This window comes from Plantactinospora sp. CNZ320 (genome assembly GCF_002846275.1).
In genome coordinates this window covers 3,154,148-3,211,818 of the sequence record NZ_PJMP01000001.1, presented here as the reverse complement: position 1 = coordinate 3,211,818, position 57,671 = coordinate 3,154,148, and the positions used below count along the sequence as shown (strand labels likewise).

Sequence of the window (57,671 nt, the reverse complement as noted above, 5' to 3'; positions counted from 1 at the left end):
ACTGGTCCCGGCCGGTCTGGCCTGGGTGACGGTGCTCTCCAACCTCAACGCCGAGATGCAGCTCTTCCTCCCCGGTTGGGTACGCGCCCGCGGCCTCGCCGTCTACCAGGTGGTCTTCGCCGGAGGGCAGGCGATCGGCGCGCTCGTCTGGGGCGTCGTCGCCGACACGGTGGGTCTGGTACTCGCGTACGTCGCCGCCGGGCTGCTGATGGTCCTCGGCGCGTTGACTGTGAAGACGTGGCCGCTGCCGGACCTGCGCGCCGTGGAACAGGACCCGGCGACGCACTGGCCCGACCTCGACCTGGTGCACGAGCCGGATCCGAGCGTCGGGCCGGTGATGGTGGTGTTGACGTACACCGTCCGGGAGGAGCGGCGGGAGCGGTTCGTCGCGGCCATGCAGGAGGTCCGGGCGGCGCGGCAGCGCACCGGGGCGTCGCGCTGGGGCCTGTTCCGGGAGGGTGAGTCGGCTGACCTCTTCGTGGAGGTCTACGAGCTGCCCTCCTGGGACGAGCACCTGCGCCAGCACGGCGGCCGGCTGACCAAGGCCGACCAGGCCGCCGAGTTGCGGGCGCTGGAACTCGCCGACGGGATACCGCAGGTGAGCCACCTGCTGCCGGCCCAGGCGAACCCGTGACTCTCCGCGCCGGGGCCGGGCTCAGGTCCCCGAGGCTCAGGTCGCGAGGCTCAGGCTTCGAGACTCAGGACTCGACCGGTTCCCGGGGGCCGATCGGCTCGCGGACCAACGCGCCGTCGACGTAGCAGTACCGCCAGTCCTCGTGCGGCTCGAGGGAGCGGATCAACGGATGCCCGGTCTGCTCGAAGTGCGCGGTGGCGTGCCGGCCCGGCGAATCGTCGCAGCAGCCGACCGTGCCGCAGGTCAGGCACATCCGCAGGTGCACCCACTCCTGGTCGGCGTCGAGGCACTCCCGGCAGACGTCCTCGTCGGTCTCGGTGATCTGGATCCGGTCCAGGTGGGTGCAGGCCGTGCTCATGGTCTCCTCGCGGACGTACCGCCAGCGCGACCGGAGAAGCTGGTCCGGGATGACCCGGGCGAGGTAGCGGGACTGCGCCGCGAACATCGGGCTGAGCACCGCGAGGATCAGGACGTACAGCGCGACGAACGGCCCGATCCGGTCGTCGAGCCCGGCGGCGAGCGCCAGGGTGGCCAGGATCAGCGAGAACTCGCCCCGGCCCAGCACGGTCAGCCCGACGTTCGCCGCACCGCGCTGGTTGAACCCGAAGAGCGCCCCGGTGATCAGGCCGGAGCTGATGTTCGCCACGATCGTCACCGCGACCGCGATCGCCACCGGTACGGCCACCGAGCCGAACGCCCCGATGTCGATGCTCAACCCGAAGCCGACGAAGAAGACGGCGGCAAAGACGTCCCGCAGCGGCAGGACGAGTCGCTCCACCCGTTCCCGTACGGCGGTACGGGCGACGACGAGGCCGATCATGAGTGCGCCGATCGCGTCGGAGACGCCGACCTCGGCCGAGAGCCCGGCGACCAGCACCACCAGCCCGACCATCCCGACGACGAGCAGTTCGTCCTCGCGGGAGCCGATCAGCGCGCCGATCGCCCGGGCGCCCCACTTCGCCACCGCCACCAGCAGGAGCAGATAGCCGAAGCTCATCCCGATGTGCAGCGCGATGTCGCCGGGTGAGGTGGCGCCGGCCAGGATCGGCGAGAGCAGGGCCAGGTAGATGGCGAGGAAGAGGTCCTCGATCACGATGATGCCGAGGATGATCGGGGTCTCGGCGTTGGCCAGCCGGCGCAGCTCGATGAGGAGCTTGGTGGCGATCGCCGAGGACGAGATGCCGAGCGCTCCGGCGATCACGAACGCCTCGGAGGTGCCCCAGTCGAGGGTGAGGCCGAGCACGAGTCCGGCCCCCACGTTCAGCCCGATGGCGCAGGCGGCGGCGATGAAGAGCCGCTTCCCGCTGCCGAAGACCTGCCGTACCGGGAACTCGACGCCGAGGTTGAACAGCAGCAGCACCAGGCCGATGGCGGCGAGCAGGGCCAGGTCCTCGGGGTGCTCGACGAGTACCAGGCCGGGGGTGGCCGGGCCGAGCAGGATCCCGGTCAGCATGAAGAACGGCACGCTGGGCAGGCCGATCCGGCGGCCGGCCCGGGCCAGCAGGCCGGCGACCAGCACGATCGCGCCGAACCCGATCAGATCGGCGTGCATGGGGTCTCCAATCGGATGCCGTCGCGCCGGGCGGGGGCTCCGGTGACGTCAGGCGAAGGGCGGCGGAGGTCAGGCGGGGGATCGGGCGGGAGGATGGCGGTCGGCGAGCGGCCGGTGGCGGGGGCGGGGGCGGGGGCGGGTCAGGCGAAGAAGGTCCCGCCGAGTACGGCGCCGACCTTGCGGGACTGCTCCTCGGAGAGTTCGATCACCGCGGCCGGCTCGTCCGAGCGGGAGGTGAAGACGTAGAGGTCACGGGTGCCGTCCCGGCGTACCACCACCGAGACGCGGTTGCCGCCGTGCCCGAGATCGATGTCGTACCGCTTGCCGATCCCCGGCAGCTCCTGCACGTGTACGCCCTGGCCCATGACCTCTCCCCAGACGAATGGCCGGCCCCGCAGCCCGGCCCACGGTCGACGACAGGCTGGTCAGGGGGTGATCCGTGCGGTCAGCCTACGTCGCCGCCGGCCGGATCGTCGGCCCCCGGACACCCGGAACATTGACTTAGGGTAGCCTAAATTAATGGCGCAGAGTTCGAACGGAACCGGGGTCAGGTACGCCAGCGTACTGCGCACGGCGTGGCTCACGCCGCACATGATCCGAGTGGTGCTCGGTGGGGAGGGTCTGGCCGGGTTCGCGGCCGACACCTACACCGACCACTACGTAAAGTTGATCTTTCCCCCGGACGGTGTCGACTATCCGGTCCCGCTCGACCTCGACCTGATCAAACGCGAGCTGCCCCGCGACCAGTGGCCCCGGCTGCGCACGTACACCGTGCGGGCCTGGGACGCTGCGGCCCGGGAGCTGACCCTGGACTTCGTCTACCACGGTGACGAGGGGCTGGCCGGCCCGTGGGCCGCGTCCGCCCGTCCCGGCGACCTGGTGGCGTTCCGGGGCCCCGGCGGGGGGTACGCCCCGGACCCGCTGGCCGACTGGCACCTGCTGGTCGGCGACGAGAGCGCCCTGCCGGCGATCGGCGCGGCGCTGGAGCGGCTGCCGTACGCCGTCCCGGCCCGGGTCTTCATCGAGGTCGCCGGGCCGGAGGAGGAGCAGGAGCTGCACACCGAGGCGTGCGCCGAGATCGTCTGGGTGCACCGTGCCGACCGGGTCGTCGGCGAGGCCCTGGTCGAGGCGGTACGCGCGGCCACCTTCCCCTCCGGTGACCTGCACGCCTTCGTGCACGGTGAGGCGTACTTCGTCCGTGAACTGCGCCGGATGCTCCGGGGCGAGCTGCGGGTGCCGAAGGAGCGGCTCTCCGTCTCCGGCTACTGGCGCCGGGGCGACGACGACGAGAGCTGGCGTTCCGCCAAGGCCGACTGGAACCGGCAGGTCGAGGCCGAGGAGGCGGCGATCGTCGCCTGAACCGTCGCGTCGCACCAGCCACCCCTTCGCCGCCCGCGTCAGCCGGGCAGGGCAGGATGTAGCCCGGAGGGGGTGAGGCGGTGGCCGGGCGGATCCGCGACGAGGACATCGCACTGGTACGGGAGCGCACCTCGATCGCCGACATCATCTCCGAGACCGTCACCCTCAGGTCGGCGGGCGGCGGCAACCTCAAGGGCCTCTGCCCGTTCCACGACGAGAAGACCCCGTCGTTCACGGTGGCCCCTGCCCGAAATGTCTACTTCTGCCTTGCCGGTGACACCCGGGTACTCACCCGGTCCGGCGTACGGGAGATTCGAGACCTGGCCGGCGGCAGTCACACGGTGCTGACCACCGGCGGGCGATGGGTCGAGGCGCCCTTCTACTCCTTTGGCGAGCAGCCCGTCCTGCGGGTACACCTGAGCCGCAACGGTCAGAAGAAGGTGATCCGGGCTACGGCGAACCACCGTTGGTTCGTCCGAGCGGGCCGGGACCGCCAGCGCCACCTGGAGCGGCTGACGGAGCAGTTGCGTACAGGTGACCGCCTGGCCTACACCTACCCCCGGTCGTTGATCACGCGTGACGGTGGACACGAACTGCGTCCCTCCCCGTACGGAATCGCCCGGGGCATCGTCTTCGGCGACGGCACCCTGCTGAACGGTGGCAGTGTCGCCCTGCTCTACGGCGGCAAGGACGCGGAACTGGTCAAGTGGTTCCCGCTCAGCCACACGTACCAACGCGACAACGGGTTGACCGTGACCGGGTTGCCGGCATATTTCAAGACCGAGCTGCCGCCGCTCGACGAGTCGCTGTCGTACCTCTTCGGCTGGCTGGCCGGCTACTTCGCGGCCGACGGAGACGTTGCCGCCGACGGGTGCATCTCGCTCAACTCGACCTCACGCAGCCACCTGGAATTCGTCCGCGACCTCTGTACCCGAATCGGTGTCGGCAGTTACGGCATCCGGGAGTACATCCGCACCGGTTTCAAGGACCACCTCCGGCCGAATGGCGAGCTGGGTTACACCGGCCCGGTCTACCGGCTGACCCTGATGGGTTCGGATCTGCCGGAGGACTTCTTCCTGATCTCCGCCCACCGGGAGCGCTTCCTCGCCCACCGCAAGGCGTACGAGCGCCGGGGCTGGACCGTCGAGCGGATCGAGGACCCCGGCGAGGTGGAGGAGGTCTTCTGCCCGGTGGTCGACGGCACCCACGCGTTCGTGCTGGAGGACAACATCCTCACCGGCAACTGCCACGGCTGCGGGGCCGGTGGGGACGCGATCAAGTTCCTGATGGACGCCGAGCATCTGACCTTCGTCGAGTCGGTCGAGCGCCTCGCCGACCGGGCCAACATCCAACTGCGCTACATCGAGGCCGGTCCCGCGCCGGTCCGGCCGCAGCAGGGGCAGAAGCAGCGGCTGGTCGCCGCACACGCCGCCGCCGCCGAGTTCTACGCCGGCCAGCTCGGCACCGCCGGAGCCCGGGCGGCCCGGGAGTTCCTGGCCCAGCGCGGCTTCGACCGTACGGCGGCACAGACCTACGGCTGCGGCTTCGCTCCGGACGCCTGGGACCTGCTCACCAAGCACCTGCGGCAGAAGGGCTTCACCGGCCAGGAACTCGTCACCGCCGGGCTGGCCCGGGAGGCGCGTTCCGGCTCGCTGATCGACCGGTTCCGGCGCCGGCTGCTCTGGCCGATCAAGGACCTGACCGGCGACGTGATCGGCTTCGGCGCCCGCAAGCTCTTCGATGACGACGACGGCCCGAAATACCTGAACACCCCCGAGACGCCGATCTACAAGAAGTCGCACGTGCTCTACGGCATCTCGCAGGCGAAGCGGGAGATCGCCCGGCAGGGGCGGGCGGTGATCGTCGAGGGGTACACCGACGTGATGGCGTGCCACCTGGCCGGCGTACCGACGGCGGTGGCGACCTGCGGCACGGCGTTCGGCGCGGACCACATCTCGGTACTCCGCCGGTTGCTGATGGACACCGACGCGGTGGCGGGCGAGATCATCTTCACCTTCGACGGTGACGCCGCCGGGCAGAAGGCGGCGCTGCGGGCCTTCGAGGACGACCAGCGGTTCGTCGGGCGTACCTTCATCGCGGTCAGCCCGGACAACATGGACCCGTGCGAGCTGCGGCTGGCAAAGGGCGACCTGGCGGTGCGGGACCTGGTCGCCCGCCGCGAGCCGCTCGTCGACTTCGCGCTGCGCCACGTGCTCGGCCGGTACGACCTGGACACCGTGGACGGCCGGGTCGAGGCGATGCGCCGGGCGGCGCCGCTGGTGGCCAAGCTCAAGGACCGGGAGAAGCGTCCGGAGTACGTCCGCAAGCTCGCCGGCGACCTCGGCATGGAGATCGAGCCGGTGCAACGGGCGGTGTTGGAGGCTGCCGCCCAGCAGGGGGCCGGGCAGTCCCGCCGGGGCAACACCGGACCGACGCCGCCGCAGCGGCCGGCACCGGTGCCGGTGGTGGACAACCCGCAGTCGCTGGTGGAGCGGGAGGCGCTCAAGCTCGCCCTCCAGGTGCCGGTGCTGGCCGGCCCGATGTTCGACGCGCTCGCGGCGGAGGTCTACCTGCACCCGGTGCACCGGGCGGTGCGGGCCGCGATCGAGTCGGCCGGCGGCGCGACGGCGGCGACCACCGGCGCGGTCTGGATCGAACGGGTCCGGGACGCCTGCGGCGACCTGGCCGCCGCCGCGCTCGTCGGCGAGCTGGCCGTGGAGCCGCTGCGGCTGGACACCGACCCCGATCCCCGGTACGTCTCGATCACCCTGGCCCGGCTGGAGTGGGGCTCGGTGACCAGCCGGATCCGGGACCTGAAGTCCAAGGTGCAGCGGGTCAACCCGACGGCCAACAAGGACGAGTATTTCGCGCTCTTCGGTGAGCTGCTCTCCCTGGAGCAGCACGCGCGAGCCCTGCGCGAGCAGGCGATGGGGGGTCTGTAGCCGATGGAGGCGTTCAACCTGTTCCGCCGGGGCCGGAAGCTGCCGGCCGACCACCGTCCGGCGCTGGAGCGCGGCGAGCGGGTGCTCGACTGGGCCCGGGTGGGCGACGGCGCGGAGATCATCGTGGTCACCGACCTCGGGCTCTGGCTGCCCGGGGAGGCCGCGCGGCTGGGTTGGCACGACGTGCACAAGGCGGTCTGGTCGGGGCGGGACCTGGCGGTCACCCCGGCCGAGCCGGTGGTGGAGCGCGAGGACTACCGGGTGGTGGCCGACGGGGAGGTACGGACCTTCCTGCTGCTCGACCCGGGTGACGTACCGCACCAGGTGCGGGCCCGGGTGACCCGTTCGGTGGGGTACACGGCGTATCACCGGTTGCCCGGCGGCGGTCTGCGGATCGCGGCCCGGCAGGTGCGCGGCGTCAACGGCCTGACCTGGACGGTCCGCTACGACCCGGGTACGCCGATCGACGACCCCGCCGTGGTGGCCGAGACCGACCAGCTGGTGGCGGCGGCCCGCTCCGGCACCGACCCTGACCTCTGACCTGCACGGCGGCGCCCTGCGAAACTCGGTGGGGCGTGTCGGACCTGGCGGTTATGGTCGAGCCCGTGGCTAGGGACGGGATTCTCATCCAGGCGCGAGGGCTGGTGAAGCGGTTCGGGGATTTCATCGCCGTCGATGGGATCGACGTCGACGTGCGGGCGGGTGAGGCGTTCGGATTCCTCGGTCCCAACGGTGCCGGCAAGAGTTCGACGATGCGCATGGTCGGCTGTGTCTCGCCGCCGACCGACGGCGAGTTGCGGATCATGGGGATGGATCCCCGGCGGGACGGCCCGGCGATCCGGGCCCGACTCGGCGTCTGTCCACAGCTGGACAACCTCGATCCGGAGCTGACCGTCCGGGAAAACCTCACCACCTATGCGCGCTACTTCGGCATCCCACGCCGGGTGGCCCGGGAGCGCGCCGCCGAGTTGCTCGACTTCGTGCAGCTCGCCGAGCGGGCGGGCAGCAAGGTGGAGCCGCTCTCCGGCGGCATGAAGCGCCGGCTGACCATCGCCCGCGCACTTGTCAACGAGCCCGACATCGTGCTGCTCGACGAGCCGACCACCGGGCTGGACCCGCAGGCCCGGCATCTGGTCTGGGAGCGGTTGTTCCGGCTCAAGCAGCAGGGGGTCACGCTGGTGCTGACCACCCACTACATGGACGAGGCCGAGCAGCTCTGCGACCGGCTGGTGGTGATGGACGGCGGCCGGATCGTCGCCGAGGGCTCGCCGCGCGCGCTGATCGACCGCTACTCGACCCGTGAGGTGGTCGAGCTGCGCTTCGCCGCGGAGAGCCAGGAGGTCTTCGCGGGCAAGCTGGACGGGCTCGCCGAGCGGGTCGAGGTGCTGCCGGACCGGATCCTGCTCTACGTCACCGACGGCGACGCCGCAGTGGCCGAGGTGCATGCCCGGGCGCTCGCCCCGGCCAGCGTGCTGGTCCGGCGCAGCAGCCTGGAGGACGTCTTCCTGCACCTGACCGGCCGGACGTTGGTGGACTAGAGATGGCGCTCCTGGAGGCCACGGCGGCCACCCGGCCCCGGGCCGGACTCGTCGGGCGGTTCCGCGCGTTGGCGGTGCTCGAATACAACCTGGTCGCCTACCGCCGCACCTGGCGGGCCGGCGTCTTCTCGTCGTTCCTGCTGCCGCTGCTCACCATGGTCGGCTTCGGGGTGGGCGTCGGGGCGTACGTCGAGGCGCCGGTGGCCGGGGTGCCCTACCTGGACTTCCTCGTGCCGGGGTTGATCGCCTCGACCGCGCTCCAGGTCGCGATCGGCGAGTCCACCTGGCCGGTGCTGGGCAACTTCGAGTGGATCAAGATCTACTTCGCTCAGGCGGCGACGCCGCTGCGGGTGGCCGACATCCTCGGCGGGCAGCTCGGCTTCGTGCTGTTCCGGGTGCTCACCAGCGGGGCGGCCTTCCTGCTCGTGGCGGCGGCGTTCGGTGCGCTGCACTCGCCGTGGGCGCTGGCCACCCTGCCGCTGGTGGCACTGATCGGGGCGGCGGTGGCGACACCGGTCTTCGCCTACAGCTCCTCGATCCGCAGCGACAGCTATCTGGCACTGCTGTTCCGGTTCGCGGTGATCCCGATGACCCTCTTCGCCGGGGTGTTCTTCCCGGTCGAGTCGCTGCCGGTGGCGCTGCGCTGGCTGGCGTACGCGTCACCGCTCTGGCACGGCGTGGACCTGTGCCGGGCCGCCACCCTCGGGGTCGCGCCGGCCTGGTCGGTCCCCGGTCACCTGCTCTACCTCGCCGCCTGGGTCGGCGTCGGCTGGTGGCTGGCGCACTCGGCGTTCCGCCGCCGGCTGGTGGTCTGAGCCGCCGGACCACACGCGTTTCCCGTCAGGTCGACCAGAAGAGAGGCTTCCGTGGTCAGCATCGTCCTGCCCCGGCTGATCAGTTTCGAGGGCGGTCCCCGTCGCGCGGTCTCGGTGGCCGAGCGCAACGTCGCGGCGCTGAAGTCCGCGTACTGGGTGGTGCTGATCTCGGGCTTCTTCGAGCCGTTGCTCTATCTGCTCTCCATCGGCGTCGGGGTGGGTGCGCTGGTCGGCGACCTGACGCTGCCGGGCGGCACCGTGGTGTCGTACGCGGCGTTCGTGGCACCGGCGATGCTGGCCGCCTCGGCGATGAGCGGGGCGCTGGCCGAAACGACATTCAATTTCTTCGGCAAGATGAAGTACATGAAGCTGTACGACGGGATCCTCGCCACCCCGGTGCAGCCCTTCGAGATCGCCCTCGGCGAGCTGGGCTGGGCGATGCTGCGCGGCAGCCTCTATTCGGCGGTGTTCCTGGCCGTGATGGTGGGACTGGACCTGACCAGCGGGGTTCGGGCGCTGATCGCCTTTCCGGCCGCCGTACTCGTCGGCTTCGCGTTCGGCGCGCTGGGCATGGCGCTCTCCACCTTCATGCGCAGTTGGCAGGACTTCGACCTGATGGGCTCGGCGCAGTTCGCGCTCTTCCTCTTCTCCGGGACGTTCGTGCCGGCCGAGGCGTACCCGGCGGTGCTGCGCTGGCTGGTCGAGGTGACGCCGCTCTACCGCGCGGTGCACCTGGTCCGGGGCATCACCGTGCAGGGCGGCGGTTGGGCGGAACTCGTCGACGTCGGCTACCTGGTCGGGGTGACCGCGCTCGGCCTGTTCGTGGCGGGGCGCCGGATGGGCCGGCTGCTCTGCAAGTAGCCGGCTCGGCAATCTGCAGGCAGCCGGCCTGCGAGTGGCCCGCGGGGTCGGGCACCCGTTCCCCGACCCGACCGCACCCGCTGCGGCGTTGCCCCGACGCGGCCGCCCAGGAAGACTACCGTGAGTAGTTGACTGACAACCCGGCCTGGCGGTGGTCGCGCGGTGCCGGGGCGCCGTTCGAGGGAGCGCGGGATGGCCGAGGAGCGACGGGCCGGCAGTCCGGGTCGGCTTCCCCGGAGTGCCTGGGGCAGGGTGCTGCGCCGGACCCTGCGGGAGGCGCAGCAGGACAACGTCACGGACTGGGCGGCGGCGCTCACCTACTACGGGGTGCTGTCGCTCTTTCCGGCCCTGCTGGTGCTGGTGGCGGTGCTGGGCCTGCTCGGCGACGCGGCGGTGCGCGGCGTGCAGAACGTGATCCGGGACGTCGTACCGGCGGCATCCGCCCGGGACATCCTGCTCACCGCGATCACCCAGGTCCAGGGCAGTAACGAGACGGCCGGCCTGGTCGCGGTACTCGGCATCATCGGCGCGTTCTGGACCGCGTCCGGTTACATCGGTGCCTTCAGCCGGGCCGCCAACGCGATCTACGACGTACCGGAGGGGCGCCCGCTCGCCCGTACCCTGCTGCTCCGGATCGGCCTGACCGCGCTGGTCGGGCTGCTGGTGCTGATCAGCCTGGCGCTGCTGGTCTTCAGCGGGCGGCTCTCGGCGCAGGTGGGCCGGCGGCTGGGTGTCGGGGAGGCCGGGGTGACGGCCTGGGACATCGGCAAGTGGCCGGTACTGGTGCTGCTGGTCAGCCTGATCTTCGCGGTCCTCTACTGGGCGGCACCCAACGCCCGGCAGCGCTTCCGGTGGATCAGTCCCGGTGGCGTCTTCGCGGTGGTGGTCTGGGCGATCGCCTCCGCCGGTTTCGCGCTCTACGTGAGCTATTTCGCCTCCTACAACCGGACCTACGGTTCGCTGGCCGGGGTGATCGTCTTCCTCGTCTGGCTCTGGCTCTCCAACGTCGCGATCCTGCTCGGTGCCGAGTTGAGCGCCGAACTCGAACGGGAGCGGACGATCCGGTCGGGTGGCTCGGCGGACCGCGAGCCGTACGTCCCGCTGCGGGACGACCGCAAGCTCAGGAAGCCGCGCGGTCGCGGGGAGTGATCCCGCGCTTTCCTTGATCAACAACTAACTTTCGTCCGTTAGTACAAAAGTTAGCGTCATCTTGGATGAAGCTCTAGACATCCGCTCCGGAAGGCTCCTACTGTGTCGAACACAGCGCGCCGGCGTCGCGTCGACGTGAACGAATGCCTGACGGAGGTGACTCCCTGTGCGCACCCCGGAAGCGCTGCATCTGCGGCTGCTGAGGCTGCTGCGCGACGAGGGTGCGGTGTCCCGGGCCGAACTCGCGGACCGGTTGCAGATCCCCCGGCCACGCCTGCTCGCCGAACTGGAGCGGTTGGTCGGCCTCGGCTACGTCGCGGAGGCCGGACTCGCCGCATCCCGGGGCGGTCGCCGCTCCACACTCGTCGAACTCAGCTCCGACCTGCGGTTCGCCGCCGTCGACCTGGGCGCCAGCTCGATCGACGTCGAGGTAGTCAACGGCCGGCTCGAACCCGTCGCCGCGTACGCCGAGACCGCCGACATCCGCACCGGCCCCAAGGTGATCCTGCAACGGGTACACGAACTGCTGCACAAGGCGAAGGTCGACGGGGCGTACGAGCGGCTGCACGCGGTAGGCATCGGCGTACCGGGGCCGGTCAGCTTCCGGGACGGCGTACCGGTGTCGCCGCCGATCATGCCCGGCTGGGACCGGTTCCCCGTCCGGGAACTGCTGACCCGCGAGCACGGCTGTCCGGCGGTGGTGGACAACGACGTCAACATCATGGCGATCGGCGAGCGGCACGGCGGGGTGGCGCACTCGGTCGACGACTTCCTGTTCGTCAAGATCGGCACCGGTATCGGCTGCGGCATCTACCTCTCCGGCGAGGTCTACCGGGGCACCGACGGCTGTGCCGGCGACATCGGGCACATCCAGGTGGACTCGCACGGCCCGATGTGCTCCTGTGGCAACGTCGGCTGCCTGGAGGCGCTGTTCAGCGGTGCCGCGCTGGCCAAGGAGGCCACCACGGCGGCCCGCAGTGGCGCCTCACCCGCGCTGGCCGAGCGACTCGCCGCCAGCGGTACGGTCACCGCGCTCGACGTCGCCGAGGGCGCCATCGAGGGGGACGTGACCTGTATCCGGCTGATCCGCGACGGCGGGCGGCGGGTCGGTGGCGTACTCGCCGGCCTGGTCAGCTTCGCCAACCCGTCGATGATCGTCATCGGCGGCGGGCTGGCCCAGCTCGGCCACATCCTGCTGGCGGAGATCCGCAGCGTGGTCTACCGGCGCTCACTGCCGCTGGCCACCGGCAACCTGCCGGTGGTGCTCTCCGAACTCGGTCCCCGGGCCGGGGTCGCCGGCGCGGCCGTGCTCGCCACCGACGTCGCCTTCGGGGAGGCGTCATGAGCGGCCGGAGTGCGCTCCCCGGCCGTCCCGGTCGGTCGGGTCGCGGCGGCGACCAGCCCAACGAGGAGGCGTCATGACCGAACCCGACAACCGGCCCGCCGCCGAGCAGACCGCCGACAACCGGCCCGCCGCCGAGCAGAGCGATGCCGAGCGGTCCGATGTCGAGCAGACCGGTGCCGAGCGGGCCGGTGCCGGGGAGAATTTCCCGGCCGGCGATCCGCCGCCGCTGGTGACCCCGCCCGCCGACACCGTGCCCGGCGAGGTCGTGCTCCGGCTCACCGACGTGGTGAAGACCTTCCCCGGGGTACGCGCCCTGGACGGGGTGCAGTTGGAGGTGCGGGCCGGCGAGGTGCACTGCCTGCTCGGCCAGAACGGTGCCGGGAAGTCCACCCTGATCAAGGTCCTCTCCGGCGCGCACCAGCCCGACTCGGGGCAGGTGGAGTGGCTCGGGGAGCCGGTCACGCATCGCAACCCGCAGGCCGCGATGAGGGCCGGCATCGCCACCATCTATCAGGAACTCGACCTGGTCGAGGACCTGTCGGTGGCCGAGAACGCGTTCCTCGGGCACGAGCCGAAAACCCTCGGCTTCGTCCGGCGCGGCTACATGGCCCGGCAGACCCGCCAGATCCTGGCCCGGCTCGGGCACCCGGAGATCCCGCCCCGCCGGATGGTCCGGTCACTTCCATCGGCCGGCAAGCAGATCGTCAGCATGGCCCGGGCGCTCTCGCACGAGGCGCGACTGATCATCATGGACGAGCCGAGCGCCGTACTCGCGCACGACGAGGTCGAGAACCTGTTCCGGATCATCCGGGAGCTGACCGCCCAGGGCATCGCGGTCATCTACATCTCGCACCGGCTGGAGGAGATCCGCGAGATCGGCGACCGGGTCACCGTACTCAAGGACGGCCGGACCACCGCGGCGAACCTGCCGGCCCGGAGCACCCCGACCCGCGACCTGGTCAGCCGGATGACCGGCCGAACCATCGAGTACGTCTTCCCGGACCGTCCCGCCGAGACACCTGCGGCCGAGGAACTGCTCCAGGTGCGCGGGCTCGGCCGGTCCGGCGAGTTCGCCGACGTGTCGCTGACCGTACGGGCCGGTGAGATCGTCGGCATCGCCGGTCTGGTCGGCTCGGGCCGCTCCGAGCTGCTGGAGACCATCTTCGGGGCTCGCCGCCCCAGCTCCGGTACCGTCTCGATGGCCAGCCGCCCGGTCCGGCCGGGCAGCGTCGGCGCCGCCGTCCGGGCCGGCATGGGGATGGCCCCGGAGGAGCGCAAGAGCCAGGCGCTGCTGCTCGGTGAGCCGATCTACCGCAACGTCACGCTTGCCACCTTCACCCGCTGGGCCCGGCTCGGCTTCACCGACGCCGGCCGGGAGCGGGCCGAGGCCGAGGAGGTCGCGCAGCGGCTGGAGTTGCGTCCCCGGGACGTCCGGCGGCCGGTCCGGACACTCTCCGGCGGCAACCAGCAGAAGGTCGTGGTCGGCCGCTGGCTGCTCGGCGACACGAAACTGCTGCTGCTGGACGAGCCGACCCGGGGCGTCGACGTCGGCGCCCGGGCCGAGCTGTACCAGGTGATCCGGGCGCTGGCCGCCCGGGGAGTGGGCGTACTGCTGGTCTCCAGCGAGGTGCCGGAAGTGCTCGGCCTGGCCGACCGCGTACTCGTGATGCGGGAGGGCCGGGTGGTGCACGAGGCCCCGGCCGGAGAACTCGACGAAGACACCGTGCTCGACCTCGTGATGGCGGGGTCGCTGATGGAGGGGGCGCCAGCGTGACCGAACGTACCGAGACCGCCGCGCCAGCGGGGGCGGCGCCACCGGTCGACCGGCCGTCGCCGGTGTCGCCGGCCCCGGCTGGAGCGCCGGTGCACAAGGGGGCCGGTGCGCCCGGGAACGGCACCGGCCGGTGGAGCGGCGACATCGGTGAGACGTTCCGGCGCAACCTGGGCCTGGTCGGGGTACTGGTGGTGCTGATCGTCATCGGCATCGTCACCCGCCCCGACCTGTACGGCGATCCGTCCTGGGTACGGGCGAACATCTTCTCGATCCTCACCCTGGCCTCGGTGGTCGGCGTGGTGACGGTCGGGATGACCTTCGTGATCATCGGTGGCGGGATCGACCTCTCGGTCGGCGCGATCGTGGCGCTGGCCGGGGTCTGGAGCACCACGGTGGCGACCCAGAGCTACGGCGCCGGAGGGATGATCTTCACCGCGATCGTGGTGGCGGTCTGCGTCGGGCTGGTCAACGGCTTCCTGATCTCGTACGGCCGGCTGGTGCCCTTCATCGCCACCCTGGCGATGCTGGTCGCCGCCCGGGGTCTGGCCGCCGAGATCTCCGACAAGCAGACCCAGGTCTCCAACAACGCGACGATCAACGGCATCGCGAGTACGGACCTCCTCGGCATCCCGGTGCTGGTCTACATCCTCGCCGGGGTGGTGGCGGCCGGCTGGGTGCTGCTCAACCGCACCACGTTCGGCAGGCGTACGGTCGCGGTCGGCGGCAACCCGGAGGCGGCCCGGCTGGCCGGCATCAACGTACGCCGGCACACCATGCTGCTCTACGCGCTCTCCGGGCTCTGCTGTGGAATCGCCGCGATCATGCTCACCGCGCAGGCGAACTCCGCACAGGCGGCGATGGCGAACCTCTACGAACTCGACGCGATCGCCGCGGCGATCATCGGTGGCACGCTGCTCAGCGGCGGCCGGGGCACGATCGTCGGCTCCCTGCTCGGTGTGATCATCTTCGCCACCATCACCAACCTGTTCGCGATCAACGGCCTCTCCACCGAGGCGCAGAACATGGTCAAGGGCGGCATCATCGTCGCCGCCGTACTGGTCCAGCAGTTCCGGTTCAAGTCGGTCACCCAGCTCCTCGCCCGCAACAAGCTCAGCTCGTCGAACTGACACACCTCAGCAACAGGTGGCGCCCGCCGCCGGTGGCCCACCCGGCCACCGGCCGGTGGAACCCACCCGTCCCACCCCACCCGAAGTCGAAATAAACCAGGAGGTCGTCATGACCCAGCACGATCCGCTCCGGCCGGTGCGTGACCTGTCCCGCCGCCGGCTGCTGCTCGGCGGGGCGGCGGTGGGCGCCGGCGCCCTGCTCACCGCCTGCACCAGCAACGAGACCGGTTCCGGTGCCGGCGGGAACGAGCAGGTCAAGGAGGCGGACGACGCGGCCAACCCGAACAGTGCGCCGGGCCAGCGGGTGGTCATCGGCTTCTCCGCCCCGGCCGCGGACCACGGCTGGCTCGCCGCCATCACCAAGAACGCCGAGGCGCAGGCGAAGGTCTTCTCGGACGTGGAGTTCAAGACGGTGGCCGCCGGTGCGGACGCCGCCGCCCAGCGGGCCGCGCTGGCCACGCTGATCTCGCAGAAGCCGAACGTGATCGTCATGCTGCCGCACGACGGCAAGGAGCTGAACGCCTCCGGGCTGGAGGCGATGAAGGCCGGCATCCCGGTGGTCAACCTGGACCGGGCGTTCCCGGACGCGCTGGCGTACCGGCTCCAGATCAAGGGCGACAACTACGGCATGGGCGTGGCGGCCGGCCGCTACATCGGCGAGCAGATGAAGGCCAAGGGCATCGCCAACCCGATCATCGGCGAGATCGCCGGCATGGACGAGCTGGAGCTGACCAAGGAGCGGTCCGCCGGCTTCGTCGCCGAACTGGCCGTCTACGGCTTCAAGGTGGCCAACCGCCGGGCCGCCCGGTTCACCGCCGACACCGGCCAGAGCGAGGCCTCGCAGCTGCTCCAGGCACTGCCCAAGATGGACGCGCTGTGGAACCACGACGACGACCAGGGCATCGGGGTACTGGCCGCGATCAAGCAGGCCAACCGTTCCGAGTTCATCATGGTCGGCGGCGCCGGCTCCAAGGCCGCCATCGACGCGATCGCGGCCGACAACAGCGTCCTGAAGGCAACCGTCACCTACAGCCCCTCGATGGCCTCGTCGGCGATCTCGCTGGCCCGGCTCATCGGCCAGGGCAAGGGCATGTCCGACCTGGTCGAGCTGCAGGTGCCGAAGGAGATCACTCTGGCCTCCGAGACGATCACGAAGGAGAACGCGAGCGAGTACGGCAAGCTCGGGTTCTGACACACCGGGGGGAGACCCACCTTGTCCAGCAACGAGAAAGAACTGCGGGTCGGCATGGTCGGCTACGCGTTCATGGGCGCCGCGCACTCGCAGGCGTGGCGGACCGTGAACCGCGTCTTCGACCTGCCGGTACGTGCCCGGATGGCCCTGATCTGCGGCCGGGACGAGTCCAAGGTCGCCGACGCGGCCGGCCGGCTCGGCTGGGACGGGCACACCACCGACTGGCGTGAACTGATCGCCCGGGACGACATCGACATCGTCGACGTCTGTACGCCAGGCGACAGCCACGCCGAGATCACCATCGCGGCCCTGGAGGCGGGCAAGCACGTACTGTGCGAGAAGCCGCTGGCCAACACGGTCGAGGAGGCTCGGGCCATGGTCGCCGCGGCGGCCAGGGCCCAGGCGGTGGGCGTACGGGCCATGTGCGGGTTCAACTACCGCCGGGTTCCCGCGGTCAGCCTGATGCGGGAGCTGGTCGCCTCCGGCCGGCTCGGCGCGATCCGGCACGTCCGCGCGGTCTACCTGCAGGACTGGATCACCGACCCGCAGTTCCCACTGGTGTGGCGGCTGCGCAAGGACAAGGCCGGGTCCGGTGCGCTCGGCGACATCGGGGCGCACATCATCGACCTGACCCAGTTCGTGACCGGCCAGCGGATCGCCGGGGTCAGCGCGATCACCGAGACCTTCGTCAAGGAGCGTCCGCTGCCCGCCGAGTCGAGCGGGCTGGCCGCCTCGGCCGACGGTGCCGGGGCCACCATGGGCCAGGTCACCGTCGACGACGCGGCGGTCTTCGTGGCCCGGCTCGACGGCGGCGCGCTCGCCACCTACGAGGCGACCCGGTTCGCCACCGGGCGCCGCAACGGGCTGCGGGTCGAGATCAACGGTTCGCTCGGCTCGGTGGCGTTCGACCTGGAACGCCTCAACGAGCTGGAGTTCTACGACGCCTCGGAACCCGGCACCGAGCAGGGCTTCCGGCGGATCCTGGTGACCGAGAGCGACCACCCGTACATGGCGGCATGGTGGCCGCCGGGACACATCATCGGGTACGAGCACTCGTTCACGCACGAGCTGCGGGACTTCCTGGCGGCGATTGCCAGCGGCTCCGACCCGTCCCCGTCCTTCACCGACGCGCTCCAGGTCCAGCTCGTACTGGATGCCGTGGCGCGCTCGGCGGAGCAGGGTTCCTCCTTCACCGAGGTGGAGCAGGTGCCCGCTCCGGTCACCGCGTAACCGCACGACCGGCGTACGCCGGCTCCGCCAGTCCCTGGCTCGGAGCCGGCACCGCCGGAGGTAGTTGTCCACCCGTCGGGTGGCCCGGCCCGGGTTCGGGCCGGAACCCCCGACCCGAGAAGCTTTCCGGGACGACCGGTGAGGGTCCGGTCGCGGTTGCGCCCCGCGACCGGAGGGAGGTCGCTCCGGAAGGAGTGCGCACGCGCACGGCGGAGCCCGCTCCAGCCGTGCCGGGCGACAGGTGACACGGCCGTCCGGTGCGGCCGGACCGGGATTCCCCGGTCGCACCGGACGCCACAACCGCACCGGTCGACCCCCGACCGGTGGCACCACCACCACCGCCACCACCGCAGCCGCCGGTGAACCCCCGCAGCGGCACCGCAGCACGACCCCTCCGGCCATCCGGTCGGGCCGGCACCGCAGCACGACCCGTCCCGGCCACCTGGCCGGGCCGCCCCGACTTCGCCAGGCCGTCCACATTGGATCGCTGGTGGCACAACTCCACAGCGAGACCGCGACCGGAGCTGGCAACCCCCGCCGCCCGGTCGCCCCGATCGGGGGAGGCAGGACCGCGACGCCGACCGGCCCTGCCTACCAAGCCCCGTCCGCCCGCACGGTCACGGACCCGAGCAGTGTCGGTGCCGCCGACTCCGGCGCTGCCGCCCGGGATGTTCCACCGCGACGGTCGGGCGGGCGGGGCGCTTTTCACAGTTGCGAGGCAAGATGTCCCGATAGGTGGATCCCGTGGGCCGCTGCCGATTCGACCGCACGGTCCGTCGTACCCGCCCCGGTCGGCCCAGGGCCGTGCCGGCACCGGAGGGAGGAGCACTATGCGTACGGGTGTCTGGCTGGTTGGCGGGCGTGGTTCGGTCGCCGTGACCAGTACGGTCGGGGCGCTGGCCCTGCGAGCCGGGCTGACCGAGCCGACCGGCTGCGTGACCGAGTTGCCGGCCCTGCGTACTCCCGCCCTGCCGGCCCTGGCCGATCTGGTCTTCGGCGGGCACGACATCGCCACCACCCCGCTGGTGAAGAAGGCGGAGGCGCTGGCCGAGGCGGGCGTACTGCCGGCCCGGCTGGTGGCGGCGCTGGTGGAGGAACTCGGCACGGTCGAGGCCGGCCGGCGCCGACCGGTGGCCCCCAGGCGGCGGTGATCGACGCGATCGTCGCCGACCTGGCCCGATTCCGCGACCGGCGCCGGCTCGACCGGGTGGTGGTGGTGAACGTCTCCTCGACCGAGCCGACCCCGGACCCGCATCCGGCGCACGCCCGGCTCTCCGAACTGGACGCGGCACTCGCCGAGGGGAACCCGCTGCCGGCCAGCTCCGCTTACGCCTACGCCGCCTTCACCGCCGGTTGCTCCTATGTGGACTTCACCCCGTCCACCGGTGCCCGGCTGCCCGCCCTGGCCGAACTGGCCCGGGGCTGCGGCCTGCCGTACGCCGGGCACGACGGCAAGACCGGCGAGACCCTGGTGAAGTCGGTCCTCGCCCCGATGTTCGCGATGCGGAACCTGCGGGTACGCAGCTGGTCCGGCACCAACCTGCTCGGCGGCGGCGACGGCGCCAACCTGGCCGAACCGGCGGCGAACGCGGCAAAGTCCGCCAGCAAGCAGCGGGTACTCGGCGAGACCCTCGGCTACGTCCCGCAGGGCAACACCCGGATCGAGTACGTCGACGACATCGGCGACTTCAAGACCGCCTGGGACCTGGTCACCTTCGCCGGCTTCCTCGGCACCCCGATGCGGATGGAGTTCACCTGGCACGGCTGCGACTCCTCGCTCGCCGCCCCGCTGGTGCTCGACCTGGCCCGGCTGACCGCCGCCGCGCACCGGGCCGGCCGGAGTGGCCCGCTGACCGAGCTGGCGTTCTTCTTCAAGGATCCGCTCGGCGAGGTGCCGCACGCCCTCGCCGAACAGTGGGCCACGCTGCGCGGCTTCGTCCGGGAACTCGACGCCGAGCTGACCTCGGGAGACTCGGATGCCGTCGCTGCGTGACCTGACCGAGCTGGTCCGGGCGCCCGCCGCGCTCTCGGTCCCCGGGGACGTGGTGGCCGGGGCCGCCGCCGCCGACGCGCTGGATCGCCGGGTACCGGGGCTGGCCGGGGCATCGGTGCTGCTCTACTGGGCCGGGATGGCCGCCAACGACCTCGCGGACCGCAAACTCGACGCACGGGAGCGGCCCGAGCGACCGATCCCGAGCGGTCGGGTCTCGCCGGGTCTCGCCCTCGGTGTCTCGGCCGGGTTCACCGCCGCCGGGATCGGGCTCGCCGGGCTGGCCGGCGGCCGTCGGGCGCTGGCCGTGGCGGTGCCACTGGCCGGCACGATCTGGGCGTACGACCTCTGGGCCAAGAACACCGCGGCCGGGCCGGCGGTGATGGCCACCTGCCGAGGGCTGGACGTGCTGCTCGGGGCGAGCCGGGGCCGGGTGGTCCGGGCACTGCCGGCGGCGCTGACGGTTGCCGCGCACACGTACACGGTCACCGAACTCTCCCGACGGGAGGTCTCCGGGGCGACCCGGGCACTGCCGGCGGCGACCCTGGCCGGTACCGCCGCGGTGGCCGCCGCCGCGATCACCCGGTCCCGGCCAGCGGTGCCGGCCCGCCGCTGGCGGAACCTGGTCCCGGCCGCTCTCGCCGGCTGGTACGGCCTCCAGTACGGCACCGCACAGGCCCGGGTGGCGGCCGACCCGCAGGCGGACCGGGTCCGGGCGGCGGTCGGCGCCGGCATCACCGGGCTCCCCGCGCTACAGGGCGCGCTGGTCGCCCGGACCGGCGCCGCGCTGCTCGGCGTCGCGGTGGCCGCCGCCGCCCCGATCGGTCGCCGACTCGCCCGACTGGTCTCCCCGACATGAGCGCCTTCGAGGCCGCCGCCGCGCCCGGCCAGCAACCGGCTGGTCTTGCCGACGTGAGCGCCGGCTCAGGGCTGCCCGGGCTGCGGTTCGGGTACGGGACGAACGGCTTCGCCAACCACCGGCTCGACGACGCGTTGCGGGTGATCGCCGACCTCGGTTACCAGGGGGTGGCGCTGACCCTGGACCATGACCACCTGGACCCGTTCGGGCCGGATCTGGCGGCCCGGGTGGCGGCGGTCGGCCGGAGCCTCGCCGCGCACGGCCTCGGCGTGGTGATCGAGACCGGGGCACGCTACCTGCTCGACCCCTGGCGCAAGCACGCCCCGACGCTGCTGCACGAGGAGAACGCGCTGCGGGTCGAGTTCCTCCGCAGGGCCGTCGCGATCGGTGTCGACCTGGGTGCCGAGGCGGTCTCCTTCTGGTCCGGGGTACGACCGGCCGGCGTCGAACCGGCGACCGCCTGGGACCGGCTCGTCGCCGGCTGTGCCGAGCTGGTCGAGGTCGCCGAGGCCGCCGGGATGCCGCTCGGCTTCGAGCCGGAGCCGGGCATGCTGGTGGCGGAGATCGCTGACTGGTGGCGGCTGCGGGAGGCCCTGAGCGCCCCGCCCGGCTTCGGTATCACCCTCGACATCGGACACTGCCGGTGCCTGGAGCCGTTCCCGGTGCCCGAGTGCGTCGCGCAGGTGGCACCGCACCTGGTCAACGTGCAGATCGACGACATGCGCCGGGGCGTGCACGAGCACCTGGAGTTCGGCACCGGAGAGATCGACTTCCCGCCCGTACTGCGGGCGCTGGCCGAGGCCGGGTACGCCGGACTGGTCGCCGTCGAGCTGCCCCGGCACTCGCACGCCGCCCCGACCGTGGCGGCGCAGTCGATCGACTTCCTCCGGGGCGCTGCCGCCGAGGCCGGGCTCACCGAGGTACGGACCGGAGCCGTACCGGAATCGGGGGCGGTGACCGGCACAACGGACTGACCACGTACCACCACCGGGGGGACCGCGACCACCATCCACACCGGAACGACTGGGGAGGACCGGATGGAACCGGAACCGGAACTGGAACGACTGCGGGCGGCGCTGCTGGCCGTACCCGACGGACGGAGACCCGACGAGCGGGCACCCGATGGACGGGAGCCCGACGGACGGGGACCCGATCAGGGCTGGCTGGCCGAGGCGTTACGCCGGGTCGGGGTCGAACCCGCCGCGATCGGTCGGCTCTTCGCGGCGGCCGGCCGCAGGTGCGGCCGGGCACCCCTGCCCGAGCTGCCGCACTGGCCCGCCGACGACGCCGCCCGGGTGCTGCTGCTGGCCGCGCTGCCCCCGGCCGAACTGCCCGGCCAGCTCGTGGCCCGCTACCGCCAGGGTGACGCGGCCGAGAAGCGGGCGGTGCTCCGGGCCCTGCCACTGCTGTCGATCGGTGACACCGGGGTCCCGCTGCTGCACGACGCGATCCGCACCAACGACACCCGGCTGGTCGCCGCCGCTCTCGGCCGGTACGCCGACCGGCTCGACCAGGCCGCCTGGCGGCAGGCGGTGCTCAAGTGCGTATTCACCGGGATCCCGCTGGCCGCCGTGCACGGGCTCGACCGGCGGGCCGACGCCGAGCTGGCCGGCATGCTCGCCGATTTCGCCGACGAGCGCCGGGCGGCCGGCCGGGAGATGCCGGCCGACGCGACCGCGTTGCTGGATCGACTGAGCACGCTCGACCGGTCGGGGACCCCGGCCGGACCGGGCGCGAAGGAGGCGTGATGAGGATCTTCGACCCGCACATCCACATGACCTCGCGGACCACCGACGACTACGAACGGATGGCCGCCGCCGGAGTACGCGCCCTGGTGGAGCCGGCGTTCTGGCTCGGCCAGCCCCGGACCAGCGCCGCCTCCTTCGTCGACTACTTCGACTCGCTCGTCGGCTGGGAGCCGTTCCGGGCCAGCCAGTTCGGCATCCGGCACCACGCCACGATCGCGCTGAACCCGAAGGAGGCCAACGACCCGCGCTGCCGGGAGGTGCTCGACCTGCTGCCCCGCTATCTCGACAAGGACGGCGTGGTGGCGGTCGGCGAGGTCGGCTACGACTCGATGACGCCGGAGGAGGACGAGGTCTTCGCCGCCCAACTCGCCCTGGCGGTCGAACACGAGCTGCCGGCACTGGTGCACACCCCGCACCGGGACAAGGCCCGGGGCACCGAACGCAGCCTGGCGGTGGTCGCCGAGTCCGGGCTCGACCCCGGCCGGGTGGTGATCGACCACCTCAACGAGGTCACCGTGCCACTGGTCCGGGACACCGGCTGCTGGCTCGGCTTCTCCATCTACCCGGAGACGAAGATGTCACCGCCGAGGATGGTCGAGCTGCTCCGGAAGTACGGCACCGAGCGGATGCTCGTCAACTCGGCCGCCGACTGGGGACGCTCGGATCCGCTGCTGACCCGGGCCACCGGTGCGGCGATGCTGGCCGCCGGATTCGACGCCGACGACGTCGACCGGGTGCTCTGGCGCAACCCGGTGGAGTTCTACGGCCAGTCCGGCCGGCTGGATCTCGACCAGGACGGGCCGGCCGACGTTGGCGGAGCGGCCGACGGAGCGTCCGGCACCTTCGAGGGGAACTCGATTCTGCGGGGCGGTAGCTGATGCGGCTACGGCACGCCGACGGGCAACTGGTGCACCTGAGCTACTGCACGAACGTGCATCCGGCCGAGGACCTGGCCGGGGTGCTGGGGCAGCTCGACACGTACGCGGTGCCGATCCGGGAGCGGCTGGAGGCCGACGTACTCGGACTGGGGTTGTGGCTGGCCGCGCCGGTGGCGGCCGGGCTCGCCGCCGACCCGCAGACCCGGCGGCGGCTGCGCGCCGAGCTGACCGCGCGCGGGCTGGAGGTGGTCACCCTGAACGGGTTCCCCTACCGGTCCTTCCACGCCCCGGTGGTGAAGCAGGCGGTCTACCACCCGGACTGGACCACCCGGGAGCGGCTGGTCTACACCCTCAACCTGGCCACTGTCCTTGTCGATCTGCTCCCCGACGACGCCGTCCGGGGTTCGATCTCCACCCTGCCGCTGGCCTGGCGCGAGCCGTGGGAGCAACACCAGGCCGACCGGGCGGCGCGGGTGCTCGACGAGCTGGCCGCCGGGCTGACCCAGATCGCCTGGCGTACCGGGCGGGCGGTCCGGGTCGGCTTCGAGCCGGAGCCCGGCTGCGTGGTCGAGTCCACCGGCCAGGCGGTCGCCGCACTGTCCGGGGTGGACACAGACCGGCTCGGCATCTGCCTCGACCTGGCCCACCTCGCCTGCGCCTGGGAGGACCCGGCCCAGGCGCTCGGCCGGCTCCGCGCCGCCGGGCTGCCGGTGGTGAAGGTGCAGGTCTCGGCGGCACTGGCCGCCGCCGACCCGGTCGCCGCCGCCGACACTCTTCGCGGGTACGTCGAACCGCGCTTCCTGCACCAGACCCGCGCGCAACCCTGCGGACGGGCCGCCGATCCGGCCGACCCGGCACACGCCGCCGACGACCTCGACGCGGCGCTGGACGCCAACCTGCCCGGCCCGTGGCGGGTGCACTACCACGTACCGCTGCACGCCGTACCCGCCGCACCGCTGGAGTCCACCGTGCCGGTGCTCCGGGACGCGCTGCGGGAGCTGTTCGCCGGGCCGGTCGCCGGCTGCGACCACCTGGACGTCGAGACGTACACCTGGGGGGTGTTGCCGGCCGGGCAGCGCCCGGGATCGGACCCGGAGCTGGCCGGCGGGATCGCCGCCGAACTGGCCTTCGCCCGCGACGAACTCGTCGCGCTCGGGCTGACCGAGATCTCCGCCGGCCCGACCGGGAACCCCGGTGACCCGGCCGCCCCCGCAACCGCGCCGAGGAGGCACGATGGCTGACCCGCTGGTGGTGATCGACGTGGTCGGACTGACCCCGCGACTGCTCGCCCACATGCCCCGGCTGCGCGCCGTGGCCGACGCCGGCTGCCAGGCCGAACTCGGCACCGTGCTGCCGGCGGTGACCTGCTCGGCCCAGGCGACCCTGCTCACCGGGGTGCTGCCGGCACAGCACGGCATCGTCGGCAACGGCTGGTATTTCCGGGACCTCGGCGAGGTCTTCCTCTGGCGGCAGCACCACGCGCTGATGGGTGGGGAGAAGGTCTGGCAGGCGGCCCGCCGGGAGCGCCCGGACTACACCGTGGCGAACGTCTGCTGGTGGTACGCGATGGGCGCCGACGTGAACTGGACGGTGACGCCCCGGCCGATCTACTACGCCGACGGGCGCAAGGAGCCGGACTGCTACACCGACCCGCCGGAGCTGCACGACGAGCTGACCGGGAAGCTGGGCGGGTTCCCGCTCTTCACGTACTGGGGGCCAGGGGCGGGACTGGCGTCGTCGCGGTGGATCTGTCGGGCAGCCGAGCAGATCATGGCGGAGAAGAATCCCGACCTGACCCTGGTCTACGTCCCGCATCTCGACTACGACCTGCAACGCTTCGGCCCGTCCTCGCCGCAGGCGGCGGCAGCCGCGACCGAACTGGACGGGGTACTCGGCCCGCTGCTGGACGCGGCCGCCGCCCGGAACGCGACGGTGGTGGTGCTCTCCGAGTACGGCATCACCGAGGCGAGCCGGCCGGTGGCGGTGAACCGGCTGCTCCGCACCGAGGGGCTGCTCCGGGTCTACACCCAGGACGGGATGGAATACCTCGACCCGTGGACGTCCCGGGCGTTCGCCGTCGCCGACCACCAGATCGCGCACGTCTACGTGAAGGACCCGGCCGACGTACCTGCGGTGGCGAAGCTCTGTGCGGGGCTGCCCGGGGTCGCGCAGGTGCTGGACGCCGCAGGCAAGGCAGCGCACGGGCTGGACCACGAGCGGTCCGGCGAACTCGTGCTGGTCGCCGAGCCGGACGCCTGGTTCAGCTACTACTACTGGTTGGACGACGCCCGGGCTCCGGACTTCGCCCGGCTGGTGGAGATCCACCGCAAACCCGGGTACGACCCGGCCGAGCTCTTCTTCGACCCGGCCGCACCGGGCGCGGCGAAGCGTCGGGCGGCGGTGGCGCTGGCCCGCAAGAAGCTCGGGATGCGCTACCTGATGAGCGTGGTCGGGCTGGATGCCGGCGCTCGGGCGGTACGCGGCTCGCACGGCCGGCTGCCAGCCGACCCGGCGGACGGTCCGGTGCTGATCTGCTCCGACCCCTCGGCGGCCCGGGACAGCTACCAGGCCACCGAGGTCAAGGGCCTGCTGCTCCGCCTCGCCGGTACCGACCCGGGCGCTGTCGATTCCGCCACGGCCGGGGGAGGGCGGTCATGACGGCGACCGTGCCGGAGGTGGATCTCGGCGACCTACGGAAGCGCTTCGATGCCCAGCTCGTCGCCTTCCTCGACCGGCAGGACCCGGACTGGCCGGACGGGGCACCCCGGGGAGTCTTCACCACCCTGCACCGGTTCGTGCTGGCCGGTGGCAAGCGGCTGCGCCCGCTCTTCTGCTACTGGGGCTGGCGGGCCGCCGGTGGCGCGGACGGTACCCCGATCGTGGCTGCCGCCGCCGCGCTGGAGCTGTTCCACGCCTTCGCGCTGATCCACGACGACATCATGGACGGCAGTGACCGGCGTCGGGGCGAGCCCTCGGTGCACCGGCTCTTCGCCGATCTGCACGCCCGGTCGGCCTGGCGCGGCGACCCGGCCTCGTACGGCCGCAGTACCGCACTGCTCTGCGGTGACCTCTGCGCCGCCTGGGCGGACCAGCTCTTCCACGAGTGCGGGCTGACCCCGGAGGAGGTGCACCGGGGGTACGGCGTCTTCGCGACCATGCGTACCGAGGTGATCGCCGGGCAGTACCTGGATCTGGTCTCCGGGGTGGGGGACGGCTCGGTGGCGAGCGCGCTTACGGTGATCCGGATGAAGGCGGCCCGCTACACGGTGACCCGCCCGCTGCAGATCGGCGCCGCGCTGGCCGGGGGCTCGCCGGAGCTGCTGGCCGCACTGGCCGCCTTCGGTGACCCGCTCGGTGACGCGTTCCAGCTCCGTGACGACGTGCTCGGGGTCTTCGGCGACCCCGCGTTGACCGGCAAGTCCATTTTGGAGGATCTGCGGGAGGGAAAGCCGACGGTGATGATGGCGCTGGCCCGGGGGAGTGCGGATCGGGCCCAGGCGCAGCGGTTGAAGGCGCTCTTCGGCAACCCAGACCTCGATCCGGAGGGTGCCGCGGAACTGCGGGCCATCATCGTCGACACCGGTGCGCTGGACCGCATCGAGCAGATGATCAGGGTACGCGCCGACGCCGCGCTGGCCGCGCTCGCCGACGCGCCACTGCCGGACGGGGCGGGTGAGGTGCTGGCCGCACTGGCCGCCGAGACGGTCGACCGGCAGGTGTAGCCGGGCCCGGGCAGGGCGTACGGCACCCGACGGGAGATCGGGTCGGCGCGACTTTTCACCGCATCGACAAAAGTTCATGTTGACGTGGCAGAAGGTATGGACACATCAACATATGGAAATTACTGTGTCGAGCACAGCTCAGAGTTGTTACGTCGAGGTAACCGACGGCGCGGTTTGCCCACGACAGCGATCGACGTACCGGCGTGCCCATGCCGGTCCACGGTCGTGGCTTGGCGGGAACGGCGGCCCCCGGGCGGAGATCCACCCCCGACGGCATCTGGCGCGACGGCGAGCGCCCTGCCTGTACGCAACTGTTCAGGACGGGAGTGCACGACCATGTCTTCCACCGACCACCCACATCCGCCCCGCCACCGTATGGCCGGTCTGCCCGGCGCCGCTGCTGAACTTGTCGCGCGAGCCCCTGCCGCCCGACGGCGGTGGGCCTCCGGCGCGGCGCTGCTGCTGGCCGTCACCACGCTCCCGGCGGTGATCACCCCGGCCACCCCCGCCGAGGCGCACCCGATCACCGCCTCCGACTTCCAGCAGGTGACCCTGGCCCGGGGCGTCGCCGAGGTGGGCGAGCCGATGACCATCGCGGTGCTGCCGGACCGCTCCGTGCTGCACACCGCCCGCAACGGCACGCTGCGCCGCACCGACGCGGCCGGCAACACGGCGGTACTCGGCACGCTGCCGGTCTACACCCACGACGAGGAGGGGTTGCAGGGCGTCGGCGTCGACCCCGGCTTCGCCGCCAACCGGCAGATCTACCTCTACTACGCCCCACCGCTGTCGACCCCGGCCGGTGACGCGCCGGGCACCGGCACGGCGACGCAGTTCGCGCCCTTCGCCGGGGTCAACCGGCTCTCCCGGTTCACCCTGAACGCCGACTTCACCCTCAACATGGGCAGCCAGGTGACCGTGCTGGACGTGCCGGCCGACCGGGGGATGTGCTGCCACGTCGGCGGCGACATCGACTTCGACGCCGCCGGCAACCTCTATCTATCCACCGGGGACGACTCCAACCCGTTCGAGTCCGCCGGCTACACGCCGATCGACGAGCGGACCAACCGCTATCCGGCGTACGACGCGCAGCGCTCGGCCGGTAACACAAACGACCTGCGGGGCAAGATCCTGCGGATCAAGGTGAACGCCAACGGGACGTACTCGATCCCGAGCGGGAACCTCTTCGCGCCCGGCACCGCCAACACCCGACCCGAGATCTACGCGATGGGCTTCCGCAACCCGTTCCGGATGAGTGTGGACAAGGCCACCGGGCACGTCTACGTCGGCGACTACGGCCCGGACGCCGGCTCGACCAACCCGAACCGGGGACCGAGCGGGCAGGTCGAGTTCAACCGGATCACCTCGCCCGGCAACTACGGCTGGCCGTACTGCACGGGGACGAACACCAGCACCGAGACGTACAACGAGTGGACCTTCCCGAGCGGGCCGAGCGGGGCGAAGTACAACTGCACCGGCGGGCCGACGAACAACTCGTTCCGGAACACCGGCCAGGCCACCCTGCCGGCGGCCCGCCCGGCCTGGATCCGGTACGCGGGTGACGCCGGCACCCCACCGGCGTTCGGTGGTGGCTCGGAGTCGCCGATGGCCGGCCCGGTCTACCGGTACGACGCGTCGAACCCGTCGGCAACCAAGTTCCCGCAGTCCTTCGACGGTCAGTTCTTCGCCACCGAGTTCGGCCGGGGCTGGATCAAGCCGATCCACCTGAACGCCGACGGCTCGCCCGGCACCATCGACACCTTTCCGTGGGTCGGCAAGCAGGTGATGGACTCGGCGTTCGGCCCGGACGGCTCGTACTACGTGCTCGACTACGGCACCGGCTACTTCAACGGGGACGCCAACTCGGCGCTGTACCGGTTCGACTATGTAGGCGCCGGCAACCGGGCTCCGGTCGCGGTGGCCAGCGCCAACCCGACCTCCGGGATCGCCCCGCTGACAGTGAACTTCTCCTCGGCCGGCTCGTCCGACCCCGAGGGCGGGGCGCTGAGCTACTCGTGGGCGTTCGGCGACGGCAGCACGTCGACGGCGGCGAACCCGACGAAGACGTACACCGTCAACGGCACCTACACGGCGACGCTCACCGTACGCGACCCGGCCGGCGCCACCGGCACGGCCAGCGTCACCATCGGGGTCGGCAACACCGCGCCGACGGTGACGATCACCGCCCCGGCCAGCGGGCAGCTCGTCGCCTTCGGCGAGACGGTGCCCTTCTCGATCACGATCACCGACCCGGAGGACGGCAGCATCGACTGCTCGCGGGCAAAGATGAACTACGTCCTCGGGCACGACAGCCACGGTCACCTGATCACCTCGGCCACCGGCTGCACCGGCACCATCACCATCCCGGTCGACGGCGAGCACGACGACGCGGCGAACATCTTCCCGATCTTCGACGCCGAGTACACCGACCGGGGCGGGCTGACCACGCACGCCCAGCACCAGCTGACCCCGAAGCACCGGCAGGCCGAGCACTACGGCACCTCGTCCGGGGTGAACAGGTTCACCAAGACCACCGCCGAGGGCGGCCAGACGGTCGGTGACATCAACAACGGGGACTGGATCGCGTTCACCCCGTACCGCCTGGCGAACGTGACCTCGTTCAGTGCCCGGGTCTCGTCGGCCGGCGCCGGCGGCACCCTCCAGATCCGGGCCGGCTCGGCCACCGGCACCGTACTCGGCAGCGCCACCGTCCCGGTCACCGGCGCCTGGGACTCCTTCACCACCGTCGCCGGCACGATCAGCAACCCGCCGGCCGGCACCACCACGCTCTACCTGACCTTCGCCGGCTCCGGCACCGGTGCCCTCTACGACGTGGACGCCTTCACCCTCAACACCGGCAACTCCGGCGGCGGCACCGGGCCGATCGTCGGGCTGGCCGGAAAGTGCCTGGAGATCGAGGCCGGCGGCACCGCTGATGGCAGCCAGGCACAGATCTGGAGCTGCACCGGATCGGCCCACCAGACCTGGACGAGGAACGGCCAGACCCTGCGTACCCTGGGCAAGTGTCTGGATGTCTCCGGCTCCGGCACCGCCAACGGCACCAAGATCCAGCTCTGGACCTGCAACTCCACCGCCGCCCAGAACTGGGCACCCCAGGCCGACGGCTCGGTGCGCAACCCCGGCTCGGGCAAATGCCTGGACGTCTCCGACAACAGCTCCGCCGACGGGCAGAACGTGCACCTCTGGGAGTGCATAGCCGGCGCCGCCAACCAGAAGTGGACCCTGCCCTGACCTGAAAGGAAGGGCCCCCTCTTATCGCATTTTGTAGATGCGGGGGCCCTTCCTCACCGCCCTCAGGAGGAGAGCGACGATGCGACTGTTCCGCAGCAGAGGCCGGAAGACGATCCGGCCCAGCCTCGCCATCGCCACCAGCACCCTCGCGGTGCTGGCCTGCACGGTGCCGGCCGGTCCGGCCAGCGCCGCCGACGCCCCCTACGACGTACTTGTCTTCTCCAAGACCGCCGGCTTCCGGCACGACTCGATCGCCGCCGGTACCCAGGCGATCCGGGAACTCGGCGCGGCGAACAACTTCACCGTGACCGCCACCGAGGACGCCGCCGCGTTCAGCACCGCCAACCTCGGCCAGTACGAGGCGGTGGTCTTCCTGAACACCACCGGCGACACCCTCAACGCCAGCCAGCAGAGCGCCTTCGAGTCGTACATCCGCAGCGGCAGGGGGTACGTCGGGGTGCACGCCGCCGCCGATACCGAGTACGACTGGCCGTTCTACGGCAACCTGGTCGGGGCGTACTTCGCCTCGCACCCGGCTATCCAGCAGGCCAACGTGAAGGCGGTGGACCGGGGCCACGCGGCAACGGCACACCTGCCGCAGACCTGGACCCGCACCGACGAGTGGTACAACTACCGCAGCAACGCCCGGTCCACCGCCCGGGTGCTGGCGACCCTGGACGAGTCGTCGTACTCCGGTGGCGGGATGGGGGCGGACCACCCGCACGCCTGGTGCAAGACGTACGAGGGCGGCCGGTCCTTCTACACCGGCGGCGGCCACACCCAGGCGTCGTACGCCGAGCCGGCGTTCCGGGCGCATCTGCTCGGCGGCATCCGGTACGCGGCCGGCCGCAGCAGGGCGGACTGCCGGCCCGAGTCCGGCTACACCACCCTCTACAACGGTTCCACCACCGGTTGGTCCCAGGCCGGGCCGGGCAGCTTCACCAACTCGGACGCCACGCTCACCTCGGTCGGCGGCATGGGACTGTTCTGGTACAGCGCGAAGCAGTTCAGCTCGTACTCGCTGAAGCTGGACTGGCGGATGGCCGGTGACGACAACTCCGGCGTCTTCATCGGCTTCCCGCCGTCGTCGGACCCCTGGTCTGCGGTTGACAACGGCTACGAGATCCAGATCGACGCCACCGACGGGGCGGACCGGACCACAGGCGCGGTCTACACCTTCAAGTCCGCCGACATCGCCGCCCGGGACGCCGCGCTCAACCCGCCGGGGGAGTGGAACGGCTACGAGCTGCTGGTCGAGGGGGAGCGCCTGCGGATCTACCTCAACGGCGTGCTGATCAACGACTTCACCAACACCGACCCGGCGCGGTCGCTGGCCGGGCACATCGGGATCCAGAACCACGGCACCGGCGACGACGTCTCGTTCCGCAACATCCGGATCAAGGAACTCGGCGGCGGCCCGGACCCGATCGGCAACACCACGGTCCAGGCCGAGGCGTTCAGCGCGCAGAGCGGCGTCCAGGTGGTCGGCAAGACCGGCGCCAACGGCGGTTCGACGATCGGGTACCTGGACCCGGGCGACTGGGCGGCGTACAACGGGCAGAACCTGACCGGGGTCACCTCGCTGCGGGCCCGGGTCGTCTCCGGCGGTGCCGGCGGCACCCTCCAGATCCGGACCGGTTCGCCGACCGGCCCGGTGCACGGCAGCGCGACGATCTCCAACACCGGCGGCTGGGAGAGGTACGCCGAGGTGAGCACCGGGCTGACCGGCCTGCCGAGCGGCACCGGGAACCTCTACCTCACCGTCGCCGGGTCCGGCAGCGGGCTCTACGACGTCGACGAGTTCACCCTGGTCAGGTCCACCGGCGGCACCGGAACCGGGCCGGTCGTCGGGCTGGCCGGAAAGTGCCTGGAAATCGACGGGGGCGGCACCGCCGACGGTACGCAGGCACAGATCAACACCTGCGTCGCCAACTCGGCCCGGCAGACCTGGACCCGCAGCGGCCAGACCCTGCGGACCCTGGGCAAGTGCCTCGACGTCTCCGGCTCGGGCACGGCGAACGGCACCAGGATCCAGCTCTGGACCTGCAACTCCACCGGAGCACAGAACTGGGCCGCCCAGGCCGACGGAACCGTGCGCCACCCGGGTTCCGGCAAGTGCCTGGACGTGTCGAACAACAGCTCGGCGGAAGGCCAGGACGTACACCTGTGGGACTGCATCGCCGGTGCCGCCAACCAGAGGTGGACGCTGCCCTGAACTGAGTGGCGGTAGTCCCCGCCCCGCCCGGCCTCCTACGACCGGCCCGCCCACGGGGCCGGTCGTGGGGTCGGGGCTTCCTTGCGCCGGGCGGCACGGCCTAGAGTGGTCGTGGCGATCCCCGGTGATGGCCGGCGACCAGGCGGGAGGCGCAACCCGCCCGGCCCGGGTGCGGCTGCGCACGTGCCGACCACACCGCCGGGGTGCTTCCGCCACCGTTCCGGACGGTCACCCTCGCCCCGGTCCACCGGCGCCGCCTGCGGCGCAGTCGCGAATCCCGCGTGACCAACAGGGAGAAAGACCATGGCGCGACCCATCACGCTCTTCACCGGCCAGTGGGCCGACCTACCGTTCGAGGAGGTGTGCCGGCTCGCCTCCGAGTGGGGCTACGACGGCCTGGAGATCGCCTGTTGGGGTGATCACTTCGAGGTCGACAAGGCGCTCGCCGACGACTCGTACGTCGACCGCAAGCGCCAGACGCTGGCCAAGTACAACCTCAAGGTCTGGACGATCTCCAACCACCTGGTCGGGCAGGCCGTCTGCGACCACCCGATCGACGAGCGCCACCAGGACATCCTGCCGGCCCGGATCTGGGGCGACGGGGAGCCGGAGGGGGTCCGGCAACGGGCCGCCGAGGAGATCAAGGACACCGCGCGGGCGGCGGCGAAACTGGGCGTCAAGACAGTCGTCGGGTTCACCGGCTCGTCGATCTGGCACACCCTGGCGATGTTCCCGCCGGTACCGCCGTCGATGATCGAGAAGGGTTACCAGGACTTCGCCGACCGGTGGAACCCGATCCTCGACGTCTTCGACGAGGTGGGCGTACGGTTCGCGCACGAGGTGCACCCCAGCGAGATCGCGTACGACTACTGGACCACCCGACGGACCCTGGAGGCGATCGGGCACCGGCCGGCGTTCGGGCTGAACTGGGACCCGTCGCACTTCGTCTGGCAGGAACTCGACCCGGTGAACTTCATCTTCGACTTCGCCGACCGGATCTACCACGTCGACTGCAAGGACGCCAAGGTGCGTACCGGGGACGGGCGGCGGGGCCGGCTGTCGTCCCACCTGCCCTGGGCGGACCTGCGCCGGGGCTGGGACTTCGTCTCCACCGGGCACGGCGACGTGCCGTGGGAGGACTCGTTCCGGGCGCTGAACGCGATCGGCTACGACGGCCCGATCTCGATCGAGTGGGAGGACGCCGGGATGGACCGGCTGGTCGGGGCGCCCGAGGCGTTGCAGTTCGTCCGCCGGCTCGCCTTCGACGCCCCGAGCGCGGCCTTCGACGCCGCGTTCAGCAGCAAGGAGTGAGCCGGCAGCCTCGCCGGGGCGTACCGGCCGGCGGGTGAGCACGGCTCTGTCGGCCGACGGCTTCGCGTACGGCGAACGGCGCGGGGCCGACCCGATCCCGGGTCGGCCCCGCGCCGTTCACGCGATGTGGTGCACGTGCTCAGAAGGTGGTGCCGTTGGCTCCCGACGCCGCCCGGGAGGCGGGGGCGGTCGTCGAGGACTTCGTGCCCGATCCCGACTTGGTGCTGGATCCGGACGTCGTGCTCGATCCGGTTGCCGTGCCCGACCCGGACGTGGTGCTCGATCCGGACGTGGTGCCCGACCCGGACGTGGTGCCCGACCCGGTGGTCGCGTTCGGACGACCGCTGTCGTCGCTGTCCGACCCGGACGAGCTGTCGTTGCCCAGGGCGATCTTCTCGCCCAACCTGGTGTGACTGAGCCGGTCCTTGCCCTCGCTGTACAGCCGGGAGGCCTGGGCCTGAGCCACCCCGGCCGCCTCCTGCACCGTCGGGTGGTCGAGAACCTGACGCCCCTTGAGAACCAGCTCCTCGTACCTCTCCCGGCCCGCGCGGGCGCCGAGGACGAAGCCCACAGCCAGCCCGCCGACGAACCAAAGCTTTCCGCGCATGACGGCTCCTCTCCGTATTCTGACGCGGTCAGCGCCCCCGGCTTCCCGTTGGGCGACCGTGTCGCGCCTGCGTCGTCTGTTGTCCCCCAGGTCCGTACCCATCCTCCACCGATGTCATGCCTGGTGGTGGACCCCATGCCGTTTTGTCCGGATAACTGCCGGGGGTGCCTCAGCGATAACCCGGTAGCCCGACACCCCCGCTCGTCCTGTACTCTTGTCCCGTCGCACGGCACCGGAGAGATCCAGTGCCGGCACATGCGATCCCCCGTAGCTCAATTGGCAGAGCAGCCGGCTGTTAACCGGCAGGTTTTTGGTTCGAGTCCAAACGGGGGAGCTTTTCCAACATCCCGCCCGTCGGCCCCGCCGACGGGCATCGTCATATCCGGGGGTCCGTCCGGCCTCCACATCCGCTGGCCCACGGTGGCGGTCGTTCCTCGTGACGCACCCGCCCGGACCGACGGCGCGGCAGCCGGGCGGCACGGACGTGCACGGGACGGATGGGTGGGAAAATGGCTGGATCGCGGCGCCGGGCTGCCCTGCTGGTCGCCGCTCTGGTCGCGGTCGGCTGGCTCGCGGTGGGTGCGGTGTCGATCCCGTACCCGGGCAGGCTCAGCCAGGTCGCCACCAACGACAACGCGGCGTTCCTGCCGTCCGACGCCGAGGCGACCCGGGGCGAACGGCTGGCCGCCGGATTCGTCGAGCGGCCGACGATACCGGCGCTGGTGGTCTACGCCCGGGACAGCGGTGTCACCGACGCCGACCGGCAGCGGGTCGACGCCGACGTGGCCCGGTTCGGCAGCGTACCGGGGGTGGTTACGCCACTGCCGCCGCCGATACCCAGCGCCGACGGTAAGGCGCTCCAGGTGATCGTGCCGATCGACAACGCCGAGGACGACCGGACCCGCGAGGCGGTCGGCGAACTGCGCCGGATCGCCGGGCAGGGCGCCGAGCCCGGCCAGGTCGTCGTGGTCGGCGGCCCGGCCGGAATGCTCGGCGACCTGATCGAGGTCTTCTCGTCGATCGACGGGCCGCTGCTGCTGGTCACCCTCGGGGTGGTCTTCGTCATCCTGCTGGTGGTCTACCGCAGCCCGGTGCTCTGGGTCGTCCCGCTGCTGGCCGCCGGTCTGTCGTACGCGCTCGCCGCCCTGGCGGTCTACTTTCTGGCCAAGAACGGCGTGATCACGCTGAACGGGCAGGCCCAGGGCATCCTCACCGTGCTGGTCTTCGGGGCCGGCACCGACTACGCCCTGCTGCTGATCGCCCGCTACCGCGAGGAGTTGTGCCGGCACCACGACACCGCCACGGCGATCCTCGCCGCCTGGCGGGGAGCAGCCCCGGCGATCTTCGCCTCCGGGGGTACGGTCATCGCCGGCCTGCTCTGCCTGCTCCTCTCCAGCCTCAGCTCCAACCAGGCCATGGGGCCGGTCGCGGCGGTCGGCATCGGCGCCACCCTGGTGGTGATGCTGACCTTCCTGCCCGCGCTGCTGCTGCTCGGCGGGCGCTGGGCGTTCTGGCCCCGGTCGCCGTACGTCGAGCAGACCGCAGGTGTCGGCCGGCTGTGGAAACCGGTCGCGCACTTCATCGCCCGCCGGGCCCGGCTCGTCTGGGTGGTGACCACCCTCGCCCTGATCGTGCTCGGCCTCGGCCTGACGCAGCTCGGTGACACCCGGCTCAGCCAGTCCGAGCTGTTCACCAACAAGACCGACTCGGTCCGCGCCCAGGAGGTGATCGACAGGCACTACCCGGGTGGGCTGGGCAGCCCCGTCACCATCTTCCCGCGGGCCGGCGCGGCCGACCGGGTCGCGGAGACGGCCCGCACCGTGCCGGGGGTGGCCGAGGTGCGGACCATTCCGGCTGTCGACCCGAACGCGACCGGTGCACAACCCCCTCCGGGCTCTCCGGGTACTCCCGGGGGTACTCCGGGCTCTCCGGGGAATGCTCCGGGTGCGTCCGGTGGGCCGCCGAAGGTGGTGGACGGCCGGGTCCAGATCCAGGCCACCCTGACGGCGCCGGCCGACAGCGCCGAGGCGGAGCAGACGGTACGCGAGCTGCGGGTCGCCGTACACGCGGTGCCGGACGCGGACGCGGTGGTCGGCGGCTCGGCCGCGATCGGCGTGGACACCGCCGACGCCAACACCCGGGACCGGAACGTGATCATCCCGTCGGTACTCGGGGTGATCGCGGTGATCCTCGCCCTGCTGCTCCGGTCCCTGCTCGCGCCGATCCTGCTGATCCTCACCGTGGTGCTGTCGTTCCTGGCCACCCTCGGGCTCTGCGCGTTCATCTTCCGGTACGCCTTCGGCTTCCCCGGCGTCGACGCGTCGTTCCCGCTCTTCGCGTTCGTCTTCCTGGTCGCGCTCGGCATCGACTACAACATCTTCCTGATGAGCCGGGTCCGGGAGGAGTCTGTGCAGCGGGGCACCCGGTCCGGGGTACTGCGCGGGCTGGTGGTCACCGGCGGGGTGATCACCTCGGCCGGGTTCGTGCTGGCGGCGACCTTCTCGGCACTTGCGGTACTGCCCCTGGTGATCCTGATCGAGCTGGGCCTGGCGGTCGCGCTCGGCGTCCTGCTGGACACCATCGTCGTACGCTCGCTGCTGGTGCCGGCGCTCGCCTACGACATCGGGCCGGCGGTCTGGTGGCCGTCCAGGCTCTCCCGGATCCGGGGCCACCCGGACACCCGGTGAGCGGCGTGACCGGGTTGCCGGCGCAGACCGATGTGGTGATCGTCGGCGGCGGGTTGGCCGGGCTCGCCGCCGCCCGTCGACTGCACCGGGCCGGTACGCCCTGGCTGCTGGTCGAGGCCGCCGACCAGCTCGGCGGCCGGGTCGGTACGGAGGCGGTGGACGGTTACCTGATCGATCGCGGCTTCCAGGTGGTGAACACCGGATATCCGCGGCTGTCGGCGCTGGTGGACCTGCCCTCGCTGGAACTCGGCTACTTCACCCAGGGCGTACTGGTGCGTCGGGGCGAGACCCTGCACCGGATGGTCCACCCGCTGCGGGACCCGTTCGGCGCGGCCCGTACGGTGCTGACCGGTCTCGCCGACGCGGCCGGGCTCGGGCGGCTCGGAGACGTACCGGAGGGGCGCGATGCCGAGCGGGCCCTCGGCGGCCGGCTCGCGGACGTACGCCGGATCAGCAGTGTCGGGCGGGCCACGGACCGGCTCCGGCTCGCGGCGCTGGCGGCCCGCTGTGCCGGCTATCCGGTCGACCGGCTGCTCGCGGCCCCGGAGACCAGCACCGAGACGGCGTTGCGCCGGGCCGGGCTCTCCGACCGGATCGTCGAGGAACTCCTCCGGCCGTTCCTCTCCGGCGTCTTCGGCGAGCGGGAGCTGCACACCTCCAGCCACGTCTTCGCGATGATCGTCCGATCGTTCGTCCGGGGCCGGATCGGGCTGCCGGCGGCCGGGATCGGGGCGCTGCCCGAGGCCGTCGCCGCCCCGCTGCCGGGGTCGCTGATCGCGCTCGGTGTCGCCGCTACGTCGGTGCGACCCGGACTTGTCCGCACCTCGGCCGGAGCGGTCCGCTGCCGGGCCGTGCTCGTCGCCACCGATCCGGGTACCGCCAGCGCCCTGCTGCCGCCGCTGCGCCGGGTACGCATGCACAGCCTGACCACCTACTACCACTCGACGGCCGAGCCGCCGCTGAACGAGCCGATCCTGCTGCTCGACGGGGACCGGCGGGAACTGGTCGCCAACACGGTGGTGGTGAGCCACGCCGCACCGACGTACGCCCCGGCCGGGCGGCACCTGGTGGCGACCTCGGTGGCCGGGCCGATGGTGCCGCCCGAGCCGGTGGTCCGGACCGAGCTGGCCCGGCTCTACGGCCGCCGGGTCGAGGACTGGGAGCACCTGACCACCATTCCGGTGCCGGAGGCGCTGCCGGCCGCGCCGGCACCGCAGGGACGGCTGCGCAAGCCGGTCGCGCTGGGGGAGGGGGTCTTCGTGGCCGGGGACCACCGGGCCAGCCCTTCCGGGCAGGGCGCGCTGGCCAGCGGCTGGCGGGCGGCCGGCGCGATCGACGGGTACCTGCGCGGTTGACCTCGTCCCGAGCCGGGTGCGGAGCCGGCCGCCGCTCGGCGTCGCCGCGATGTCGATCCCGATTGGTATCCTCGCCGTGCCGGAGCCGTCGGAACGGTGCCGAACCGGTGAGCGATCCGGTGGGCCGGGCAGGCCGACTCGATCTTCACGGGTGGGCGCCGCATGTCGGTGGCCGGTCGACGCCGTGCCGGGTTACTATCCCGGCGCCCGTTGCGGGGCGGTAGCTCAGCAGGTTAGAGCAGGGGACTCATAATCCCTCGGTCGCGGGTTCGAGTCCCGCCCGCCCCACTACGCTTTACCAGGAGAAATGGCACTGCCGTAGGCGTTCGAGTTGATCTCTGTACAACCTGGGTACAACCGCGTCATGCCTGTTCAGGGGTGGCCGGTTGTACGCCGAGCAGGATTCGCCTTGACCCTACGGTCGGCCCCGGTGCACCCGCTCGGGGCAGATCTTGGCCTAGATCGGCGAATAGGGCCGATGCCGTCGGTGCTACCGGGCGGGTCGGGTGGGGCGCGGCCCGGTGACCGGCGCTCGCGCAGGCATCGGGCGCAGTCCGGCGACCTGTACGAAGATCTCGCGCTTCTCGACTGTCTCGCCCCTGCGGTCGAGGACGTACCCGGTGAGCCAGCACCACCCGTGGTAGGTGGGCTTTTGGCTGACGCTGGTTACCCGTAGCCACAAGGCGCGTGGGCCGGCGAATTGAACACTTGCCGCGCCGTCCACCCGCACCACGTCGCCGGGTCGGGGTGGCTCGCGCATCACGGCACCGGAATTAGGAAGCCGGGTCCGTTCGGGTCGAGGCGTACCCAACAGTCCGCCGGGTCGCCGCAGACAGAGCACTTGCCGGCCGCGTCGGGGCTGTGGTCTTCGGCCAGCTTGTAGCCGCTGATCAGGATGTCGACGGAGGTAAGCGGCGGAGGGTAATCGGGGTCGTTCGTCCAGCCGACAAACCGGTTGTGCAGCCAACCGGCGGGTACGTGGCGTAGATCCTCGGCTGCCTCCATCAGGAGGTAGGCCAGATAGAGCATCACCGTGGTGTAGTGGTCGGCAAGCTCGGCGCGCAGTTCCTTACGTCGCGCCGCGCACGGCCAGTAGGCGCCGCATTCACGGCATGTCCACTCGGGCACGGACGGTTCGTGGTCGCTCATCCCTGCTCCTTGTTGGAGGGGGCAGAACGGCCGCGGACCTTCTGTCACCCGACCGCCCCGCCCCAGCTTTGGGACCGTCAGGACGACGGACCTTCCGCCGCCCTGACGGGGCTAAGCCACCGGTTTGCCGAACCAAGGGGTTAGCCACGAGCAAACCTACGTCAGACAGTGACGTAGGTAAACGGTCGACACGAGTTTTTCTACGTCACTTGCTGATGAAGGTTGCGGCGTGATCAGATGGGAGGGCCGAACCAAGGGGTTGCCGCCATGCCCTCTGCGCCTGCCGAGTATCGACGGATCGCGGACGAGATCACCGCGAAGATCAAGAGCGGCGAGCTGCCGCCGGGGACGAAGCTGCCCAGTACGAGCAAGCTCGCTGACGAGTACGACGTAAGCCCGGCGACTGTCTACCGAGCCGTGTCACTCCTGCACGATCGGGATCTGGTGATGGGTCAGCCCGGACGTGGCGTCTATGTCGCAGGGGAGAAGTAGATTCCCGGCCATGCGTTCAGCGGTTGCCATCGAGGAGCTGACGAAGCTCAAGGCGGAGGCCGGTGATCTGCGCCCCGGCGGCACGGAGCATGACGATGACGCTGGTCAGATCCTCGATGCCAGGGACAGTGACGTACCCGCGGGGCATGGTGGGCAGGCTACTACCGAACGCGCCGGTCACGGCGTTGACCGCCGTACGGTGTGTCCGTTTTCCCTGGTCAACCCCCAGTATGATCCGATACCATCGCGGGTATGACTCAACGGGTGACGGTCAGCCTCCCAGACGACGTCGCACAACGCCTCGAACAAGAACCCAACGCCTCAGCCTTCGTCGCCGAAGCCATCCGTCAGCGCATGGTCCGCGAACAAGGCCGGCAGATGCTCCGAGACCAAGGGTTCAACATCACCGACGAAGGCGTCGCCCGAGCCCGCGCCCGACTCGCCGAAGCCGATCGGAAGTGGACCCCCGAACGACGGGAACAACTCCGGGAACGCCTCGGCCGCCGCCACGTCGCGTGACCCCGATCCGCCTCGTCCTCGACGCCACCGCCATCACCGCCTACGCTGCAACATCCATCGCCGTCGGCGAAGTGATCTCCGAGGTTGCGGAAGAGAACGCGTATGTCGGCCTGCCCCTCGGCTGCCTCGTCACCGCCTACCGGCAGGCGTCAGAAGACCAACTTCCGCAGATTGGGGTACTGGTAGACCATCCCAGCGTCGTCATCGTCGGCACTGATCCGGCGGACTGGCTCGCGTTCGCTGGCCTAGCCCGCGATCTTGGCCGCGATGCTGCCGAAGCGCTGCTGCTCGCGGTCGACTCCGACGGCTACGTCTTGACCTCCGACCCGGGCTCGTACGGCAACCCCGACGACCTGCCGGTCATCCCGATCTAGGGGTCACGTCTCGGTCACAGGCGACGTCTGTCCTGGATGCGCGCCCTGGTCGCCATCTTCGGACGCCTTCCTGCTCCTGTACAACTCCAAAAGCGATGTCGTTGTGTCGATGCCATAGCAGGGCCGACAGGGCTCCCGCACCCGCCGCAACGGCCAGGGAGATGAGGACCGCCAACCACAGCAGAAGATCCGCCAGCAGGGTCACCACCATGCTCGTGCCGAAAACGGCGACCCCGCTGACGATGCTTGCTGCTGGCACCGTGATGACGTCTGTTGGGTTGGCGGTGGCGAAAGTGAAAACGAGCGCTCCGCGGCCAGCGTCACAACCACGAAGACGATCACTAGTGCGGCGTTGGGTACTTCAGCGGTTCCCATGCGGCGATTCCTTCGGTATGTCGCCGACCCGACGGGCGCCTGACATCTGCGGGGACCGCGCCAGCGACGCCACCACTCCGGCGACAACCCCAACCAGTGTGTGCAGCAGCAGCGCGGTCAGCGCGGCGAGGAATGTGGTCAGCCACGAACTGCCGCCGACAACGTTCGGCAGGGTCGCGAACAGCAGCAGCCCGCCGGCTACGGCAGCGAGGATCCGGGTTGCTCTGACCCGGCCGGCGCGAAACAGGAGTACGGCGGCGACGGTTGCGGCGACCACGAACACCTGGGCGACGATTGCCCCAGCAGCGGCCTGGCCGGCGGGGACGTCAGCATCTCGGTATCTGTCGGCGTTGCTTTCGATCACGAAGTTCGCGAGCGCGATGGACGCAACTGCGACACCCAGACTGACAGCCATCGAAAGGAAGATGGCTCCGCCAGCCTCTTCCTCCCAGCGTGTCCGAATCTGGGTGGTTAGGGCGTCGAGGCGGGTGTTGATCTGCTCAGGTGACCAGGTCGACATGAGCATCTATCGTGCCCGACATTGACGCTGAGTCCAGTGCCTGACGCCGTGAGTGACGGATGTTGGACACTCTCGAACTGAAGCGTTGAGCCGGCGACCTTGCCACCCATAGCCTGCCCGAATGCCGGAAGCCCTTGCGGGACTCCTCGGACTCGCCGCCGTCATCGCCCTTGCGGTCGGAGCGTGGAAGTGGGCACACCGCGATGACGACGTGTGGATCGAAAGCGACGGCTGTAGCGGCGGCTACGTCGAAGTGTGGGAGTACGAAGAGGAGTGGTACGAGGAACGGTGACGGCCCGGCATCCTCGCCACCGTCACCCCTCCCTACCCCGGGCCAGCGCGGCACACCGGTCTCATTCACCAGACCGGGCCGCCGCCACATACAGCGTCTGCCTGCCCCGCAGGGCCGCCTTGTACGGGCCGACGTGCCGGGTCACGACCACCGTCACACCTGGCGTCAGATCGGCCACGTGCGACCGTCTGCCAGCCGATTTCGTCTCACCCACACCCTGATCATCCACGCCCGCGTCGTGACCGCACATGTCCTCTGGCGACAACTGCTCTCACCTGCACCTCAAAGATCCGCTGCGTACCCAGAAACGAACCAAAGTCCACATCGGCAGCCTGGCCTTTTGATGTCCGTGCGGCCAGTCGTTGGTACTCGCGGATCAACGCCACCGCAGCCTCCCTCAACTCCTCACTCCCTGGAGTCATGAAGAACCTTGTCGACGCCTCGTACCTGTCCGCGAAGGGCGTGGAAGATTCGGGGTCAACCCTCTCGCCGCAAAGCGCCTCTCGGAGGTTGCCGACGTGCCGCCCGTACTGGACCGACAGGGCGGTAGCCGCCTCGGCCAGCACCCTGACTTGAGCACGTCGGGATTCGGCTCGGCGGCGGACGTAGTCGCCAGCGAGAACCAGCAGGCCACCGATGACTGCGCCCAAGAGACCCGCGAGTGCGCCCATGCGCCCATCGTTGGAGGCGTGCGCAAGCTCGGCCGGACTTGCCGCGCTCACCGAGCCAACCGCATGTGCCGCGAGAACGGTCCTGCTGCCGTACTACCTCCACTGCTACATAAACACGACTGTAGAACCAGATGTTCTATGGTCCCAGCTCCTGGCGTCATCCGGGCTGCCCCAAGACGGCAAGGCGGGCCGGAACCCCGTCCCATCCCGGACCCGCCAGTGAACCTGCCGATCTACGAGCGGGGCCGCGCCCACTCTCATTGAGGACCGCCTGCCGCAACAACCGCAGCTCGTCGCGGAAGCACGAGACTCCGTGCGAGCTTGACGAGTACATCGATGTCCGTTAGACCGGGTGAAAGACTCCTGTCGGTCGATGGAGGACAACGTGCTGCCACACCGGATCGCTGTCACGGTGCTCACTGCCGGCCTGCTGCTCGGCGTCGGCGCCGCTCCGGCACATGCCGCCGCGTCGCCCGAGGTGACGAAGGGGCCTTGCCAGTACACCGAGACTCCGGAGGAACCGGCGGCTCGACCGGTACCGCTGCCGCGCGACCCCCGGCACACGCCCGACCGTGGCACGGTGACGACAACTCTGATCACCAACCTCGGTCTCATCCCGCTGACCCTCGACCGTGCGCAGGCGCCGTGCACCGTGCAGAGCTTCCTGCACCTGGTACGGCACAGGTTCTACAACCGGACCATCTGCCACCGGCTCACCACCTATCCGACACTGAAGGTGTTGCAGTGCGGCGACCCGTCGGGTACGGGTTCGGGCGGTCCTGGATACCGGTACCGGGACGAACTGCCGACCGACCTGCCGCCCGCACCCACCGATCCGACCGGCGAGCGGAAGGTCTACGCCCGAGGAGTGCTGGCGATGGCCAACGCCGGGCCGGACACCAACGGCAGCCAGTTCTTCCTGGTTTTCGCCGACTCGGCGCTGCGACCGAACTACACGATCTTCGGCAACGTGCGGCCACTCGGTCTGGGTACCCTCGATCGGATCGCCGCCGGCGGCGTGGCGCCGACGGCGGAGGACCCGGCCCCGGTCGACGGTGCCCCGGCCCGGCGCACGGAGATCTGCCTGGCGATCTAGCGTCTTGCAGACAAGGTTCGCCCGCCCGCGACACCTGACGACCTGCTCGCCATGACGGACGGCTCGACGTGGCGAGAGGTCCATTCCCGTCCATTCGGCCCGAGTCGAGTGTTGGCGGAGATTCCAGGCAACGCCGGCTCGGGCTCATCGGGCACCACCCCGTGCCCGTGACCTGTTCAGCCCGTCCCGGCTGGGCGACCACACAGGACCCTCGCCGTGGCAGACGACGGCATCGGTCACCTGTGCAGCGCGCCCCTCCGACGCATCAGGGCTTGTCCAGGTGCGCCCGGATCAGGTCGGCGAGGCGGGCCGGGGTGGGTGCCTGGAACACCATGGCCAGGGTGACCGGGACGGCGCAGACCTCGCTCAGCCCGGTGGCGAGCTGAGCCGCCTGGAGCGACGAGCCACCGCTGAGAAAGAAGTTGGCGTCGCGTCCGGCCGGCGGGTCGCCGAGCGCACCCCGCCACACGGCGTCGACAAGCGCCTCGACCGCGCTGCCGGGCGTGGCTCCGGCGTCCGCGTCGGTTCCGGCGTTCGCGTCGGTTCCGGCGTTGGGCTCGGCTGAGGCCGGCGGGCCATTGGAGCCGGCTGCGGCCGGCGCGGTATCGAGGCTGGCGAGGGCGGTCAGATCCACCTTCCCGTTCGGCGTCTGCGGCAGTTCGGCCAGCACCGCGAACCGCCCGGGCACGCTGTAGTCGGGAAGCGCGGCGCGGCAGTGCTCCCACAGTTCGCCGGTCAGGCCAGGCCGGTCGTCGGCCACCACGTACGCCGCGAGTTGGCCGTCGCCCGCCGGGTCGCCCCGGAGGACCACCGCTGCGGCCCGTACCGCCGGGTGTTCCTCCAGACGGCGCTCGACCTCGGCGGGCTCGATGCGGTGCCCGCGGAGCTTGAGCTGCCGGTCCCGGCGGCCGAGCAGCTCGATCCGGCCGTCGGGTAGCACCCGGGCGAGGTCTCCCGTGCGGTAGTACCGCCCGAGCGCCGGGGCGGTCGGGAACCGTTCGGCGGTGAGTTCCGGTGCAGCGTGGTAGCCCTCGGCGACACCCGAACCGGTCAGGCACAGCTCGCCCGGCACGCCGATCGCGCGCGGGCGGCCCCGGTCGTCGAGCACGTACGCCCGGGTGTTGGCGATGGGCCGGCCGACGGTCAGCGCCTGCGGATCCTCGGTGGCCAGCGCCGCCGCTGTCGACCAGATCGTGGTCTCGGTCGGCCCGTACACGTTGAGGGCGCGGCTGCCGCTGGCCTTGAGCGCGCGGGCCAGCCGGGGGGTCATCGGCTCGCCGCCGCACAGGGCTGTCCGGCCGGCGAGCCGGTCGCCGGCGTCGTTCAGCAGCAGCCGCCAGGTGGTGGGGGTGGCCTGGACGATCGTGACGCCGTGCCGGTCGAGCAGGTCGAGCAGCTGGGCCGGCGACGTGCGTACGGCGTCCGGGACGACCACCACGCGACCGCCCACCACCAGCGGCAGGAACAGCTCCAGCGCGGAGATGTCGAACGCGAACGTGGTCAGCCACGACATGGCCACCGAGCCGTCGGCGCCGAGGCGCTCGGCGAAGTGCCGGACGACGTTCGCCAGGTTGGCATGGGTCAGCCGGACGCCCTTCGGCCGGCCGGTCGACCCGGAGGTGTAGATCAGGTACGCGGTGGCGGCCGGATCGGCGGTGAGCGGCGCCCGGTCGCCCGGGGCGGCGGGAGCGGAATGCTCCGGCCGGCGCACGGCGGGCACCGGCACCGCGGTGCGCCCGGCGATGCACGCCTCGGGCAGACGGTGCCCGTCGAGCACTGTCGCGCAGCCCGCGTCGTCGAGCTGGTACCGCAGCCGCTCGGCCGGGTGCTCGGGGTCCAGCGGCAGGTAGCACCCGCCGGCAGCCCAGACGCCCAGGACGGCGGCGGCCAGCTCGGGGCCGCGCGGCCCGGTCACCGCCACCACGTCACCGGGGCGGACCCCGTGCTCGCGCAGCGTCGCACCGATGTCGGCTGCCGCGGAGGTCAGCTCGGCGTACGTGACGCCGGCCGGCTCGCCGTCGCTGAGTGCGACGGCCTCCGGGGCGGCCTGCGCCGCGCGGGCGATCAGATCCGCGACGGTGGCCGGCCCGTCCCACTCCCGGCCGGTGTCGTTCATGTCCGCGAGCACCGCGGTTTCCGCGGCGGTCAGCAGGTCGAGGTCGCCGACCGCGCGGTCGGGCTCGGCGTACGCCTGCTCCAGCACGGCCCGCAGGCGCTCCAGCAGGCGCTCCGCGAACGCACGGTCGTGGACCTCCTCGCTGTAGACGAGCCGCAGGATGAACGAGCCCTCGTACAGCTCGGCGGTCAACTCCAGGTCGAACCGCACCAGCCCGGTGTGCAGCTCCCGGACGGCGCGATCGGCGGGGCCGCCGACGTGCCCGGGGGGCTTGAGCAGCGAGTCGGGGAACGGCAGCCGGTAGTTGAACAGGTGCCGCAGCAGCTCGCCGCGCCACCAGTGCGGGTCGTCGCCGGCCCGCCCCAACTCGGGCGCGACTGTCTCGAACGGCGCGTCGGCGTGCTCGACGGCGGACAGCAGCGCAGGGCCGACGCGCCCGACCAGCGCGGCGAACGTCTCCTCCGGGTCCAGGCGCACGCGCAGCGGCAGCGTGGACACCCGGTAGCCGATCTCCCCGGTCACGGCGCTGCCGCGGGTGTTGGCCATCAGCCCGACGAGCAGGTCGTCCGCCGCGCCCTCGTACCGCAGGGCCAGCAGGTATGCGGCGAGCAGCACGGCGGGGTCGGTGCCCCGGGAGCGGCGGCGCAGCTCGGCGACCATCCCGGTCATGTCGGCCGGCAGCGTGACCTCGACCTCCTCGCCGGCGAACGACGGCGGGTCCGCGTACGGCCGGGCCGACGGCAGCCGCATGCCGGCGCGGTCGAAGCCGGCCAGCTGGTCGCGCCAGTACTGGACGGAGCCGGGGGTGGGCGGGGGCGGCGCCAGCGAGGCGACAGCGGGCAGTGCCGGCGGCTCGCCGGTGCGCGCCAGCGACAGGTACGTCTGCTGCAACTCCTCCAGCAGCACGCCGAGGCTGACCGCGTCCATGACGAGATGGTGCGCCGTGACGCAGAAACGGAACCGGTCCGGCGCGTGCCGGAACAGGCCGAGCCGGATCAGCGGGGCGCGATCCAGCGTGAACGGTGCGGCGGCGAAACGCCGGGCCGCATCCGCCAGATCGTCCTCGTCGCTGTCGATGATTTCGACTGCGACGTCGGCGTCGCCGATCTCCTCCGCCGGGCACACCTCGCGCACCGGTACGCCGTCCCGGGTGACGAAGCGGCTGCGGAGCGCGGGATGCCGGCGCACCAGGCAGGCGAACGCCTCCTGGATCGGCCACCACCGCATCGGCACGCCGGGGTCGACCCAGATCGCGACGTTGGCCAGCCCCAGCTGCGGCGCGAGCTGGTGCAGCAGCCAGAGCGCCTGCTCGCCGGCGGTCAACCCGCCAGGGGTGAGCACGCCCGGCCCGGCCTGACCGCCGTCGCCGCCTGAGGGCGCCACCGGCCCGGACGGCGCCACCGGCGAGGCCGCGGGCACGTGCGGGGCCCTCGATGCGGTCATGCGATCCAGCCAACCAGCACTTCGACGGCGAGGGCTGTCGCCTGAAGAGGCGACGGGAACGGCCGCTGACCTCGTGTCACGGGAACTTGTGACAGCCGGCGGCGGGGCGGCTCTGATTTGCTCTGGCGGGAGGTTTCTTCATGAGCACGACGGCGCACATGTCGTCGACCGTACTGCCCGATGAGGTCGTCGCGACCGCCAAGGAACACGCGCAGTGGTTGCTCCATCGCCTGGTTCCAGGCCGCGGCGTCTGCAACCTCGCGACGGGCGTGCGCGTCGACCGGGAGATCCGCTGGTGGCCGCTGCAGGAGGCGTTGAACCACCTGCTCCGCCGCCACCCGGCGCTGCGCGTGGCGTTCCGCTCCGACGGCGTGACACTGCGAAAGTGGTTCCGGCCGGAGGGCGAGGAGTTCCCCCTCACTGTCGAGACGGCGACGGAGGAGACCGTCGACGCGCTGCTCACCGACCTGATGAACCGACCGTTCGACCTGGACAGCGGGGTGCTCGTCCGAGCGCACCTGATCGTCGTCGACCGGCCGGACATCCGTACCAGCGTGTTGTGTTTCGTCGTGCACCATCTCGCCGGCGACTTCGTGACGGCCACCGTGCTCCATCGGGAGACGGCGAAGCTGTACGACAGCTTCGCAGAGACCGGCGGACCGCCGCCGGAGCTGGCCGCAACGGCGCCCATCCACCTCGAACCGCCGGCGGACGCCGGCAGCGTCGACTACTGGGTGGACCACCTCGCCGGGGCCGACCCCGCCACCATGGCGATGGCCGGCGCCCGGCCCATCGTCGGCCGGCCCACCTTCGCGGGCAGCCAGTTCAGCCGCCGGATGTCCGAGGAGGCGCACGCCGCCGCCCTGCACATCCAGGGCCGCGTCCGGCTGAGCCAGAACATCGTCCTGCTCACCGCGTACTACCTGCTGCTGGCCCGCTACGGTGCCGGGCCGGACCTGGTGGTCGGCGTGCCGGTGAGCGGCCGGGGGGCGGCGCCGCCGGAGGTGGTCGGCTTCCACACCGCCACCATGCCGGTCCGGGTGCGGGTTGACGACGACGCCACGGTGGCGGCACTGGTGCAGCGGGTCGCCAGCGCGTTCCTGACCGGCCTGGAGCACGCCACCGTCTCGTTCGAAGAGGTGCAGAACCGGCTGCCCGTCCGGTCCAGCGACTGGCGCGTGCCGCTGTTCCGGCACATGTTCAACTACCGGATGAACCCCTTCGACGAGCGGGGAAAGGTGGCCGGGCAACCCGCCCTGTTCGGCGGTGAGCCCATGCACCTGGTCGAGGTGCCGACCGCCAACAGCCGGCTCGACCTGGAGCTGTGCGTCTTCCCCGGACGGACGGCCGTCCGGCTCGCCGCCGTCTACAGCACCGAGGTGCACGACGCGGCGTTCGTCGAGACCTTTATGGACCGGTACGAGGCGACACTCATCGAGATGGCGGAGCGCCTGGACGACCCGGTGGGCACCGTCTCCGGCTGGAGCCCGGCCGACCACGACGCGCAGCGGCGGCTGGACGACACTAAGCGGGATTTCCCCGGCCACGCCCTGCTGGCCGACATCCGGCGGTGGGCCGTCGACCGGCCGGCGGCGCCGGCCATGAGCTACGAGGGCCGGACGGTGAGCTACCGCGAGCTGGTGGCCGCCGCCGAGGCGGTCCGCCGTCGCCTGGTCGACGAGGGCGTACGGGCCGGGGAAACGGTGGCGCTGCACGCCTCCCGAGGACCGGAGCTGGCCGCCGCGGCGCTCGGGGTCTGGGCGGCCGGCGCAGCGTACCTGCCGCTCGACCCGCAGCACCCGGCGGCGCGCCTCGCCGACCAGCTCGGCGACGCCGGCGCCACGCTGATCCTCGCCGACGACGCGCCCGACCCCGCCTGCCTCACCGGGCGGCGGTGGCTGCCGCTGGCCGAGCTGTGTGGCGCTGCCGGCGACGGGCCGGTCCCGGACTGGCCGTCGCCGGATCCGGCGAGCGTCGCGTACGTCATCTACACGTCGGGCTCCACCGGCCGGCCGAAGGGCGTCGAGGTCTCGCACGCCAGCCTGGCCAACCTCGTACGCGATTTCGCCGAGCGGCTGGCAGTGGTCCCCGAGGACCGGACGCTCTGGCTGACCACGATGTCGTTCGACATCTCCGGGCTGGAACTGTTCCTGCCGTTGACTACCGGCGGCACGTCGGTGGTCAGCCCGGATGCGGACCGGGTGGATCCGGACCGGCTGCTCGACCTGATCGTCGACCGGGGCGTGACGGTGGCGCAGGCGACGCCGACCACGTGGCGGCACGTCGCCGGCGAGCTGCGCGGCCGGCTGCGCGGCCGGCGGGTTCTCTGCGGCGGGGAGCCGCTGAGCGCGGCCCTGACCGAGCGGCTGCTGGCCGACGGCTGCCGGCTGTTCAACGTGTACGGGCCGACCGAGACGACGATCTGGTCCACAGCCGTCGAGCTGACCTCGCCGGTGCCGACGCCGGTGCCGCTCGGCGGCCCGATCGCGAACACCACGGTCCGGGTGCTCGACCCGGACGGTCGCCCCGTGCTGCCCGGCGTCCCCGGCGAGGTGTGCATCGGCGGGGCCGGCGTGGCGCTTGGCTACCGGGGCAGGCCGGACCTGACGGCGCAGCGGTTCCGCGAGTCGCCCGACGGCGGCCGCTACTACCGGACGGGCGACCTGGCCCGGCAGACCGGCTCTGGGCTGGAGTTCCTCGGCCGGCTCGACCGCCAGGTCAAGGTCCGTGGGCACCGGGTGGAGCTGACCGAGATCGAGGAGGTGCTGGAGAGCCACCCCGAGGTCCGGGCCGCCGCGGTCGTGACCGAGTCCGACATCGCGGGCCATCTGCGCCTGGTGGCCGTGGTGCTGCCGGAGCCGGGCGACCCGCCGGGGGAGCGGTGGACGGAGCAGCTGCGGCAGCACGTCGCGGCGCGGCTGCCGTCGGGCGCGGTGCCCAGCCGGTACGTGATCCACTCGGAGCTGCCGCTGACCGGCAACGGCAAGGTCGACCACGGGGCTGTCACGGCCTGGGTCGGCCGGCAGCGCCAGTCGGCCGAGCTGCCCGACGACCCGCGGCTGCGGTCGCTGGTGCGGCTGTGGCGGGAGATCCTGGAGGACGAGCAGCTCGGCAGGGACGCCGACTTTTTCCTCAACGGCGGCCACTCGCTGCTCGCCGTGACCCTCGCCGAGCGGGTGAGCGTCGCCCTGGGCACGCACGTCGGGTTCGAGGCGATCTTCGACGCGCCGACGCCGGACCGGCTGCTGGCCCTGCTGGACGCGGACGCGGGGGACGGTGGGGCGGCGTGAGCGTGCGCGACTGGTACGTGCCGCTGTCCGACGGGTCCCCGGTGCGGCTGTTCGCGTTCCCGCACGCGGGCGCCGGCTACGCGCGGTTCACGCCGTTCGCCCGGGCGCTCGGGCCGGACGTGTCGCTCTGGGGCGCCAACCTGCCCGGGCGCCAGGCGCGGCTGGACGAGCCGGCGCCGACCGACCTGCCCGCGCTCGTCGACGAGTTGGCCGAGCGACTGATCGCCGTGCTGCCCGAGCGCTACGGCCTCTTCGGGTACTGCGGCGGCGGCCTGCTGGCGTTCCTCGTCGCCAGGGCGCTGCGCGATCGCGGCGTCCGGCTTCCGTCGGCCCTGATCGTGGCGTCCTTCGAGGCCCCCGACATCGCGTGGCGGCCGACCGGGATCGCCGGCCTGCCCAGCGACCGGCTGTGGGCGCGGCTGATCCGGGACGGCGGGGTCGCGCCGGAGCTGGCGGCCGAGGAGCGGCTGCGGCAGGCAGTCGAGCCGGCGGTGCGCGCCGACTTCGGCCTGGTCGCCGGGTACCGGCACACCCCGGCGCCACCGCTGCCGATCCCCGTGACAGTCTGCTTCGGCACCGGCGACCGGACGCCGCGCGGCTCGTGGCTCGGCTGGCGCCGGCACAGCACGTACCAGCCGACGCTGCGCCCGCTGCGGGGCGGCCACTGGCTGCTCGACGACGCGGTCGACGAGCTGGCCGCCGCGGCGGCGGCCGCGCTCGACGCCCCGGTCAAGCAGGGACCCACCCCGTGAGCCCGCCCGACCGGACGGAGCGTGCGATGCGCACCCTGCTCGACGACGTGATCAGGAGCGCGGCCGGAGTGACGGTGCCGCTCGACGGCAACTTCTTCGACTCCGGGCTGACCTCGGCCAGCCTGGCCGCCGTACACCGGGAGCTGCTCGCGCGGCTGGACAGGCAGATCCCGATCCAGGACCTCTTCCGGTACCCGAACCGGCGATCGCTCGCCCGGCACCTGGCGGCCGGCCAGGAGGCCGGCGCGCACTCCCACAACTCGGCGCAGCCCGGTCCCGCCGACCGGGCAGCCGCGCCCCAACCGTCGATCGTGCAGGCCCGGCGCGCGTTGCGCGCCCGTATCCGAGACCGGGAAAGGTGACGCCGTGACGTATGCCCCCGAGCCGATCGCTGTGGTCGGAATGGCGTGCCGGCTGCCCGGCGCCCACGGCGTCGAGGAGTTCTGGCAGAACCTCGTCGCCGGCGGCGAGTCGATCGACCGGCCCACCGACGACGAGCTGCGCCGGGCCGGCGTCACCGAGGAGGAGCTGGCCAACCCGGACTACGTCCGGGCGGTGGCGCTGATGCCCGACTTCGACCGCTTCGACGCTGACCTGTTTCGGATGACCCGGCGCGAGGCGGAGATGTGCGACCCGCAGATCCGAGCGTTCCTGGAGCTGACCCACGGCGCGTTGGAGAACGCGGGCTACGACCCGTTCGGCATGGTCGACAGCGTCGGCGTGTTCGGGGCGGTCGGCTCCAACGGCTATCTCACGCGCGTGCTGCGCCAGCGGCCGGATCTCATCGCCACCGCCGACATGCTCACGATGACCCTCAACCAGCCCGACTACCTCGCCACGCTCGCTGCGTACAAGATGGACCTGCGCGGACCGGCGATGACAGTGCTCTCGGCGTGCTCCAGCACGCTGGTCGCGGTCCACCTCGCCTGCCACGCACTGCGCCAGGGCGAGTGCGACGCCGCCGTCGCCGGCGGGTCGCGCATCGCCATGCCGCCCGGTCGGGGACAGATGTGGTCGCCCGGGTCCGTGCACACCCCCGACGGGCACTGCCGGCCGTTCGACGCCGAGGCCGCCGGCACGCTGTTCGGCAGCGGTGCCGGGATGGTGGTCCTCAAGCGGCTCGACGACGCCGTCGCCGACGGGGACAACATCCGCGCCGTCATCCTGGCCAGCGCCGTCAACAACGACGGCGCGCAGAAGGTCAGCTTCAGTGCGCCGTCGATCCCCGGCCAGGTGGCGGCGCTCACCGAGGCGATGACCCTGGCCGGCGTCGCGCCATCCGACATCGGGTACGTGGAGGCCCACGCGACCGGGACCACGCTCGGCGACCCGATCGAGGTGGCGGCGCTGACCGAGGCGTACACCGCGCTCAGCGACGAGCCGCTGCCGCCCGGCCGCTGCTACCTCGGCTCGGTGAAGGGCAACGTCGGCCACATGGACGAGGCGGCCGGGATCGTCGGCTTCATCAAGGCGGTGCTGGCGCTGGAGCGGGGTGCCATCCCGGCCACGGCGAACCTGAAGACGCCGAACCCCCGCCTCAACATCGAGCAGACCCCGTTCACGCTCAACACGCAGCTCGTGCCGTGGCCGCGTACCGAGAAGCGGCGGCTGGCCGGTGTGACGTCGCTGGGCGTCGGCGGGACGAACGCCCACCTGATCCTCGCCGAGGCCCCGGAACAGGCGCACGAGCCCGACGACGGCCGGCCGCGCGTAGTGGTGTGGTCGGCCGGCAGCGAGCAGGGCGAGCGCCAGGCACGCGAGCGGCTGGGCGACTTCTTCGGCGGCCCGGGCCGGGACTTCTTCGCCGATGCTGTCGCCACCCTGCAGCACGGCCGCACGGAGCACCCGGTGCGGGCCGCTGTGGTCTGCGACTCGGCCGCCGCGGCGAGCGCCGCCCTGACCGGTGCGCCGGCGGCGCCGGCCCTGATCACCGGCCAGGCGGCCGGCGACTGCCGGGTGGCGTACCTGCTGCCCGGCCAGGGGGCGCAGCACGTCGGGATGGCCACCGGCCTGTACGGCACGGTGCGGCCCTTCACCATCGCGATGGACGAGTGCCTGGAGTTGTTCGAGGAGCTGGGCGTCCCGCTCTACAAGCAGTGGACGGAGGCGACCGACGAGACCGCCCTTGCCGACACCAGGATCGCCCAGCCGCTGCTGTTCTCGGTGGAGTATTCGCTGACGCAGACGTGGCGGTCGTGGGGTGTCGACGCGGACGCGGTGCTGGGCCACAGCCTGGGCGAGCTGACCGGCGCGGCCGTGGCGGGCGTCTTTGAGCTGCCCGACGTGGTGCGGCTGGTCGCCGCCCGCGCGGCGGCGATGGCGGAGCACCCGGTCACCGGCGGCATGCTCGCCGCCGGAGGCACCGAGGAGCAGATCGCCGAGCTGCTCACCGGGCCGCTGGCGGTGGCCGCGGTCAACGGCGAGCGGCAGGTCGTCGTCTCCGGGCCGGATGCCGAACTGCGCGAGCTGGCGGCGCGGCTGGAGCAGCGCGGCATCTCGGCGCGGGAGCTGCGGGTCGGCGGCGCTTTCCACCACCCGGGCTGGGCCGCCGCGGCCGCCGCGTGGGCGCCCGCGTTCGACGGGGTGAAGGCCGCCGCCCCGACCGTGCCGTTCTTCTCGGTGCTCACCGGTGCCGAGGTGGACGCCGACCAGCTCGCCGACCCGGCGTACTGGACCGGCCAACTCACCGCGCCCGTGCGGTTCCACGACGCGCTGACGGCGCTGCTGGCGACCCGGCCCCGGGTGCTGCTGGAGGCCGGTCCACGCCGGACCTTGAGCGCGCTCGCGCGGTCCGCCGCGAAGGCGGCCGGCGCGGAGGTGGTGGCGAGCCTGCCCGACGGGCGCCGGGACAACCTGGACATGCTGGAGGCGGTCGCGCGGCTCTGGGTGGCCGGCGCCACTGTCGACTGGGGGGCCACCGGCCAGGCCACGCCGACCCGCAAGGTCCCGCTGCCGGGCTACCCGTACGACCGCACCCGGTACTGGGCGGATCCGCTGCCGCCTGCCGACGACGCCCGGCAGGCCGCGAAGCCGGCAGGGCAGGACGCCACGCCAGCGCTGGATGCCTCGGCCGAGCAGGAGGCGGAGACCGTCGCCGCGTCGCCGGACGAAACCGCCGCGCCGGTGCCGGCGGAGGAGCTGTGCGCCGAGATCCGATGGGTGGAGCGGCCCCGGTCGCGGGCGGCTGACCGGGATCGGCCGGGTGACCGGGCGCTTGTCGTCCTGCCCGAGGACGAGGCGGCCGCGCTTACCGTACTGCTCGCCGTGCAGCGGGCCGGGATGCGCCCGGTCCGCGTCCGCCACGGCGTGGCGTTCGCCGAACGTCGCGGTGAGTTCACCGTACGCTCCGGCGAGCTGGCAGACCTGGAGCGGGTGCTCGGCGCGCTGGGCGCCGCCGGGACGCTGCCGGACGTGATCGTCCACGCCGCAGGCGTGGGCGCCGCCCCCGGCGCGGCGGCGTCGTCGGACGCGGCGAGCGCGGCGCCTGACGCGGTGGCGTCGGCACTGGACGCGGCAGCGGAGCGGCTGGACAGCGCCTTCGCCGACCTGCTCGCCACCTGCCGGCTGGTGTTGACCTCCGGGCAGTGGCCGGCGCCGCCCCGCCTGATCCTGCTGAGCAGCGGCTCGGTCGACGTCTCCGGCGCCGACCCGATCCAGCCCGACAGGGCCGCCCTGCACAGCCTCATCCGCACCGTGCGGGACGAGTCCCCCGGGCTGGTGGCGACCGCTGTCGACATCGACGTCCGGGTGGGGTCCGCCGAGCTGGCCGCGGAGCTGGCGACCGAACGGCCGGCACCGCTGGTCGCGCTGCGGGGCCGCCGGCGCTGGGTGCCGGTGACAACCCGCCTGCGGCTGCCTGCGGCCGTTGGCAAGACCGTGCGCGACAGCGGCGTCTACCTCGTCACCGGCGGGACCGGCGGGCTGGGCCTGGAGATCGCCGGTGGACTCGCCGGCACGGGCCTGCGGCCGAGGCTGGCGCTGCTCGGCCGGCGCGGGGCCGATGCCGCGCTGGCGCCCGCCCTCGACGAGATGCGGGCGCTGGGCGCAGCGGTCGAGGTCTACGCCTGCGACGTCACCGACGCGGCCGACGTCGAGCGGGTCGTCGCCGAGGTGACCCGCGCGTGGGGGCCGGTCAACGGCGTCTTCCACCTGGCGGGGATCGCCGGCGACCGGATGGTGGCGTTTCGCGAGCCGGGCGACGCCCTGGCGGTGCTGGCGCCGAAGGCCGCCGGGACCGCCAACCTGCACCGCATCCTCGGCGGGCGGGCCGGGCTGGACTTCGTCGTGTACTTCTCCAGCCGGGCCGCCACCGACGGCCTGGTGGGTGGCGGGGACTACGCGGTGGCGAACGCGTTCCTCGACGCCGCCGCGCAGTCGCTGGCCGCCACCGGCGCCCCGGTGCTCAGCATCGACTGGCCGCTGTGGCGGGGCGCGGGCATGGCCGGCCGTAGCGGCGTCGACATCGGCGGGCTCGGCAGGGCTGTGCGGCAGCTCGCCGCCGGCGACGCCGGGCATCCGGCGGCCGGTCCGACGCCTGAGCCGGCCGAGCAACCGGCCGCCGAGGCGTGGGAGGGCGAGCTGGGGCCGGCCACCCACTGGGTGCTCGACGAGCACCGGGTCGGCCGGATGCCGCTGCTGCCGGGCACCGGATACCTGGACATCGTGACGCGGGTCTTCCTGGAGCGGCTGGCCGAGCCGGACAGCGTCGGGGTGGAGATCACCGAGGTGGTGTTCCGCGCGCCCTTCGCCGACCAGCGACCACGCACGCTGCGGCTGACCTTCCGGCCAGTGGAGGACAGGTATGGCGTCGTCATCGAGTCCCGCCCGGCGGCGGAGGACGGCCCGTGGACGGTGCACGCCACGTTGACTGTCGGCGGTCACCGCGAGGCGGCGGGCCGGCGGGACCTCGACGCGCTGCGGAACAGGTTCGCGGTGGTGGGCCAGCCGCTGGCGGCGTCCGGCAACGACGGCCGGCTGTTCGTAATGGGGCCGCGCTGGCACAACATCGTGGACTCGTGGAACGTGGAGGCGGAGGCCCTGCTCCATCTCCGGCTGCCGGCGGCGTACCGGCCGGACCTGGCCGAGCATCCGCTGCATCCGGCGCTGCTGGACATGGCGACTGCGAAGGTGCGCACCGCAGGCCAGGCCGCCTCCGTGCCGTTCCTGTACCGGCGCCTGGTCACCTACCGCCCGTTCCCCGAGACGATCTACGCGCACATCAGGCGGGACCCGGACGCGCCCGGCAACACGCCGAGCGGCGACGTGGATCTGATCGGCGAGGACGGCGTGCTGGTGGCCACCGTCGAGGGGTTCACCATGGTGATGGTCGACCCCGAGCGGTTCAAGGAGTCCACCGCCAACCCCGCCACGGCGGCGCAGGCGGCGCAGCAGACGGCGTCCGCCTCGGCGGCGTCGGGGACGGCGCAGGCGGACGCCGCGCCGGACGAGGGGATCGGCCAGCCCGACGGGATCGACCCGAGGGTCGGCGTCGACCTGATGCTTCGGCTGCTGGACGCCGGCGTCACGGGCCAGGTGCTGGTGCCGCACTACTTCGACGGCCGCGCGCAGGAGCCGTGGGTCCACGACGCGGAGCCGGACACCGTGGCGCCCGACGACCCAGACGGCCACGGCGCCCCGGCGGCGCGGCCCGCGCCCGTCGTCGGCGCCCCGCCGACCCGGCTCACCACCCCGGCCCCGGCAAGCGCCCCGGTGACGGTGCGTGCGGTAGCGGGTAACACGGCGAACGGCGCTTCGAACTGGCGCGTGGCCGCCGAACGGCCGACCGGCGAGGCGTCCGGCGGCGCAGGGCAGCCGGGCGGCGAGTCGCTGGAGACGCGGCTGGCGGAGCTGTGGCGGCACGCGCTGGGCGTCGCGGAGGTGCAACCGGACCAGGACTTCTTCGACGCTGGCGGCAACTCGCTGACAGCTGTGGAGCTGATGGCCCGCATCCGCAGCCTGTTCGGCGTGCAGCTCAACATCGGCCTGCTGCTCGACGCGAGCACGTTCAGCCGGCTCGTCGCGGCGCTGCGGGAACGCGGCGTGTCCTGAGTCGACGGCGCGGATAGGGAGGTGGACGGCTGTGACGCGGCCCCCACACGAGACATGGGTCCGTAGGTACCCCGAGCGCCATCCGGCCCCGGCGATGCGGCTGTTCTGCTTCCCGTACGCCGGGGGTGGCCCTTCGGTGTTCCGGGACTGGCGGCTGCCGCCGGAGCTGGCGGTCGAGGTGTGCGCCGTGCACTACCCGGGCCGCGAGGGGCGCTGGGACGAGCCGCTGGTGCGTCGCTTCGAGTCGTTGCTGACCGGCTGCGCGGAGAACCTGGCGCCGCTGCTGGACCGGCCGTACGCGATCTTCGGACACAGCATGGGCGCGCTGATGGCGTACGAGTTGGTCCGGTTGCTGGCGCGCGAGGGCGGGCCGCTGCCGGCGCGGCTGTTCC

General features: G+C 72.0%; 44 protein-coding genes, 2 tRNA genes and 1 pseudogene (2 of these 47 running past the window's edge). 39 read left to right on the top strand and 8 right to left on the bottom strand.

Annotation, left to right across the window (positions count from 1 at the left end):
• Positions 1–634, top strand: partial view of an MFS transporter gene (locus tag CLT71_RS14025; protein ID WP_101367494.1) — the 3' portion only. Its footprint begins 974 nt before the window's first position; only the last 634 of its 1,608 coding nucleotides appear in the window; its start codon lies off the left edge, out of view; its stop codon occupies positions 632–634.
• Positions 635–698: 64 nt separating this feature from the next.
• On the opposite strand, the gene CLT71_RS14020 is transcribed toward CLT71_RS14025, so the two are convergent.
• The gene (locus tag CLT71_RS14020; protein WP_101367493.1) at positions 699–2,186 is read right to left on the bottom strand and encodes a cation:proton antiporter domain-containing protein; all 1,488 of its coding nucleotides are present in this window, start codon (positions 2,184–2,186) and stop codon (positions 699–701) included.
• A gap of 140 nt (positions 2,187–2,326) precedes the next feature.
• Positions 2,327–2,551 (bottom strand): cation:proton antiporter regulatory subunit, encoded by a 225-nt coding sequence (locus CLT71_RS14015; protein WP_101367492.1) that lies wholly within the window; start codon positions 2,549–2,551, stop codon positions 2,327–2,329.
• Positions 2,552–2,705: 154 nt separating this feature from the next.
• On the opposite strand from CLT71_RS14015, the gene CLT71_RS14010 reads away from it, so the two are divergent.
• The 28 genes and pseudogenes from CLT71_RS14010 (at position 2,706) to CLT71_RS13875 (ending at position 38,430) form a co-directional block, all read left to right on the top strand.
• On the top strand, positions 2,706–3,545 hold the full coding sequence (locus tag CLT71_RS14010; protein ID WP_101367491.1) for a siderophore-interacting protein: 840 nt from the start codon (positions 2,706–2,708) through the stop codon (positions 3,543–3,545).
• Between the two features lie 80 nt (positions 3,546–3,625).
• Positions 3,626–6,487: a DNA primase gene (gene dnaG, locus CLT71_RS14005; protein ID WP_101367490.1), complete on the top strand. Its 2,862-nt coding sequence runs from the start codon at positions 3,626–3,628 to the stop codon at positions 6,485–6,487.
• 3 nt (positions 6,488–6,490) lie between these two features.
• The gene (locus CLT71_RS14000) at positions 6,491–7,027 is read left to right on the top strand and encodes a hypothetical protein (RefSeq protein ID WP_101367489.1); all 537 of its coding nucleotides are present in this window, start codon (positions 6,491–6,493) and stop codon (positions 7,025–7,027) included.
• Positions 7,028–7,092: 65 nt separating this feature from the next.
• The gene (locus CLT71_RS13995; protein WP_486483258.1) at positions 7,093–8,025 is read left to right on the top strand and encodes an ABC transporter ATP-binding protein; all 933 of its coding nucleotides are present in this window, start codon (positions 7,093–7,095) and stop codon (positions 8,023–8,025) included.
• A gap of 11 nt (positions 8,026–8,036) precedes the next feature.
• On the top strand, positions 8,037–8,840 hold the full coding sequence (locus CLT71_RS13990; protein ID WP_486483677.1) for an ABC transporter permease: 804 nt from the start codon (positions 8,037–8,039) through the stop codon (positions 8,838–8,840).
• Between the two features lie 51 nt (positions 8,841–8,891).
• A complete protein-coding gene (locus tag CLT71_RS13985) occupies positions 8,892–9,701 on the top strand; it encodes an ABC transporter permease (protein WP_101367486.1) in 810 nt (269 codons plus the stop codon).
• Positions 9,702–9,893: 192 nt separating this feature from the next.
• Positions 9,894–10,850, top strand: coding sequence for a YihY/virulence factor BrkB family protein (locus tag CLT71_RS13980; RefSeq protein ID WP_101367485.1), 957 nt, complete (start codon positions 9,894–9,896; stop codon positions 10,848–10,850).
• Between the two features lie 166 nt (positions 10,851–11,016).
• Complete coding sequence (locus CLT71_RS13975; protein ID WP_101367484.1) at positions 11,017–12,195, top strand: ROK family transcriptional regulator; 1,179 nt, start codon at positions 11,017–11,019, stop codon at positions 12,193–12,195.
• Between the two features lie 73 nt (positions 12,196–12,268).
• Positions 12,269–13,969 (top strand): sugar ABC transporter ATP-binding protein, encoded by a 1,701-nt coding sequence (locus tag CLT71_RS13970; RefSeq protein WP_486483257.1) that lies wholly within the window; start codon positions 12,269–12,271, stop codon positions 13,967–13,969.
• Entirely contained in the window at positions 13,966–15,096 is a 1,131-nt protein-coding gene (locus CLT71_RS13965) for an ABC transporter permease (protein ID WP_101367483.1), read from the top strand. Before CLT71_RS13970 ends, CLT71_RS13965 begins: the two co-directional genes overlap by 4 nt.
• A 109-nt stretch (positions 15,097–15,205) precedes the next feature.
• The gene (locus CLT71_RS13960; RefSeq protein WP_101367482.1) at positions 15,206–16,288 is read left to right on the top strand and encodes a substrate-binding domain-containing protein; all 1,083 of its coding nucleotides are present in this window, start codon (positions 15,206–15,208) and stop codon (positions 16,286–16,288) included.
• A gap of 54 nt (positions 16,289–16,342) precedes the next feature.
• Positions 16,343–17,518, top strand: coding sequence for a Gfo/Idh/MocA family protein (locus CLT71_RS13955; RefSeq protein ID WP_199187900.1), 1,176 nt, complete (start codon positions 16,343–16,345; stop codon positions 17,516–17,518).
• A gap of 830 nt (positions 17,519–18,348) precedes the next feature.
• Positions 18,349–19,511 (top strand): annotated as a pseudogene (locus CLT71_RS13950) (inositol-3-phosphate synthase).
• The gene (locus CLT71_RS13945; protein ID WP_101367480.1) at positions 19,495–20,367 is read left to right on the top strand and encodes an SCO3242 family prenyltransferase; all 873 of its coding nucleotides are present in this window, start codon (positions 19,495–19,497) and stop codon (positions 20,365–20,367) included. Before CLT71_RS13950 ends, CLT71_RS13945 begins: the two are co-directional and overlap by 17 nt.
• Positions 20,364–21,341, top strand: coding sequence for a sugar phosphate isomerase/epimerase family protein (locus CLT71_RS13940; protein WP_101367479.1), 978 nt, complete (start codon positions 20,364–20,366; stop codon positions 21,339–21,341). The genes CLT71_RS13945 and CLT71_RS13940 overlap by 4 nt, the downstream gene beginning before the upstream one ends.
• A 63-nt stretch (positions 21,342–21,404) precedes the next feature.
• A complete protein-coding gene (locus tag CLT71_RS13935) occupies positions 21,405–22,115 on the top strand; it encodes an EboA domain-containing protein (protein ID WP_199187596.1) in 711 nt (236 codons plus the stop codon).
• On the top strand, positions 22,115–22,993 hold the full coding sequence (locus CLT71_RS13930) for a TatD family hydrolase (RefSeq protein ID WP_101367478.1): 879 nt from the start codon (positions 22,115–22,117) through the stop codon (positions 22,991–22,993). The genes CLT71_RS13935 and CLT71_RS13930 overlap by 1 nt, the downstream gene beginning before the upstream one ends.
• On the top strand, positions 22,993–24,234 hold the full coding sequence (gene eboE, locus CLT71_RS13925) for a metabolite traffic protein EboE (RefSeq protein WP_101367477.1): 1,242 nt from the start codon (positions 22,993–22,995) through the stop codon (positions 24,232–24,234). The genes CLT71_RS13930 and eboE overlap by 1 nt, the downstream gene beginning before the upstream one ends.
• Positions 24,227–25,651, top strand: a complete 1,425-nt coding sequence (locus CLT71_RS13920) for an alkaline phosphatase family protein (RefSeq protein ID WP_101367476.1) — start codon at positions 24,227–24,229, stop codon at positions 25,649–25,651. Before eboE ends, CLT71_RS13920 begins: the two co-directional genes overlap by 8 nt.
• Positions 25,648–26,715, top strand: a complete 1,068-nt coding sequence (locus CLT71_RS13915) for a polyprenyl synthetase family protein (protein WP_101367475.1) — start codon at positions 25,648–25,650, stop codon at positions 26,713–26,715. Before CLT71_RS13920 ends, CLT71_RS13915 begins: the two co-directional genes overlap by 4 nt.
• 375 nt (positions 26,716–27,090) lie before the next feature.
• A complete protein-coding gene (locus CLT71_RS13910) occupies positions 27,091–29,967 on the top strand; it encodes a PQQ-dependent sugar dehydrogenase (protein WP_486483676.1) in 2,877 nt (958 codons plus the stop codon).
• Between the two features lie 79 nt (positions 29,968–30,046).
• Positions 30,047–32,182, top strand: a complete 2,136-nt coding sequence (locus tag CLT71_RS13905; protein ID WP_101367473.1) for a ThuA domain-containing protein — start codon at positions 30,047–30,049, stop codon at positions 32,180–32,182.
• 303 nt (positions 32,183–32,485) lie between these two features.
• The gene (locus CLT71_RS13900; protein ID WP_101367472.1) at positions 32,486–33,493 is read left to right on the top strand and encodes a sugar phosphate isomerase/epimerase family protein; all 1,008 of its coding nucleotides are present in this window, start codon (positions 32,486–32,488) and stop codon (positions 33,491–33,493) included.
• Between the two features lie 155 nt (positions 33,494–33,648).
• Positions 33,649–33,906, top strand: a complete 258-nt coding sequence (locus tag CLT71_RS37455) for a hypothetical protein (RefSeq protein WP_199187595.1) — start codon at positions 33,649–33,651, stop codon at positions 33,904–33,906.
• A gap of 455 nt (positions 33,907–34,361) precedes the next feature.
• Positions 34,362–34,434 (top strand) — tRNA-Asn (locus tag CLT71_RS13890).
• A 163-nt stretch (positions 34,435–34,597) separates the two neighbouring features.
• Complete coding sequence (locus CLT71_RS13885; RefSeq protein ID WP_486483256.1) at positions 34,598–36,787, top strand: MMPL family transporter; 2,190 nt, start codon at positions 34,598–34,600, stop codon at positions 36,785–36,787.
• A gap of 14 nt (positions 36,788–36,801) precedes the next feature.
• Positions 36,802–38,142, top strand: a complete 1,341-nt coding sequence (locus CLT71_RS13880; protein WP_101371432.1) for an FAD-dependent oxidoreductase — start codon at positions 36,802–36,804, stop codon at positions 38,140–38,142.
• Between the two features lie 214 nt (positions 38,143–38,356).
• Positions 38,357–38,430 (top strand) — tRNA-Ile (locus CLT71_RS13875).
• Between the two features lie 202 nt (positions 38,431–38,632).
• Here CLT71_RS13875 and CLT71_RS13870 read toward each other — a convergent pair.
• On the bottom strand, positions 38,633–38,902 hold the full coding sequence (locus CLT71_RS13870; protein ID WP_101371431.1) for a hypothetical protein: 270 nt from the start codon (positions 38,900–38,902) through the stop codon (positions 38,633–38,635).
• Positions 38,902–39,291 carry a hypothetical protein gene (locus tag CLT71_RS37985; protein WP_486483255.1) on the bottom strand — a complete coding sequence of 130 codons (390 nt, stop codon included), beginning with the start codon at positions 39,289–39,291 and terminating at the stop codon, positions 38,902–38,904. Before CLT71_RS37985 ends, CLT71_RS13870 begins: the two co-directional genes overlap by 1 nt.
• A 267-nt stretch (positions 39,292–39,558) precedes the next feature.
• Here CLT71_RS37985 and CLT71_RS13860 point away from each other — a divergent pair, with 267 nt between their 5' ends.
• Positions 39,559–39,783: a winged helix-turn-helix domain-containing protein gene (locus tag CLT71_RS13860; protein WP_101367469.1), complete on the top strand. Its 225-nt coding sequence runs from the start codon at positions 39,559–39,561 to the stop codon at positions 39,781–39,783.
• Between the two features lie 16 nt (positions 39,784–39,799).
• On the opposite strand, the gene CLT71_RS37000 is transcribed toward CLT71_RS13860, so the two are convergent.
• Positions 39,800–39,964 (bottom strand): hypothetical protein, encoded by a 165-nt coding sequence (locus CLT71_RS37000; RefSeq protein WP_158242236.1) that lies wholly within the window; start codon positions 39,962–39,964, stop codon positions 39,800–39,802.
• A 71-nt stretch (positions 39,965–40,035) separates the two neighbouring features.
• On the opposite strand from CLT71_RS37000, the gene CLT71_RS36480 reads away from it, so the two are divergent.
• Together CLT71_RS36480 and CLT71_RS13850 are read left to right on the top strand one after the other, a co-directional pair.
• Positions 40,036–40,302 carry a hypothetical protein gene (locus CLT71_RS36480; RefSeq protein ID WP_143743475.1) on the top strand — a complete coding sequence of 89 codons (267 nt, stop codon included), beginning with the start codon at positions 40,036–40,038 and terminating at the stop codon, positions 40,300–40,302.
• On the top strand, positions 40,299–40,676 hold the full coding sequence (locus tag CLT71_RS13850; RefSeq protein WP_101367467.1) for a hypothetical protein: 378 nt from the start codon (positions 40,299–40,301) through the stop codon (positions 40,674–40,676). The genes CLT71_RS36480 and CLT71_RS13850 overlap by 4 nt, the downstream gene beginning before the upstream one ends.
• Positions 40,677–41,037: 361 nt before the next feature.
• Here CLT71_RS13850 and CLT71_RS13845 read toward each other — a convergent pair whose 3' ends face one another.
• Positions 41,038–41,571: a hypothetical protein gene (locus CLT71_RS13845; protein ID WP_143743474.1), complete on the bottom strand. Its 534-nt coding sequence runs from the start codon at positions 41,569–41,571 to the stop codon at positions 41,038–41,040.
• Positions 41,572–41,692: 121 nt separating this feature from the next.
• On the opposite strand from CLT71_RS13845, the gene CLT71_RS36995 reads away from it, so the two are divergent.
• Complete coding sequence (locus CLT71_RS36995) at positions 41,693–41,863, top strand: hypothetical protein (protein ID WP_158242235.1); 171 nt, start codon at positions 41,693–41,695, stop codon at positions 41,861–41,863.
• A gap of 221 nt (positions 41,864–42,084) precedes the next feature.
• Here the strand turns inward: CLT71_RS36995 and CLT71_RS36475 are convergent, their stop codons facing one another.
• A complete protein-coding gene (locus CLT71_RS36475) occupies positions 42,085–42,534 on the bottom strand; it encodes a hypothetical protein (RefSeq protein WP_143743473.1) in 450 nt (149 codons plus the stop codon).
• 373 nt (positions 42,535–42,907) lie between these two features.
• Here CLT71_RS36475 and CLT71_RS13840 point away from each other — a divergent pair, with 373 nt between their 5' ends.
• Entirely contained in the window at positions 42,908–43,630 is a 723-nt protein-coding gene (locus tag CLT71_RS13840; protein WP_101367465.1) for a peptidylprolyl isomerase, read from the top strand.
• A 265-nt stretch (positions 43,631–43,895) separates the two neighbouring features.
• Here CLT71_RS13840 and CLT71_RS13835 read toward each other — a convergent pair whose 3' ends face one another.
• Positions 43,896–47,189 (bottom strand): non-ribosomal peptide synthetase, encoded by a 3,294-nt coding sequence (locus CLT71_RS13835; protein WP_101367464.1) that lies wholly within the window; start codon positions 47,187–47,189, stop codon positions 43,896–43,898.
• Positions 47,190–47,329: 140 nt separating this feature from the next.
• Here CLT71_RS13835 and CLT71_RS13830 point away from each other — a divergent pair, with 140 nt between their 5' ends.
• The 5 genes in view from CLT71_RS13830 to CLT71_RS13810 are tightly spaced (at most 31 nt apart) and all read left to right on the top strand, a layout consistent with a single transcriptional unit that may run on beyond the window.
• Complete coding sequence (locus CLT71_RS13830) at positions 47,330–50,479, top strand: non-ribosomal peptide synthetase (RefSeq protein ID WP_101367463.1); 3,150 nt, start codon at positions 47,330–47,332, stop codon at positions 50,477–50,479.
• Positions 50,476–51,231: an alpha/beta fold hydrolase gene (locus CLT71_RS13825; protein ID WP_101367462.1), complete on the top strand. Its 756-nt coding sequence runs from the start codon at positions 50,476–50,478 to the stop codon at positions 51,229–51,231. Before CLT71_RS13830 ends, CLT71_RS13825 begins: the two co-directional genes overlap by 4 nt.
• A 26-nt stretch (positions 51,232–51,257) precedes the next feature.
• Complete coding sequence (locus CLT71_RS13820; protein ID WP_101367461.1) at positions 51,258–51,593, top strand: acyl carrier protein; 336 nt, start codon at positions 51,258–51,260, stop codon at positions 51,591–51,593.
• Between the two features lie 4 nt (positions 51,594–51,597).
• Positions 51,598–57,279: a type I polyketide synthase gene (locus CLT71_RS13815; RefSeq protein ID WP_143743472.1), complete on the top strand. Its 5,682-nt coding sequence runs from the start codon at positions 51,598–51,600 to the stop codon at positions 57,277–57,279.
• A gap of 31 nt (positions 57,280–57,310) precedes the next feature.
• Positions 57,311–57,671: the 5' end (the start) of a thioesterase domain-containing protein gene (locus CLT71_RS13810; protein WP_143743471.1), read on the top strand. The gene runs 503 nt beyond the window's last position; only the first 361 of its 864 coding nucleotides appear in the window; the start codon lies at positions 57,311–57,313; its stop codon lies beyond the right edge, outside the window.

Coding starts and splice junctions, on each gene's coding strand:
- CLT71_RS13900 (WP_101367472.1), top strand. CDS start 32,486: ATGGCGCGACCCATCACGCTCTTCACCGGCCAGTGGGCCGACCTACCG.
- CLT71_RS36480 (WP_143743475.1), top strand. CDS start 40,036: ATGACTCAACGGGTGACGGTCAGCCTCCCAGACGACGTCGCACAACGC.
- CLT71_RS36995 (WP_158242235.1), top strand. CDS start 41,693: ATGCCGGAAGCCCTTGCGGGACTCCTCGGACTCGCCGCCGTCATCGCC.
- CLT71_RS13960 (WP_101367482.1), top strand. CDS start 15,206: ATGACCCAGCACGATCCGCTCCGGCCGGTGCGTGACCTGTCCCGCCGC.
- CLT71_RS13935 (WP_199187596.1), top strand. CDS start 21,405: ATGGAACCGGAACCGGAACTGGAACGACTGCGGGCGGCGCTGCTGGCC.
- CLT71_RS13955 (WP_199187900.1), top strand. CDS start 16,343: ATGGTCGGCTACGCGTTCATGGGCGCCGCGCACTCGCAGGCGTGGCGG.
- CLT71_RS36475 (WP_143743473.1), bottom strand. CDS start 42,534: ATGGGCGCACTCGCGGGTCTCTTGGGCGCAGTCATCGGTGGCCTGCTG.
- CLT71_RS13980 (WP_101367485.1), top strand. CDS start 9,894: ATGGCCGAGGAGCGACGGGCCGGCAGTCCGGGTCGGCTTCCCCGGAGT.
- CLT71_RS13915 (WP_101367475.1), top strand. CDS start 25,648: ATGACGGCGACCGTGCCGGAGGTGGATCTCGGCGACCTACGGAAGCGC.
- CLT71_RS13885 (WP_486483256.1), top strand. CDS start 34,598: ATGGGTGGGAAAATGGCTGGATCGCGGCGCCGGGCTGCCCTGCTGGTC.
- CLT71_RS13860 (WP_101367469.1), top strand. CDS start 39,559: ATGCCCTCTGCGCCTGCCGAGTATCGACGGATCGCGGACGAGATCACC.
- CLT71_RS13930 (WP_101367478.1), top strand. CDS start 22,115: ATGAGGATCTTCGACCCGCACATCCACATGACCTCGCGGACCACCGAC.
- CLT71_RS13870 (WP_101371431.1), bottom strand. CDS start 38,902: ATGCGCGAGCCACCCCGACCCGGCGACGTGGTGCGGGTGGACGGCGCG.
- CLT71_RS13835 (WP_101367464.1), bottom strand. CDS start 47,189: ATGACCGCATCGAGGGCCCCGCACGTGCCCGCGGCCTCGCCGGTGGCG.
- CLT71_RS13945 (WP_101367480.1), top strand. CDS start 19,495: ATGCCGTCGCTGCGTGACCTGACCGAGCTGGTCCGGGCGCCCGCCGCG.
- CLT71_RS13970 (WP_486483257.1), top strand. CDS start 12,269: ATGACCGAACCCGACAACCGGCCCGCCGCCGAGCAGACCGCCGACAAC.
- CLT71_RS14000 (WP_101367489.1), top strand. CDS start 6,491: ATGGAGGCGTTCAACCTGTTCCGCCGGGGCCGGAAGCTGCCGGCCGAC.
- CLT71_RS13840 (WP_101367465.1), top strand. CDS start 42,908: ATGGAGGACAACGTGCTGCCACACCGGATCGCTGTCACGGTGCTCACT.
- CLT71_RS14010 (WP_101367491.1), top strand. CDS start 2,706: ATGGCGCAGAGTTCGAACGGAACCGGGGTCAGGTACGCCAGCGTACTG.
- CLT71_RS14015 (WP_101367492.1), bottom strand. CDS start 2,551: ATGGGCCAGGGCGTACACGTGCAGGAGCTGCCGGGGATCGGCAAGCGG.
- CLT71_RS13910 (WP_486483676.1), top strand. CDS start 27,091: ATGGCCGGTCTGCCCGGCGCCGCTGCTGAACTTGTCGCGCGAGCCCCT.
- CLT71_RS13920 (WP_101367476.1), top strand. CDS start 24,227: ATGGCTGACCCGCTGGTGGTGATCGACGTGGTCGGACTGACCCCGCGA.
- CLT71_RS13820 (WP_101367461.1), top strand. CDS start 51,258: ATGCGCACCCTGCTCGACGACGTGATCAGGAGCGCGGCCGGAGTGACG.
- CLT71_RS13845 (WP_143743474.1), bottom strand. CDS start 41,571: ATGTCGACCTGGTCACCTGAGCAGATCAACACCCGCCTCGACGCCCTA.
- eboE (WP_101367477.1), top strand. CDS start 22,993: ATGCGGCTACGGCACGCCGACGGGCAACTGGTGCACCTGAGCTACTGC.
- CLT71_RS14020 (WP_101367493.1), bottom strand. CDS start 2,186: ATGCACGCCGATCTGATCGGGTTCGGCGCGATCGTGCTGGTCGCCGGC.
- CLT71_RS37985 (WP_486483255.1), bottom strand. CDS start 39,291: ATGAGCGACCACGAACCGTCCGTGCCCGAGTGGACATGCCGTGAATGC.
- CLT71_RS13830 (WP_101367463.1), top strand. CDS start 47,330: ATGAGCACGACGGCGCACATGTCGTCGACCGTACTGCCCGATGAGGTC.
- CLT71_RS13905 (WP_101367473.1), top strand. CDS start 30,047: ATGCGACTGTTCCGCAGCAGAGGCCGGAAGACGATCCGGCCCAGCCTC.
- CLT71_RS13940 (WP_101367479.1), top strand. CDS start 20,364: ATGAGCGCCTTCGAGGCCGCCGCCGCGCCCGGCCAGCAACCGGCTGGT.